Annotated in this window: 40 protein-coding genes (1 of these 40 running past the window's edge); 31 read left to right on the top strand and 9 right to left on the bottom strand. The window is 53.1% G+C overall.

Annotation, left to right across the window (positions count from 1 at the left end):
• From recB to Q8W22_RS11415, 5 genes are all read left to right on the top strand, one after another.
• A protein-coding gene (gene recB / locus Q8W22_RS11435) for an exodeoxyribonuclease V subunit beta (RefSeq protein ID WP_305452421.1) crosses the window boundary here: on the top strand, window positions 1-2,301 show its 3' portion. 1,701 nt of this gene lie to the left of the window's left edge; the window shows 2,301 of its 4,002 coding nt (coding positions 1,702-4,002); the start codon falls outside the window, past its left edge; it ends in the stop codon at window positions 2,299-2,301.
• The gene (gene recD / locus Q8W22_RS11430) at window positions 2,298-4,313 is read left to right on the top strand and encodes an exodeoxyribonuclease V subunit alpha (protein WP_305452420.1); all 2,016 of its coding nucleotides are present in this window, start codon (window positions 2,298-2,300) and stop codon (window positions 4,311-4,313) included. The genes recB and recD overlap by 4 nt, the downstream gene beginning before the upstream one ends.
• Before the next feature lie 162 nt (window positions 4,314-4,475).
• The gene (locus Q8W22_RS11425) at window positions 4,476-7,541 is read left to right on the top strand and encodes a DUF748 domain-containing protein (protein ID WP_305452418.1); all 3,066 of its coding nucleotides are present in this window, start codon (window positions 4,476-4,478) and stop codon (window positions 7,539-7,541) included.
• Between the two features lie 223 nt (window positions 7,542-7,764).
• Complete coding sequence (locus Q8W22_RS11420; RefSeq protein ID WP_303434786.1) at window positions 7,765-8,193, top strand: roadblock/LC7 domain-containing protein; 429 nt, start codon at window positions 7,765-7,767, stop codon at window positions 8,191-8,193.
• Between the two features lie 18 nt (window positions 8,194-8,211).
• Complete coding sequence (locus Q8W22_RS11415; RefSeq protein WP_303434787.1) at window positions 8,212-8,859, top strand: hypothetical protein; 648 nt, start codon at window positions 8,212-8,214, stop codon at window positions 8,857-8,859.
• 182 nt (window positions 8,860-9,041) lie between these two features.
• Here Q8W22_RS11415 and Q8W22_RS11410 read toward each other — a convergent pair whose 3' ends face one another.
• The 6 genes from Q8W22_RS11410 to Q8W22_RS11385 form a co-directional block, all read right to left on the bottom strand.
• The gene (locus Q8W22_RS11410; protein WP_303434522.1) at window positions 9,042-13,931 is read right to left on the bottom strand and encodes a biotin carboxylase N-terminal domain-containing protein; all 4,890 of its coding nucleotides are present in this window, start codon (window positions 13,929-13,931) and stop codon (window positions 9,042-9,044) included.
• Window positions 13,932-14,095: 164 nt separating this feature from the next.
• Window positions 14,096-15,307, bottom strand: coding sequence for a beta-ketoacyl-ACP synthase I (fabB, locus tag Q8W22_RS11405; protein WP_303434523.1), 1,212 nt, complete (start codon window positions 15,305-15,307; stop codon window positions 14,096-14,098).
• A 242-nt stretch (window positions 15,308-15,549) separates the two neighbouring features.
• On the bottom strand, window positions 15,550-16,350 hold the full coding sequence (locus Q8W22_RS11400; RefSeq protein ID WP_303434524.1) for a phosphatase PAP2 family protein: 801 nt from the start codon (window positions 16,348-16,350) through the stop codon (window positions 15,550-15,552).
• The gene (locus tag Q8W22_RS11395) at window positions 16,343-17,998 is read right to left on the bottom strand and encodes a glycosyltransferase family 39 protein (protein WP_305452417.1); all 1,656 of its coding nucleotides are present in this window, start codon (window positions 17,996-17,998) and stop codon (window positions 16,343-16,345) included. The genes Q8W22_RS11400 and Q8W22_RS11395 overlap by 8 nt, the downstream gene beginning before the upstream one ends.
• Before the next feature lie 5 nt (window positions 17,999-18,003).
• Window positions 18,004-19,080, bottom strand: coding sequence for a glycosyltransferase family 2 protein (locus Q8W22_RS11390; RefSeq protein WP_303434526.1), 1,077 nt, complete (start codon window positions 19,078-19,080; stop codon window positions 18,004-18,006).
• 112 nt (window positions 19,081-19,192) lie between these two features.
• Window positions 19,193-20,140 (bottom strand): lysylphosphatidylglycerol synthase domain-containing protein, encoded by a 948-nt coding sequence (locus Q8W22_RS11385; RefSeq protein WP_305452416.1) that lies wholly within the window; start codon window positions 20,138-20,140, stop codon window positions 19,193-19,195.
• A 163-nt stretch (window positions 20,141-20,303) separates the two neighbouring features.
• Here Q8W22_RS11385 and waaC point away from each other — a divergent pair, with 163 nt between their 5' ends.
• Entirely contained in the window at window positions 20,304-21,320 is a 1,017-nt protein-coding gene (gene waaC / locus Q8W22_RS11380) for a lipopolysaccharide heptosyltransferase I (protein ID WP_305452415.1), read from the top strand.
• A gap of 124 nt (window positions 21,321-21,444) precedes the next feature.
• Window positions 21,445-22,254 carry an MOSC domain-containing protein gene (locus Q8W22_RS11375; protein ID WP_305452414.1) on the top strand — a complete coding sequence of 270 codons (810 nt, stop codon included), beginning with the start codon at window positions 21,445-21,447 and terminating at the stop codon, window positions 22,252-22,254.
• A gap of 420 nt (window positions 22,255-22,674) precedes the next feature.
• Here Q8W22_RS11375 and gltA read toward each other — a convergent pair whose 3' ends face one another.
• Window positions 22,675-23,952 carry a citrate synthase gene (gene gltA / locus Q8W22_RS11370; protein WP_303434530.1) on the bottom strand — a complete coding sequence of 426 codons (1,278 nt, stop codon included), beginning with the start codon at window positions 23,950-23,952 and terminating at the stop codon, window positions 22,675-22,677.
• Between the two features lie 358 nt (window positions 23,953-24,310).
• Here gltA and sdhC point away from each other — a divergent pair, with 358 nt between their 5' ends.
• From sdhC to Q8W22_RS11320, 10 genes are all read left to right on the top strand, one after another.
• Entirely contained in the window at window positions 24,311-24,685 is a 375-nt protein-coding gene (gene sdhC, locus Q8W22_RS11365; RefSeq protein WP_303434531.1) for a succinate dehydrogenase, cytochrome b556 subunit, read from the top strand.
• Window positions 24,679-25,026, top strand: a complete 348-nt coding sequence (gene sdhD / locus Q8W22_RS11360) for a succinate dehydrogenase, hydrophobic membrane anchor protein (protein ID WP_303434532.1) — start codon at window positions 24,679-24,681, stop codon at window positions 25,024-25,026. The genes sdhC and sdhD overlap by 7 nt, the downstream gene beginning before the upstream one ends.
• Before the next feature lie 3 nt (window positions 25,027-25,029).
• Window positions 25,030-26,802 (top strand): succinate dehydrogenase flavoprotein subunit, encoded by a 1,773-nt coding sequence (sdhA, locus tag Q8W22_RS11355; RefSeq protein WP_303434533.1) that lies wholly within the window; start codon window positions 25,030-25,032, stop codon window positions 26,800-26,802.
• 13 nt (window positions 26,803-26,815) lie between these two features.
• A complete protein-coding gene (locus tag Q8W22_RS11350) occupies window positions 26,816-27,526 on the top strand; it encodes a succinate dehydrogenase iron-sulfur subunit (RefSeq protein WP_303434534.1) in 711 nt (236 codons plus the stop codon).
• Window positions 27,527-27,805: 279 nt separating this feature from the next.
• The gene (locus tag Q8W22_RS11345; protein ID WP_305452413.1) at window positions 27,806-30,643 is read left to right on the top strand and encodes a 2-oxoglutarate dehydrogenase E1 component; all 2,838 of its coding nucleotides are present in this window, start codon (window positions 27,806-27,808) and stop codon (window positions 30,641-30,643) included.
• Window positions 30,644-30,669: 26 nt separating this feature from the next.
• Window positions 30,670-31,875: a 2-oxoglutarate dehydrogenase complex dihydrolipoyllysine-residue succinyltransferase gene (gene odhB / locus Q8W22_RS11340; protein ID WP_303434536.1), complete on the top strand. Its 1,206-nt coding sequence runs from the start codon at window positions 30,670-30,672 to the stop codon at window positions 31,873-31,875.
• A gap of 24 nt (window positions 31,876-31,899) precedes the next feature.
• Complete coding sequence (gene lpdA / locus Q8W22_RS11335; RefSeq protein ID WP_303434537.1) at window positions 31,900-33,342, top strand: dihydrolipoyl dehydrogenase; 1,443 nt, start codon at window positions 31,900-31,902, stop codon at window positions 33,340-33,342.
• A gap of 126 nt (window positions 33,343-33,468) precedes the next feature.
• Window positions 33,469-34,635 (top strand): ADP-forming succinate--CoA ligase subunit beta, encoded by a 1,167-nt coding sequence (sucC, locus tag Q8W22_RS11330; RefSeq protein WP_305415546.1) that lies wholly within the window; start codon window positions 33,469-33,471, stop codon window positions 34,633-34,635.
• 9 nt (window positions 34,636-34,644) lie between these two features.
• On the top strand, window positions 34,645-35,517 hold the full coding sequence (gene sucD, locus Q8W22_RS11325) for a succinate--CoA ligase subunit alpha (protein ID WP_303434539.1): 873 nt from the start codon (window positions 34,645-34,647) through the stop codon (window positions 35,515-35,517).
• Between the two features lie 247 nt (window positions 35,518-35,764).
• Window positions 35,765-37,654, top strand: coding sequence for a propionyl-CoA synthetase (locus Q8W22_RS11320; protein ID WP_303434540.1), 1,890 nt, complete (start codon window positions 35,765-35,767; stop codon window positions 37,652-37,654).
• A gap of 150 nt (window positions 37,655-37,804) precedes the next feature.
• On the opposite strand, the gene uspE is transcribed toward Q8W22_RS11320, so the two are convergent.
• The gene (gene uspE / locus Q8W22_RS11315; protein WP_303434541.1) at window positions 37,805-38,731 is read right to left on the bottom strand and encodes a universal stress protein UspE; all 927 of its coding nucleotides are present in this window, start codon (window positions 38,729-38,731) and stop codon (window positions 37,805-37,807) included.
• A 134-nt stretch (window positions 38,732-38,865) separates the two neighbouring features.
• Entirely contained in the window at window positions 38,866-39,741 is an 876-nt protein-coding gene (locus tag Q8W22_RS11310; RefSeq protein ID WP_305452412.1) for a LysR family transcriptional regulator, read from the bottom strand.
• A gap of 183 nt (window positions 39,742-39,924) precedes the next feature.
• Between Q8W22_RS11310 and leuC the strand changes: the two genes are divergently transcribed.
• From leuC to Q8W22_RS11240, 14 genes are all read left to right on the top strand, one after another.
• Window positions 39,925-41,343, top strand: a complete 1,419-nt coding sequence (leuC, locus tag Q8W22_RS11305) for a 3-isopropylmalate dehydratase large subunit (RefSeq protein ID WP_305452411.1) — start codon at window positions 39,925-39,927, stop codon at window positions 41,341-41,343.
• Window positions 41,344-41,357: 14 nt separating this feature from the next.
• Window positions 41,358-42,002 (top strand): 3-isopropylmalate dehydratase small subunit, encoded by a 645-nt coding sequence (leuD, locus tag Q8W22_RS11300; protein ID WP_303434544.1) that lies wholly within the window; start codon window positions 41,358-41,360, stop codon window positions 42,000-42,002.
• A gap of 99 nt (window positions 42,003-42,101) precedes the next feature.
• Window positions 42,102-43,178, top strand: a complete 1,077-nt coding sequence (gene leuB, locus Q8W22_RS11295; RefSeq protein ID WP_305452410.1) for a 3-isopropylmalate dehydrogenase — start codon at window positions 42,102-42,104, stop codon at window positions 43,176-43,178.
• A 124-nt stretch (window positions 43,179-43,302) separates the two neighbouring features.
• A complete protein-coding gene (asd, locus tag Q8W22_RS11290; RefSeq protein WP_303434546.1) occupies window positions 43,303-44,421 on the top strand; it encodes an aspartate-semialdehyde dehydrogenase in 1,119 nt (372 codons plus the stop codon).
• A gap of 251 nt (window positions 44,422-44,672) precedes the next feature.
• Window positions 44,673-48,239 carry a FimV/HubP family polar landmark protein gene (locus Q8W22_RS11285; protein ID WP_305452409.1) on the top strand — a complete coding sequence of 1,189 codons (3,567 nt, stop codon included), beginning with the start codon at window positions 44,673-44,675 and terminating at the stop codon, window positions 48,237-48,239.
• Between the two features lie 3 nt (window positions 48,240-48,242).
• A complete protein-coding gene (gene truA, locus Q8W22_RS11280) occupies window positions 48,243-49,067 on the top strand; it encodes a tRNA pseudouridine(38-40) synthase TruA (protein WP_303434548.1) in 825 nt (274 codons plus the stop codon).
• A gap of 75 nt (window positions 49,068-49,142) precedes the next feature.
• On the top strand, window positions 49,143-49,796 hold the full coding sequence (locus Q8W22_RS11275; protein WP_303434555.1) for a phosphoribosylanthranilate isomerase: 654 nt from the start codon (window positions 49,143-49,145) through the stop codon (window positions 49,794-49,796).
• Window positions 49,797-49,830: 34 nt separating this feature from the next.
• On the top strand, window positions 49,831-51,015 hold the full coding sequence (trpB, locus tag Q8W22_RS11270; RefSeq protein ID WP_303434556.1) for a tryptophan synthase subunit beta: 1,185 nt from the start codon (window positions 49,831-49,833) through the stop codon (window positions 51,013-51,015).
• Between the two features lie 14 nt (window positions 51,016-51,029).
• On the top strand, window positions 51,030-51,833 hold the full coding sequence (gene trpA, locus Q8W22_RS11265) for a tryptophan synthase subunit alpha (RefSeq protein ID WP_303434549.1): 804 nt from the start codon (window positions 51,030-51,032) through the stop codon (window positions 51,831-51,833).
• A gap of 32 nt (window positions 51,834-51,865) precedes the next feature.
• Window positions 51,866-53,197, top strand: a complete 1,332-nt coding sequence (locus Q8W22_RS11260; RefSeq protein ID WP_305452408.1) for a folylpolyglutamate synthase/dihydrofolate synthase family protein — start codon at window positions 51,866-51,868, stop codon at window positions 53,195-53,197.
• Entirely contained in the window at window positions 53,182-53,952 is a 771-nt protein-coding gene (locus tag Q8W22_RS11255; protein ID WP_305452406.1) for an SPOR domain-containing protein, read from the top strand. The genes Q8W22_RS11260 and Q8W22_RS11255 overlap by 16 nt, the downstream gene beginning before the upstream one ends.
• 179 nt (window positions 53,953-54,131) lie before the next feature.
• Window positions 54,132-54,635 carry a CvpA family protein gene (locus Q8W22_RS11250; RefSeq protein WP_303434552.1) on the top strand — a complete coding sequence of 168 codons (504 nt, stop codon included), beginning with the start codon at window positions 54,132-54,134 and terminating at the stop codon, window positions 54,633-54,635.
• A 12-nt stretch (window positions 54,636-54,647) separates the two neighbouring features.
• Complete coding sequence (gene purF / locus Q8W22_RS11245) at window positions 54,648-56,174, top strand: amidophosphoribosyltransferase (RefSeq protein WP_303434553.1); 1,527 nt, start codon at window positions 54,648-54,650, stop codon at window positions 56,172-56,174.
• 117 nt (window positions 56,175-56,291) lie between these two features.
• On the top strand, window positions 56,292-57,506 hold the full coding sequence (locus Q8W22_RS11240) for an O-succinylhomoserine sulfhydrylase (RefSeq protein ID WP_303434554.1): 1,215 nt from the start codon (window positions 56,292-56,294) through the stop codon (window positions 57,504-57,506).
• Window positions 57,507-57,671: the final 165 nt, after the last annotated feature.

Below are 57,671 nucleotides of genomic sequence, written 5' to 3'. Positions count from 1 at the left end.
GCTCCCTTACAGATCTGGCTGGATGAGGTGGAAGAAAACCGTGATCAGGGGGTTTGGCGTTGTGCGCAGCAATGCGCCAGCAGTATCCGGGCGTTATTAACCGGGACGGGCCAGATTGGTGATCAGCCGGTGCTGGCTCGGGATATGGCGGTGCTGGTACGCAGCCACAAGCAGGCCCAGATCATGAAAAAAGCCTTGTCGCGGGTGGGCGTTGGTGCCGTGTTCCTGTCTCGGGATTCCGTCTTTCGCAGCCTGGAAGCCAGCGAGTTGCTGACCTGGCTGGCAGCCATTGCCGAACCGGCTAACGAGCGGGCAGTGCGTAATGCCTTGGCGACTTCGTTACAGGGCTTCAGCAGTGAGCAGCTGCATCAGCTATTGATCGAAGAAGCTGCCTGGGAGCAGCAGCTGGCGCAGATTCAGGGCTACCACGACTGTTGGTTACGACGCGGGATTATGGCCAGTCTGATGCGCTGGCTGAATGATAACGACCGGGCCGTGCGGTTGCGGCAGTTAGCGGATGGCGAACGTATTTTGACCAATCTGCTGCATCTGGGTGAATTGCTGCAGCAGGCCAGTCGTCGCTTGCGGGGCCACCAGGCTTTATTACGCTGGTTTACCGAGCAGGTGCTGGACGCATCAGGCAGTGGTGACGAAGCCCAGTTACGGTTGGAAACCGACGACAACCTGGTATCGATTGTCACCATTCACAAATCCAAAGGGCTGGAGTATCCGCTGGTTTTTCTGCCTTTTCTCTGGAGTGACAGCTATACCCTGCGACCACAAGCCCGCTCGGTACAGTATTTTGATGAGGCACAAGGGGTTGTGGTGAATCTGGCACCGGATAAAGAGGCCAGAGCAATGGCTACCCGTGACAGTAAAGCGGAAATGATGCGGTTGTTGTACGTGGCGCTGACGCGGCCGGTGCAAGGCTGCTTTATTTGGTTATCGGCGGCGATGAGCCGGAAAACCAGAGTACTGGACACCTCCGCCCTGGGGGAGTTGCTGCAAACGACAGGAGTCTCGCTTGACGCGCTTTGCCATTCATCCGGGGAGGCAGTCCGGATCAGCCCCTGGCCTCATTGGCCTGACGGTGATCGCCCCTTGATCCCGGTTACGGAGCAATTGCCCGTGGCGATGGATTTTTCCCGGCCTCTGTATCAGCGTTGGCGTGTCAGCAGCTTTACCGCGTTGAGTTATCACGCAGACGGAGGCAGGCATGACGGTGTGGGTTTGCTGGCCGATGTTGGAAATTTGCGCCTTGATGAAACCGATCATGGCAGCAGTCACGGAGAATCTGGCAGTCACTTGGGGCTGACGGCTGAGGACACGAACGGCTCAACAGGGCAGCTGACCGCTGAGTGTCGGGATAACCCGTTTATTACCTCGGCAGCCATCTCTTTTCCACGAGGACCCCAGGCGGGTACCTGTTTGCACCGTGTGCTGGAACGGTGGGATTTTCATTCTCGTGAATCCTTGATCGAGACCATTCTGCCTACGGAGCTGGGGCATTTTGGCTTGTTACAGCAAGACGTTGATTTACCGGCCCTGGCTGACTGGCTGATGGGCGTGGTGCAGACACCCTTGGACAGCGAGAGCGGTTTGTCACTGGCAGCGCTGGAGACGGATCAACGCCTGGATGAAATGGAATTCTGTTTGCCGATCGGTGAGTTGCGCTCGGGGTCGTTGAACCGTTTGTTGATTGAATCCGGCCAGGACGCTGAAGGTATCCGGCGACCACAACTGGAGTTCAGTGCGGTGACAGGGTATCTGAAAGGGTTTATCGATTTGGTGTTCTGTTATCAGGGGCGTTATTACTTGGCGGATTACAAGTCGAATTATCTGGGAGATCAGCGGCAGGATTACACTGGTGTGGCACTGCAGCAAAGTATGGTCGAGCATCATTATGATTTGCAGGCCTGGATTTATATCCTGGCACTGGACCAGTTTTTACGTCAGCGGTTACCAGACTACAGTCCGCAGCAGCATCTGGGGGGAGTGTATTACCTGTTTCTGCGTGGCATGGGGGACGCTGACTCCGCGGCTGTGGCGGCCTCCGGGCCATGGCCGGGCGTGTATCTCCAGACCATCGATTTGGCACAGTTGCAGCACTGGCAACAACGCTTGCTGCGGCCAGCAGGTTCTGGGTTCGGGATTGGTGCTGATGCTGGTGTTGATGCTGGTGTTGATGTTGAGCCCGATGCTGGAGCAACAGATAACACTCTGCCCCGGCATCAGCCGGAATCCGCGTCGGCCAGGCAGCCAAACACAGGTACTGCGAGACAGGGAGAACTGGATTTATGAGTACGGTGATGTATGAAGCGCCAGCTGGGCATCAACCTTGGCTGGCACCGCTGCCAGTGTTGACCGTGGCCACGCCGTTGTCCCCCTTGCTGGATCGGCTTGTCCGTACCGAGCGGTTGCGGGAAATTGATCACCAGCTCAGTCGACAGCTGTTGGCCTACGAAGGTGAGTGTGTACCTGTACAGGCCCAGGCCTTGTATCTGGCCTCGGCGTTGGTTTCGATTGTATTGGGTCGGGGGCAGGTGTGTTTGCCGTTACATTACGCGCCGCTGCCCGAGTTGGCTGCCAATTGGCCTGCTGCTGCCCAGTGGCATGACTGGCTGCGCGGTTGTTCGGGGTGCTGGTGGTCCTGTTATGGCGATGACAGCGATGCCGACGGTGACTATCAAGGGCAACCCCTGGTGCTGGAGCAGCGCTGGGTAGACGGACAACCGGTGTTACGTTTGTATCTGGCGCGCTACTTTTTTTATCAGCGCGGACTGGAGCAGCAAATCAGGGAGCGACTGGCGTTGTCGGAGACGACAACATTACAACCGGATGTATTACGGCCAGCACTGGCGACGCTGTTTTCGCCCCGCCATGATGGGCAGAACGATTGGCAGGCGATCGCGGCAACCACTGCCTGTTTGCAGCATTTCAGTGTTATTACTGGTGGGCCGGGTACCGGTAAAACCACCACCGTCACTCGCTTGCTCAGTGCCTTGCTGACCACACAGCCTCATTTGCGTATTGCTTTGGCAGCGCCGACCGGCAAGGCCGCCGCCCGCATGACCGAGTCTATTCGGGGGGCCAAGTCGCAAGGTGGTATCGCGATGGCGGAATGGATTCCGGATATCAGCTTTACCCTGCATCGTCTGCTTGGCTGGCATCCGGGGGGCTTTCGTTATGGGCCTGAGCGGCATTTACCTTACGACTGTGTGGTGGTGGATGAGTCGTCCATGATTGATCTGGCGATGATGTATCAGTTGATCAGTGCTTTGGCACCAATGGCCCGATTGATCTTGTTGGGTGATAAGGATCAGTTGGCATCGGTTGAAGCCGGGAGTGTACTGGCTGACCTGTGTGATGCCGGAGTGGAGCATTGGCCGGAGGTGTCTTTCGGCCAGCAAGTCGCCGCCTTGTGCGGCTATAACCCGGCGGCGGGCGGCCCGGGTGTGACGGCCTCTGCCAGCGGAGAGGCGACGAATGGCATGGTGAATGCCGTGGTGTCGTTAAAAGTGTCCCATCGCTTTGATGCCAACAGTGGTATTGGCCAGCTGGCTGCTGCGACCAACCGGGGGGATGTGGCAGCCGCGTTGGCAGTGTTTCCCCGCTACGCGGATATTGATCTGTTGTTGCATGACTCCGAGGATTTGCCTGCGGCGGCGCCTGCATATCAGGGAATAGAGACCGCGCCCGGACAAGCATCATGGCAGCAGGTGCTGGTGGATGGTTATCGCAGCTATTGTGACGCGGTGGCATCGGCAGACAGCGTGCACATGTTGGCAGCGCTGAATGATTTCCAGGTACTGGTCGCCACTCGACAGGGGCCGTTCGGAGTGGAAAGCATGAACCTTCGTATTGAAGAATTGTTGACCCGTGCCGGACTTCTTCGGCGTAGTGCCGATAGCCTGTGGTATTCTGGCAGGCCGGTTATGGTTACCCGTAACGATTATGATCTCGGTCTGTTTAATGGCGATATTGGCGTTACTGTGACGGATGCCGCCGGTGCACTCCGGGTCGCCTTCCAAACCGCCGATGGTGGGGTACGATATTTATTACCCAGTCGTTTGCCCAGTCATGAAACTTCTTTTGCCATGACAGTCCATAAAAGCCAGGGTTCGGAGTTTGTCGCGGTGCAATTACTGTTGCCGCCCCTCTGGCAACCTGTCATTACGCGAGAGCTGGTGTATACCGCGATTACCCGGGCACGTGAGCGTTTTGTTTTATTGACGAGTCATGGCTGCTGGCGGCAGGGATTGGCCAGCCGGGTGGAGCGAGCCAGCGGCTTGCGTGATGCCCTGTGGAGTTGACGGTCAGCGCGATCTTGGGTTGTTCAATTAATTCAGGAGGCGTAATCGGGCTGCAATAGGGCTAGGGCTAGGGCTAATGGAATGGCCAGTTTTTTTCAGTGGCTGAATCGTCAGCCGGTGTGTATCAACGATGGCAATTTTTTAGCAATAGCAGGAGGCAGCATGGCTGCGCGCAAGTCACCCAAAGACCAACCTTCATCACCTGCCGCGCCATCGCGAGGCTGGCTGTTCTGGGTCGGGCGTTCGCTCTTGCTGTTACTGGTGTTGTTGATCTTGCTGGTACCCGTCATTCGTTTTGCCGGGCCTGGACTGGCAATTTCCTGGTTACAACAATGGTATGCCGAGCAGGGTGAAGGTTATCAGCTGACGTTGAATGATTGGCAGCTGGCCCTGATTCGTGGCGAGCTGACGCTGACCGGAGTGACGTTGCAGCATCCGGGAGCCGGTGATGGGGAAACCCGTATAGATCAAGTCGCGCTGGATATTGATACCGGTCAGGTGCAAAACAAACTGATCGAGATTACCCGTTTGCAGCTCGATGGCTTGCGATTGGCGGCAACCCGTCAGGGAGATCAGCTGCTGGTTGCTGGATTATCCTTGCCTCTGACAACCTCCGGGGCGGCACCTGCCGAAGTACAGCCAACTGACAGTGAAGCCACCCCCTGGGCAGTTCGGCTGGAGCATATCAGCCTGAATGACTGGCAGCTGGGCTGGCAGCAGGATGGCTTGCAGACCCAACTGGGCATCCGTTCTGTTGATGTTCGTGGGTTCGACAGCCGTCACGATGACGATATCGAGTTAACCTTGGCCTTGTCGCTCAATACTTTATCGGCCAACCAACAATTCTTGCACAGCCTGTCGCCAGAACTGGATCTGCCCACGATGATTCCGGGCCTGGCGGCGGATACACCACAAACCCTGACGCTGGATCAGCCTGTTGTACTCTCATGGCAAGGCCGCCTGACCCACTGGCATACCCAGCCAGGGGTGCGGGGTGACCTGGTGATTGAACCCTTATCGCTGACGCTACTGGATGCGACCCGGGTTGGTTTTGAGCGCCTGACACTGCAGGAAATCGTTGCGAATGCCGAACACCAACAGTTGGGGTTATTCCAGCTGGATGGTGTGCAGGTGCAGGAGCGAGTGGCAGACAGTACTGAGCCGGGCAGTAGCGAGATGGACAGTAGCGAGATGGACAGTAGCGAGATGGACAGTAGCGAGCCGGATGAAAAGGCAGCTGCGGCGGTGACCTTGTTTTCCCTTGATCGTTATCAGGCGACTCAATTGGCTTTTGATGGGATTACCCTGTCGGCAGGGCAACAGCTGATCGACGGAATATGGCTGGATGGCCGTTATAACGATGGCCGTCTCGCGGGTTTGCCACTGCAGCTGTCTGATGCTGATACTGCGGCGAGCAATGATGATCCTGTCGACGAGGCAGCACCGGACGCTGTGTCGGCAGCAGAAGCTCCCGCTACAAGTGTCCAGCCACACAGTGCCAGTCCGAGCCAGAGCAGCCGTCAGTTTGAAGTGCTGTTGGCTGGTATTACGGTCAGTAATGTGGATTTGCGTTGGCAGCAACCTGGTATCCAGACCCGGATAACGGCCGATAATATGACGGTAGGTCTGATCAACAGTGCTGAAAACCTGCCTGTCGAGTTGGCCGGGGCATTACAGATAGCGGCGTTACGTCTGACTCAGCCGCAGGCCGTGACACTGAACCAACCATTGGTTGTCAGCTGGCAGGGGTCAATCAACGACTGGCGGCGTGATCCGGAATTGACCGGTGACCTGACGTTGAAACACCTTGATGTGATTGCCGGGCATCAGCCTCCCGTGGCGTTGGAGCAACTGTACCTGAAAGGCATCCGTGCGGATCGTGCTACGCAATCGTTGCAACAGCTGGTGATGAATGGATTGGTGGTACAGCTGCCTGACAGTGCCAATGCCATTGCCAAAAAACAGGGCGTTTTATTCAGCCTGGGGCGGTATGAGATACCGTCGATTCTATTTGACGGGCAGACGTTGAGTACCGGCGTACATCGCTTTGCCGATCTGCGGGCCAACCTGACCCGACTGGAAAACGGGTTGATCGCCGGGGTGCCATCAACAGAATCGGTGGCATCCAAAGCCGGTGGCGCAATGGACGCCGAGCTGTCTGACAGTGGCTCGGCAGCAGCGGCCGAGGAGGCCGGACTGATTGTTCATATTGACGGTATCACCATGGCAGATTCAAGCACGGGAGCGACCGCCGCCAGCCAGATCCAATGGTACGACCTGGCGGTGGCACCAGCTCACAAAAGTATACTGACGCTGACGGCTGTCAGTGTTGGCGAGCTGGATTCTGCCGCCTTGCTGAATGAAACGGGTAAGCCAGTACCGGTCTCGATAGCCGCCAGTCTGGATGACTACAATACGATTGAATTTACAGCAAAGGCCGGATTGCGACAAAGTTTGCCGGAAGGTTCCTTTACACTCAAGGTGCGGCAGTTGAACTTGCCTCCTTTCAGTCCGTACGTGGTACAGGCGATGGGATATAACGTTCAGAAAGGCATGATGAAACTGGACAGCAATATCAATATCGTTAATGGCCAAATGCAGGGCAAGGCGCTGCTGGTATTGCAAAACAGCCGTTTTGAACCAGAAGACCAGGATACGATTGATCGGGTCAGCAAACAGATAGCCATGCCGGTAGAAACGGCGCTGTCAGTATTAAAGGACGATAATAATAACCTGAGAATAGATGTACCGCTGTCGGGAGCTGTCAATGACCCCGATATTGGTATTCAGGATATTATTCAACAAGTCACTAAAAAAGCAGTACGCACGGCTACTTTATTTTATTTGAAGCAGGCATTTCAGCCGTATGGTGCACTGATCAGCATTGCTTCTCTGGCTGGTGATCAGCTGTTTGCTATCCGGCTTGAACCATTGACCTTTACTGAGCAAAACAGTGTTCTCAGTTCGGAACATCAGGCCTATCTCGATAAGGTAGCGACAACCATGACGAGCAAGACAGAACTGGAATTGCAGGTTTGTCCGGTGGTCAGTGAGGCAGAAGCCAAGACTCTGGGAGAAGACTGGCCAGTACTGGCGGATGCCAGAGGAAATGCGGTCAAGGCGTATTTGTCCCAGCGCCAGGACGATAAAAAACAGTTGTTGGGAGAACGAGTGTCTGTTTGTTCTCCTGCGCGAGGGGATTTGCCCGAGGTTGCGTTGGGATTCTGATCGCAGCCAGACAAAACTTGACAGTTTAAATCGTGCAGAAGAAGCAAAACGCATATTTTGCTCTCGACACCCTGAAGCAAGCGGATTACTTTATTCGTTCTTGTTAATAGTGAGATTAATATCAAGTTCTGATTGTCGGTCAGTGATATTATAAACGCTTCTATGAAGCACCACAGGAAGGCGCAATAATATTGCACCAAGTTGGATCCAGAAGAGGTTGCTAATGTACTCTGAAACTGATTCCCGTTCCCCAAAGGCTGCTCAGATTAGCGACACGCTGAAGCAGTTTATTAACCAGTCATCATCTCGTGGGTCAGCCAAGGCAGCTGCCGTTATGACCCGAGAAGGCATGATGATGGGTGCCGCCCTCGATAAGGATACCAATGAGGATATTTTTGCCGCAATGAATGCATCGCTGTTGATGCTGGCTCAGAAGGCAACGGACGAAATGAGTATTGGAGACTTCCGCCAAATGGTGGTTCTGGGAAGTGCAGGCATTATGCATCTGACCGAACTGGGTGATGGCGTAGTACTGGCAGTAGCGACCGGCGCAGGTTCTAACCTGGGTCGTGTGATGCTGGATACGCGGCAGATTTCTGTGCGCTTGCGTAGCTGCCTGGATAGTCCCACTTCGGTTCAATATGCATCCTAGGCAGTATGGAGATCATTTATGAGTGCAGTGATAGAACAACGGGCGCAACCAGCCGACCTGGAAGAAAGTGTTTACCGGCTGGTAAAGAAAGCAGTGCAGTTTGGAAAGAACGTTCAGATCCTTTTCCATACTGATGACTACCTGTGCTCTACTGATCGCTATCTGGTTATTTTGGGTGAGTCAGGTAAATTCCTGATTCATAACATCGAGTTTGATGAAGTGCTAACGGCTTCACAGGATGATTACCGTGCGCGTGGTTTGAAATCCGTGGCACTCACCACTCAGGTGGAAGAGAACGGTCGTGATATCCGTGAATTCTATTGGCAGGCGGCGTTTCAGGCGTCGGGTGGTCGATTGCTGGATGGTTGCCGTGAGGACGATGTGATTCAACTGCGTCAGTGGCCGAACTTCACCCGTTTGTATACCAGTCCGAATATCTACCGGATTTCATCCTTGCTCAGTGCACGTCCTACCACTCTGGATGTGGCTGCCAAGCTATTGTCGGTATCCAAGGAAGAGCTGTATCAGTTTTATAGCGCGGCACTGTATAGCGGTTACGCTGAAGTACTGAATCGCGCTGTAGTGTCTGAAATTGAGCTCAAGCCACATCCTTATGTCAGGATCGTAAAAATGCTGCTGGGCCGCTTTGGTGGCCATCCAGCCTGATTTCTGTCTGACGGCCAAGCCAGAAAAACAGAGAATGACACATAAAAAAACCGGTTCTGGTGACAGAACCGGTTTTTTTATGTGTGTCGATCACAGGGTCATCAACAGCAGTAACAGAAGCAAAACTTCCGGTTATCCGCTCAAGTGAGCTGATAACCGGAGTCATGATCATTTGTCGACTGTTATTCCTGGATCGGCTTGACGACGTACAGCAAGTCACCCTGATTCACCTGTTGGCCATCGGAGTTCATGATACGGGTAACCTTGAACTTCTGATTGGCCGGGTACAGGTCAGCGCCAGCGCGGTTGAACTGTTTCAGGCTCAGAGGGGTAAACATTTTCATGGCTTCCATCAGGCAGAGCGTGTGCTCAACGTCGATGATATCGCCTTCCTTGACGAAGGCCGGTTCGCTGGGCGAAGACGAGCCATAGAAGATGCTGGTGGTGGGCGACAGTACTTTCAGTTCATCCGAGCCTTCGATCTTCAGGGCAGAGGCGTCGACGGCATTGGCTGAGAGGTCCGCTTCTTTGTCCACGTCGGCGATCAGTTCATCCAGATCGATGCGATCGAGGAATTTCGGCAGATAACCGGTATCGTAAATCCCATTGCGGAATACCTCATCATCCAGAACGCGTTTGGCCGTCGGGATGTTGGTGCATACGCCAGTGATCTTGACGCGATCCAGGTATTCACGCAGCTTGGCAATGGTGTCGTCCCGGTCTTCGCCATAACAGATAATCTGCACGATCATGCTGTCGTAGAAGGGGGATACCTGTTTGCCAGCAGCTGCCATGGAAATCAGGTCGATATAATCTTCCTTAGGCAAGACGCATTGCTGAATGGTGCCCGGGGTTGGAACGAACTGCAGCTCTTCACCCTTGAATACCGGTTTCTCAGCATTGATACGTACTTCAATGGCATAACCTTTGGAGACCGGTTTCAGGTCAGCAATGGATTCACCTTCAGCGATCTTGAACTGAGTGGAAACAATGTCGATGCCAGATACCCATTCGGTCACGGGATGCTCAACCTGCAAGCGGGTGTTCATTTCCATGAAGTAAATGGTGTCGGCGTCGAGGTCGAAAATAAATTCAACCGTACCGGCACCGACATAATCGACAGCATCGGCCAGCTTGGCAGCAAAGTCGTAAGCAGCTTGTTCCAGTTCGCGCGGTAACATGGTGGAGCCAGATTCTTCAAAAATCTTCTGGTTGTTCCGTTGTACCGAGCAGTCACGCAGACCGAGAATCTTGGTATTGCCATGCATGTCGCGCAGCACCTGGATTTCGATATGGCGCAGGGAGGTGACAAATTTTTCCAGATACACGTCGCCGTTACCAAAAGCGGCTTTGGCTTCAGTAGAAATCTGGTGGAACAGGGTATGCATCTTGTCGGCTGAATGAACAACCTGAATACCTTTACCACCACCGCCGTGTACGGCTTTTAACAGCACCGGATAACCAATTTCATCTGCTACCGCTGCCGCATTGGCTGAGCTGGTCAGAATGCCATGAGATCCAGGTACTACAGGTACCTGTACCCGCATGGCGGTATTGATGGCGTTGGATTTGTTACCCATGGTTTCCATTGAGGAAACGGCCGGGCCAACAAAGTTGATGTCGTGGTTACCACACAGGGCAGCAAACTGGCTGCTCTCTGAAAGGAAGCCGATCCCTGGGTGCAACGCCGTCACATTTTCGTGGTGCGCTACCCGCAGTACGGATTTGGCGTTCAGATAGGATTCGTCCGGGGTGTTACCACCGATACACACAACGCGATCTTCAGGCCCCAGCATATCGACCGGTACTGATTCCATATCCGGGTCAGACTGTACCAGAACGACCTTGATATCATTTTCCTGTGCCTTGCGGATCAGTTTGACTGCGGTACAGCCACGGGCATGAATCAGGACTTTATCGATTTTGCCAAATTTCTTGGTGGCGGTAGAGCCTTTGCCGGTGTCAGGTGTCAGGCGTTCGGCACTGACATAACCCTGTAATACACGCTCCAGTACATCATTAACAGAGTGACGAGCCACTGGCATATCCGGATCAATGGCCCGGAGCTGGTCATCCAGGGTGTCAAAGAACGGGTGACGTACCAGACCGTCCATGGATTGGGGTGACACGGACAGGTAGTTGGACAGGGTGCAGGTGCTTGGCAAGTAAGAGGGCACAACAATCTGGCCAGCAAATGGCATATTGGTGCCGGAGAAGTAATACGTTTGCGCCAATGGATGGGTGACAAAGCTGGCTTGTGCTCCACCGGTACAGTCGCCAAAGCCGAACACCACCAGTGGTAATTCGTTGTCACGAACAAAGCGGGTAATTCGATCGTTGGTCACTGCCATGGAGAACAGTGCTGCAGCGCCTTCCTTGGTTTGCATGCCACCGGAGGAGACAAAGCAGACGATGGGCAAATGCAGCTTGGCGCATTCGACCATCAGTTTGCAGAATTTCTCGGCCGCCGCCATATCAAAGGCACCGGCCTGGAAGTCCAGGTTGGATACCAGAGCGCCCACTTGCTGTTCGCGCTCGCCAATATGAATGGTGCCAATACCGGTAATCACACCGCAAGGTTGGATATCTTTTTTCAGCGCTGTTTCGATTGAGCTGCGGAAACCCGGGAATGATGTCGGGTCGGCGGACATCAGGCTGCTGTTGAGCTCCTGGAAGTCGCTGAAAAAGCGCTCGATCAATGCGTTGGGCGAGGTTTTTTTCTGACGTTTGGTATCGTCCAGAACCTGCTGGATCAGCAAGTCATGGTAGGCCATGGTCAAGCGGTTCCAGAAGTCTTTACGACGACCAATGGAAACCGGGTTGATACGGCCACTGTAGGCTTTGCCTTCCTGGTCTGTTGCGTGGTACTCGGGCAACAGTTTCTCGAAGATAAAGGTAATGACTACAAACAAGGTGTCAGACAGGCGCGGGAAGGCCAGTTTTTTCCACTCTTCGACGGACTTGAGGAAGGGACCGCGTTGGCTGCTCTTGATAAAGTAGCTCAGCCAGTGGGTAAAGGATTCCCGTTCCTGTTCGGTATAGGTGTCTCCGACCGTGGCTTCGGCCAGGGATTTTTCCAGCAGGGCCTTGAGCGATTCCAGTGACAGGGCACGGGCTTCGTTGGCTTCCTTGGCAACGTTCACCAGGTTGTTGATGAAGTTGTCATACAGTTGACCAAACACCAGCATGTTCTTGCAGACTTGTGTGAACTCGTAACGCAGTTCGTCATGCAAGATGGCATCCAGAATGGTGATATCAGGATGTTGTGGGTTCTGGATGTTTTCCTGGCGAAACTGGATGTAAGGCGCCAGAGATTCTTCCAGAATGCGGCGGTTGGCTTCTACCCGAGCGCTGCTTATGTCATTGGCAAGGGCATCGGTCCGGCTGGAAAGCTTTAACTCGGTGCGCACGCTTTCCGGGATCAAGACACCCTGCAGGATAATATTCAGGGCAGAGGCAATGGATTGCTTCAGGGCACCTTTGGATTTTTCCTTTTTCAGGCCTTCGGTCAGTTCCTGATGCACATCGTGCGGTAACTGTTCGCGAATATAGCTTGCCAGCGGGTGGGGATTGTTCTCGATAAAATGTGCAACGGCCTGAGTGTCGAGAACGTCATCAGCACGGATCAGGAAGCGGCTTTGTTTGTAATCCTCGAGGTAATCCAGCAGCCCCTGGAAGTTGACCGGGGCATCGGATTTCCAGCGATTGAACAGGTACAGGCCAAGCTTGAAGCACAGTTCCTGCTTGGATTTCAGGTAATTGTTTTTCGGCTCACCGAGGAACAGACGGACAATCGTCGAGCGGCTCTCGTCACGATCTTCGTATTTGCTCCAGAAGGATTTCCAGCTTTTATGCAGGGCATCGTCATAGACGATTTTTTCCGGTGCCTGTAGCCAGTTCTGGAATTTGCGTTTGGCTTCTGCAGCTTGACGCTGTTGCAGTTGGCCTTCGGGAATCTCTTTTTCTGCCAGACGGCCGTAGTTTTCAACGGTGCTGGAGTGAATGCGGCGGCGCAAGGTCAGGTAACGGGTGTAGCGATACGTCAGACCAAACACGTTGATGTGTTCGGTTGGTGTTTCGGCAAGAAAGAAGTTGGCGTCTTTTTGCAGTTTTTGCAGGTTGTCGGATGGCGTCAGGAAGCGGTCTACCGACTGCTTGTAATGATCCATCATATACGGGTGATTTTTGGCAAATTCAGCCGCATTGCTTTCGATCGATTGAACGCCGGTCACAATGGCCTGGTGCAGGTTAAAACGTTTTTCGTCTGCATCGGACGGGGCGTAGTCAATAATGCCATCAATAATGCCGGCTTTGCGCAACTCATAGCCGGAGACACCGACGTATTTGGCGCACTCTTGCCAGGACAGGTTGTACTTGCGAGCAATGCTGGCCAGACCCTGAGGCTGAATGGTGTTAAAAATACCATCACGGATGGTCAGCAAAATGTTGGTGGTTGCCAATGGAATGGCACCACCAGAATAACCGGCCCCCCAGATAATGCCTAATGTGGGCACATCCTTGTTGGCCATTTCGGTGATCAGGTGAGAGATGCTGTGAGCCTGGTTGCCAGCGTTGGCTTGTTCTCCGGCATCGGCTCCCGGGGTGTCAATAAAAGTGACAATCGGCATGGCGCGCTGGGCATAGGAGCGTGCCAGCTGGGCGGCCCGGTTGTGATGGGACGGTCCCCAGGAACCATTGCTGTGTTCACGGTTTTGACAGATAAAACCGACGCGGCGAATTTTGCCGTTAAAGTCCATATCGGCTTCTGTGGCGTACAATGGACCGTCGTCTACTTCAGTAATAACACGCAGAATCAGATGACCAACCACTGATTTGGCACCGGGGCGCTGGTTGCTTTCGCTGGGAGTAACAACCTGCTCGATATATTCATCGATGTTCAGTGTACTCAGGCGAGCCAGCTCGGTTTTGCAATGCTTTGGATCGACCAGCCCTTTGACGCTATGGTCAACGGCGTTGTCCTCATATTCAGGGAAGAGAGAGGAATCTGCCGCAAGTTGTTCAGCGATTTGAAACAGCTGGTCTATTTCTTTAGGTTTGTTTTGTTCAGACATGGTTGATCAATTCCGTAATATGCCGATCATCGGGCTGAGCTGGCAGGGTACTTACCAGACCAAACAAGCCCGAAACTACGGTCGGACATAGTTCGAGCGCAGAGACGGGCTGTTAAATGCGAATACGGGAGCAACTGCGCTGGTGCCTTGCTCCCAGATCAGGCTCAGAGAGCCTTGAATATCAACGCCGCGTTGGTGCCGCCAAAACCAAAACTGTTGGACATCACAGTTTTTAATTCGGCGTCACGGTTGTCGCGAACGATCGGATAATCACTGGCCCCTTCATCGAGTTCAGAGATATTGGCACTGCCAGTGATAAATCCGTGTTTCATCATCAAGATAGAATAAATAGCTTCTTGTGCGCCAGCAGCACCCAGAGAGTGGCCAGTCAGGGATTTGGTGGAGCTGATAGGAGGAACCTGGCCATCAAAGGCCAGACCAACGGCTTTCAGTTCAGTGATATCACCTGCCGGTGTGCTGGTGCCGTGGGTGTTCAGGTAATCGATGGTTGGGTTGCCAGCCATTTGCAGGGCATCTTTCATGCAACGAACAGCGCCTTCACCGGATGGGGCGACCATATCGGCACCATCGGATGTAGCGGAGTAGCCAATCAGTTCAGCGTAGATTGTTGCACCACGAGCAACGGCATGCTCGTACTCTTCCAGAACGACCATGGCACCACCACCGGCGATAACAAAACCGTCACGGGTGCTGTCATAGGCACGGGAAGCGCTTTCCGGTGTGTCGTTGTACTTGCTCGACAACGCACCCATGGCATCAAACTGCATGGAGAGCGACCAATGCTCCTCTTCACCACCACCGGCAAAAACGATGTCCTGTTTGCCCCATTGAATCAGTTCCATACCGTGACCAATACAATGTGAACTGGTGGCACAGGCCGACGTCATGGAGTAATTCACGCCCTTGATGCTGAATGGCGTGGCCAGGTTAGCCGATACTGTAGAGCCCATGGTGCGGGTGACGCGGTAAGGGCCAACCTTACGGATACCCTTGGTGCGCAGGATATCGACAGACTCAACTGTATCGCTGGTGGATGCACCGCCGGAACCGGCAACCAGGCCGGTGCGGGGATTGCTCACCATCTCTTCACTCAGGCCCGCATCTTCAATGGCTTCTTTCAGTGAAAGATAGGAATAAGCCGCAGAATCACCCATAAAACGGAAGAGTTTACGGTCGATGTGTTCCGAGAGGTTGATTTGGGGGCGGCCGGCAACATGGCTGCGCATCCCCTGCTCAGCATATTCCGGAATAAAACGGATGCCGGAGCGCTGCTCACGCAATGATGCCAGCACCTCGTCCTTGTTGTTTCCGAGGCAACCAACAATACCAATACCTGTAACTACCACTCGACGCATAACCAGATCTCTGAACAGTTTATTGTTTGTGCTTTGACGTGCCAGTGTACGACAAACACGTTGAATTATTGTTTCAAAAAGAAGTAATGAACCGTCTAAAGGCCCAATTTCCATGAAATTGGCGGTTACTATATAGCAGACGGCAAAAATGGATAAAGAAAAATATCCTTAACTGAGAATCGGTAATCAAATGTCAGAGCCGATTGCCGGCTGACAATGTCGCCAGCCCAGTCGTGTTGATCTCAATCAAGGGATGATGGTGTTTTGGCTTGCTGCACTCTGGGCCACCAGAATTTTGCGGCGGCAGTGGCGAGTGTGACAAGCGCCATCACCGTCGCCAAGAGCCGGGTATCGGGGTAGCGGCTGTCAAAAAAGGGCATATAGACGGCTGCAATGGTTAATAATGCCGCCGAGCTAAACAAGACCGCCGGGCGACGCAACCAGGCAAATGCTTGCACCAGCCAGGCAGACAAGCAAGCCATCAGAATTCCGCAGGCTGACCCCACCAGTACATCGAGTGGCCAGTGGGCACCAACGGCGATACGGCTGGCCGCTGCCAGCAGGGCAAGAGTAAGCAGAGGCATTAGCCCGCGCGGTGGTACAGCCAGAATTACCAGGGTCCAGGCGCCCAGTGCGGTAAACGAATGGCCAGAAGGGAAGCTGTGATGGCGCAATACCGGGCCAATAATCTGAAAACTGTCGGATACCAGTACCGCCGCAGGGCGGGCAGCATCAAACAAGGCTTTGCCGCCGTGCACAAACAGAGTGCCGAGTACCAATAATAACAGGCTGGGGGCGAACAGGGCCGGGCGGAAGCTGGCGACCAGCAACAACAATGACATGGCAAAGACCGTATCGGCGGTGAAGGTCAGGTTTGCCCACAAGGCATTGGGGAGCAGGCCAGCATCCTGATTCAGCATCAGAAACAGGGCCGCATTGGTGCCGGTTAAAGCGACCACCAGGGCGAACAGCAATAACAGAGCGGCTGCTACCAGTAATGGCAGCAGATGACGGCGCGCTAGTGGCAAACAGGTATCAGTCATCAAGGGTCTCTGTTGCTGGAGGCGGTGTTTGTTGGGTTGCCGCTGCCGGGTCATGAGTGGAGATCGGCTCGGCTGCCTCGCCTGCGGTGTTATCTGGTCGGCGAATAATAACGATGGGGCCAGACTGGAACAGCAGCTGGTAATCATCGATTTTCTGGACGCGGTCGATCCGGCCAAAACCGATCTCGCCGGGCTCCAGTGACCGGCGTGGTGTTACCCGGTCGAGATAGACGTTAAAACTGGGGGTATCAATTGACTGGGTGACCACATCAAGGCCCAGCTGGCGCACAAACATCGCTGCGTCATGAATAGGGCGTTGTTGTGCTTCACTGAAGGCCGGAGCGAATACATACCAGACAAACAGGGCCTGCAGTGCTCCAGTAACCAACAGACCGTGCCAGATAGGCAGACGCTTCCAGAGTATGGCCAGGAGTGAGAGCAGGCCAAACACCGCTGCAATAATGGCAAAATCCTGATTGACGTAGAGAGCGGCACGTTCTGCCGTTTCGATTTCGATTGGATTGGTCAATCCAGCCTTGATCGAAGGGATCAGTAAGGGAAAAGCCGCCATCAGCGCAAAAAACAGCAAGGGCAGTATGGCGACCAGCCAACGGCGACGCAGTTGAAAGCGATAACGGGCCATCAATAACACCAGCGGCGTGCAGCCATACAATATGTAGTGGGGTAATTTGGTGCTGGCAAGGCTGAACAGGATCAGGACAAACAAGAACCAGATCCATAAGAACCGGTTGAGCGGCTCCCGCGTAACACTTGTGATGCTGGGCAGCATACGCAGCAGTAGCGGCCCAAAAGGAGCCAGCACAAAAGGCAATACCAGTGGGTAAAACAACAAGCCACCATCATGACCTTCCATGGCATTGTTAAAGCGATTGACGTTGTGTTTAAAGAAAAAACCGTCAATAAACGCCTGCCCTTGAGCCAGGTATTCGGCGATGTACCAGGGTGCTGCAATGACCAGAAACAACAGCCAGCCCGGTACAAAAAACAGTGCTTTCAGCAGGGCAGTACGCTGGCCACTCCAGAGATAAAAAATCACACTGACCACCAGGGGAATCGCGACGGCGACCGGCCCCTTGGTGAGTACACCCAGTGCCATCAGGGCATAGATACCGTAAAGCACCTGCCGGGTACCGGGGGATTCAGGCTGCACCAGACTGAGTTGGCTGTGGTGATACATCAGCAGCAACGTAGCGGTGAGAATCAGGTTGAGTAACGCATCCGCCGTGGCCACGTGGGAGATCATATTGATGCCGAGGGCGCTGGCACAGATGATGGCAGCGGCGATGCCGGTATCGCGGCTGATATAACGACGCGCAAAGGCAAACACCGACAAAGACCAGCCAATCCCTGCCAGCACAGAAGGCAAGCGGAAAGCCCAGACCTCCGTGCCAAACAGGGATATCGAGATGGCTTGCAGCCAGTAAATCAAGATCGGTTTGTCGAACCGTACCCGGTCGTTCAACCAGGTCGTGATAAAATCGCCACGCTCAAACATGCCGCGAGTGGCTTCACTGAAAGCGCCTTCGTCATGATCAAACAGCAAATAGCCGCCCAGATTAAGGGAAAAAAATCCGATCAGCACGGGCAGCAACCACAGCGGCAACGCTGTGGGGAGTGGTATTTTCATCGCAATCAGCCCTGACTGCTGACGTCGTTATCTGAATTGGCTTCAGGAGTGGATGCTTCAACAATCACCTGGCCGGGAGCCGCCCAGCAGGCTTCCTTGTCGTCGGAAGCGCCATCGCGATTATAGATAATATACTGATGCTGCTGCCGCTGTGATGACTCAAAGTAGGTACGTGAAATGAGCTCAGACATGACGCCGGTGGTAAGGAATTGCAGCGCCGCGATAACACAGACCACCGCGATCAGAAAAAGAGGGCGGCTACCAATATCTTCACCAAAGCCGAACTTGATCACTGCCAGATACATTAATAACAACGTACCAATCGATCCCATGCCCAAACCAATCATGCCAAAAAAGTGGCCTGGACGGGCGCGATAGCGCATAAAAAAGTAAACCGACAACAAATCGAGAATCACCCGGAAAGTACGGGAAATGCCGTATTTGGAGGTACCTGCGGTGCGGGCATTATGGGTGACAACAATTTCACCGATCCGGCTGGGAGGCACAACCGCAGCGACCCAGGCAGGGATAAAGCGGTGCATTTCACCGTACAGGCGTACTTGCTTGATAATGGCAGCCCGATAGACTTTCAGTGAGCAGCCATAGTCATTAATCCGTACACCGGTAATCTTGCCGATCAGGCGGTTGGCGATGCGAGACGGAATTTTGCGCATCACCAGGTCGTCCTTGCGATTTTTACGCCAGCCGGTGAGCAGGTCGAGGTCTTTTTCGATCAGGTGATCAATCATGCGGGGAATATCGGCGGGATCATTTTGCAGGTCACCATCCAGCGTGGCGATCATCTCACCTCGAGCCTCGTCGATGCCCGCCTGCATGGCAGCTGTTTGGCCAAAGTTACGGCGTAATTCAATGACCCGGACATGAGGACCGTATTGTTCCGCTTCGCGGTGCAGTGCCTGGGGGGTGCCATCGTTACTGCCATCATCCACCACCAGTAGTTCCCAGTAACCCTGATAGCTGATCAGGGCTTCATGTACCCGGGCAACCATGGGGCCGACATTGTCAATTTCGTTGTACATGGGAATAACGATGGACAAGGACGGCTTGCTACAATCTATCACGGGGTTACCACTCTGCAGACTTTAAAAGTCCGCGGATGATACCCAAAAGCGCCGAGTGATAAAACGAGGCAACCGTTGCATAGATGCAATTAATCTTTCAACCCCTGGATACCTAGGTATTTGTACTGCTGTGCCGATTGCCCAAGCGGCTGGTGGCCAAGGTGATTATGGCGGTCAGCAGCAGGGTGCAACCGAGTACAAAGAGATGCAGGTTAACAGCCGCGGCCAGGACTGCTGCGGTGTCCAGTTGCCAGGGCAACAATCCGGCGACAATACCTGCTTCGTAAGTCCCTGCACCTGCGACACCATGAATCGGCAGAATACTGCTGAGCTCTCCGGTACTGGCACCGACCCAGGATTGCCCAAAACTGAGTGTAATAAATTGTTGCAACACCCAAGCGTAAATTGCCAGCTTTAGTACCCAGTTGACCAGCGTCCATAACAAGGCACGAATAAACGGCCAGGGCGACGAAGGCAGGGCCTGCATCAGGTCAGCGAGTTTGTTGGCAACGGAACCCGGGTGACTGGCTAACAGCTGACGGATACGATTCTGTACCGGTAAAACCAATAACGGTAAAACCAGCAAGCCAGCTTGCCACAGCCAGACATGTGCGGGATCAACGGAGATCGGGTTGCCGGGCAGATCACTCAAGGTCCAGACCGCCAGTGCCAGCAAGACATAAAGATCCAGCAGTCGTAGCCATAACAGCGCAGGCAAGCTATGGCGTACCGGGCAGCTGAAATGGGTTTTCATCAGCATCGGGAATGCCGCCTCACCGCTGCGCATGGGCAACAGATTGTTAAAAAAGTTATGTAATACGGTAATGCGGGTCAGCCGCCACCAGTGGCCGTGGCAGTATGAATTAAAAAAGTCGTAGAAGCGGAATGCCCGCAGCAAATAGCTGACCAGCATCAGGGTGACTGCAACGGCCAGCTCTGCCGCCGATATACGTTGCCAGCTGGCCAGTACTGCGATCCAGCCATAACTACGTTCAACCACAACGGCAAAGACCAGCAGAATGGCGAGGCTTATCCAGAATTTCCACGATCTGAGCAGCATGTAATGACGGTTCCTGTGAGCAAGGCGGGTGAGGTTTGCCGGGGCAGCGATACTTGCGCTGCCGGTAGGGCTTGTCAAGAAAGGCATGTCCAGGGAGCAGCAAAATTTGCATCCTGGGCAGGCAGGCGGTACTTTCCGCGCAACTGTGTAGTTGGGTGCTGTTGTGAAAATTCTGCTGATTAAAACCTCATCATTGGGGGATGTCTTTCATACCTTGCCTGCCTTGGAAGATGCTCGCCGGGCCTTGCCTGGTTTATCGGTCGACTGGGTGGTCGAGGAGGCTTTTGCAGATATTCCTGCCTGGCATCCGGTGGTCGACAAGGTTATTCCGGTGGCCTGGCGGCGTTGGCGCAAGCAGCCGCTGGCAGCGCATAACCGGGCGGAAATGCGCGCGTTTTACCAGCAAATGAAATCAACCCGGTACGATCTTGTGATGGATGCCCAGGGATTGATTAAAAGTGCGCTGATTACTCGACTGGCGTGTGGTCGCAAAGTAGGGCTGGATCGTCACAGCGCCCGGGAACCTCTGGCAGCACGAGCGTATGACCAGACTCTGTCTGTGGCGCGAGGGGAACATGCCATCCATCGCTTGCGGCGCTTGTTTGCGATGGCACTGGGCTACGATGAAACACAGTACCCCTTCAGCTATGGGGTGGATCGCCATCGCTGGCAGGCTCCGGACATAGAGGCCAGTTATTGGCTGTTTTTACACGGCACAACCTGGGTCACCAAATTGTGGCCGGAGGATTATTGGCGTCAGCTGGCAATGGATGTGGTTGCCAGTGGCCGCCAGGTGGTATTGCCTTGGGGTAATGAAGAAGAACATCAGCGGGCAATGGCCATCGCTGATGGGGTGGAGGGTGTCAGCGTACTACCTCGCATGGGATTGGACTCATTGACTGCCTATCTGGCTCATGCTGAAGCCATTGTGGGAGTGGATACCGGCTTGAGCCATGTGGCCGCCGCTCTGGAAATTCCGGCAGTGGCTATTTATGGTGCTACCGATGCTTCCCTGACCGGGGCCCTGGGGCCTGCCATGACGGTATTAAAAAGTGACTACTCATGCGCCCCCTGTTTGTCAAAACGCTGCCTGCACCCGGGAAGCGGCGATATTCAGCCGCCGTGTTATCAGCAGATAACTCCTGCAACAGTGATGCAAGCAGTACTGGCAAGGATGTGAAGGGGGTGGCGACGGCCTGTGGTTGCCTGTCTCAATGGGCATCATGGCAAGTCTCGATTGGCGTCTGTATGGCTTTTTGTGGCATCGTTATTTTTTACCAGAATATGTCAGCCGGAGGGCTACCATGACAGCGCAAACCATAGAAATTGCTGATCTGTATTTGTATCCGGTCAAATCCTGTGCCGGCTATCGGGTTGATCGTCTGACCTTTGATCATCAAGGGCCGGTAGGAGATCGTCGCTATATGATTGTTGACCCGGAAGGTGAGTTTTTGACTCAGCGCCGGTTGCCTGTGATGGCGAGTATCCAGACCCGGTTGCAGCAAGGTGTGCTGACTCTGGGGATGGATGGAATGGAAGACCTGGTGGTTGACCCTCCCGGTGCCAGTAGTCGGCAGCTGACCGTTTCTGTCTGGTCGGACAAGGCGGAAGCACTGGATTGCGGAGATCTGGCGGCCAACTGGCTGACGGAAGTATTGGGCAAACCGGCACGACTGGTGTTTATGCCGCCCGAGAGTCATCGTCAGGTCGACCGGGAGTGTGCCAGCGTCGGACAGTGGGTTGGTTTTGCTGATGGTTTCCCTTTGTTGGTGACCAGTGAGGAGTCCTTGGCGACCTTGAGTCAAAGTGCTGGGCTGGACATCGATATGCTGCGCTTTCGGCCCAATGTGGTGGTACGGGGTGGGGAGGCATTTGCAGAGCAGCAATGGCAGGCTTTGACTCATGATGAAGGGCAGTTGTTACTGGTCAAACCCTGTGAACGTTGTGTGATACCGACTCGAGACCTTCTGACCCAACAGCGCCAGCCTGACGTTGTGGCGGCTTTGAAGCAGCATTGCCTGATTGATCGACGCTTGATATTTGGACAAAACGCGCTGGTTGAGCGGATTAAGGTGTTGGCGGCAGGGGATTCACTGGCTGTCGTGGTGGCCTGATGGTGTAGTGTTTGGCAACTTTGTCCGTCGTTGCGGGTGAGCACTGAGCTGACGAGGGTGAAATTTGCGACTTTAGTGTCATCAGTACGATGGATGAAAGGTGAAATACGATGAGCCTGCCGGGAAGTTTCTTCTGGATATCTGTTTTTTCTCGCTAGGTTATATAGCCATTGGTCGGCTTTACTTTTGTCTGGCTGATATAAAAAGTATTAAAGCCGGTCTGTTGATATGGCCAGTCAGTGGCGCTCATATACGACCAAGATCTATAAAGAAAATATCAATTATTGAAAATTCTTATTGAATCAATAGGTGTTTTTATTAATGAGAGTGCTGATTCTGGTGTAGGGAAAACGATTATATGAGAAGTTTGTTTGCATAAAAAAAGCCGCTATTAAGCGGCTTTTTTTATTGCTATGAAAATCAGGCTGGGTAATCCCGACGCTGATGTCCAGTGTATAGCTGACGCGGACGACCAATACGGTAGTCGCTGCTGATCATTTCATTCCAGTGGGCAATCCAGCCTGGCGTACGGCCAGTGGCAAAGATAACCGTGAACAGTTCGGTTGGAATGCCGATTGCCTTGAGGATGATGCCAGAGTAGAAATCGACGTTTGGATACAGGCCACGTTTGATGAAGTATTCATCTTCGGTAGCGATTTTTTCCAGTTTCATGGCGATTTTCAGCATTGGATCATCTTCCATGCCGAGTTCTGCCAATACTTCGTCGCAGGTTTGTTTCATCACCTTGGCGCGAGGATCGAAGTTTTTGTATACGCGGTGACCAAAGCCCATCAGGCGGAAAGGATCTTCCTTGTCTTTGGCACGTGCAATAAACTTGTCGATGTTGGATTCATCACCAATCTCGGCCAGCATGTGCAGTACTGCTTCGTTGGCGCCGCCGTGTGCCGGGCCCCAAAGTGCCGCAATACCGGCAGCAATACAGGCAAACGGGTTGGCACCGGTAGAGCCGGCCAGGCGTACAGTCGAAGTGGAAGCGTTTTGTTCATGATCGGCATGGAGCAGGAAGATGCGGTCCATGGCCTTGGCCAGGATTGGGCTGATTTCCCGATCTTCGCATGGTGTATTGAACATCATGTGAAGGAAGTTTTCGGAATAGCTCAGATCATTGCGCGGATACATGAATGGCTGGCCGATGGAATATTTGTAAACCATAGCTGCCAAAGTTGGCATTTTCGCAATCAGGCGATGCGCGGAAATGACGCGGTGCTTGTCATCATGAATATCAAGTGAGTCGTGATAGAACGCAGACAGGGCGCTCACTACGCCACACATGATGGCCATGGGGTGGGCATCGCGGCGAAAACCGTTAAAGAAATGGCTCAGCTGCTCATGAACCATGGTGTGGTTCTTGATTGTGCTGACGAAGGTTTCTTTTTCGGCTGGTGATGGCAGTTCGCCGTGCAGCAACAGGTAGCAGGTTTCCAGGTAATCGGATTTCTCTGCCAGTTGCTCGATAGGGTAGCCGCGGTGCAGTAAAACACCGGCATCACCATCAATATAGGTAATCTTGGATTCTGTGGCTGCTGTGGATACGAAACCAGGGTCGTAAGTAAACAGGCCTTTGCCAGTCAGGCTACGAACGTCAACAACATCCGGCCCCAAGGTTCCTTCATATACAGGTAATTCCAGGGATTCTTTAATGCCATCGACCGTTAGTATTGCTTTTTTGTCAGCCATGGATAGGCCTCCTGCTGTTCAAATTAAGCCCAGTAATTAAGGCGTTACCTCTAATTAAGGGGGTTCACTATAGGTTGTGAACTCATTTTGTCAATTACCATGGGGTCGAGCATATTTTTCTGTTTCGACAGGGTATATTCCCCGATTCAGACACGCTGAGTCTGGGCATCGTGTAAACACCACATACCATAGTAGTAAACTCAAGGTGCTAAGTGTTTGTAAAAGAGAAGGTGCATGACTATAATTTGTCGCGGTCTTAAAACTTGTGCAAGAGTTGTACAGGTTGGGACCGTCTTCTTGAGCCCGCGCTCGCTCCCCGTTTTGCGGGTAGTGAGCCCATAAGAGAGTGTAAAGAGCCGTGAATAGCAATAGACCTACAAACTTGGATATTACTACTATTGAGCTCCCTCTTCCCGCCAAAGCATCCATTATCCATCGTATCTCCGGTCTCATCCTGTTCTTCGCTGTCGCATTTATGCTGGCTGCGTTGGCAGAGTCACTGGAGTCTGCGGAAGGCTTCGCCAATTTGACGAGCGCATTTGATAACGGAATAGTCAAGTTCATCGCCTGGGGCATTTTGTCTGCGTTGGGTTACCACTTTGTGGCAGGTATCAAACACCTGTTGATGGACATGGGAATTGGTGAAAGCAAAGAAGGTGGACGTACTGCTGCCATTATTACTCTGGTACTTGGTGCGATCGTGATTCTTCTGGCAGGAGTTTGGGTATGGTAGCAAGTGTTACAAATCTTGGCCGTAGTGGCCTTTATGACTGGGTAGTACAGCGAACTAGTGCTGTTGTGCTGGCCCTCTATACACTGTTTCTTGTGGGCTTTCTGGTGGCTTCACCAGATTTGCAGTTCGCTCAGTGGCAGGGATTGTTTGCTCAGACCTGGATGAAAGTATTCAGTATGGCCGCCCTGATATCTATTTGTGCACATGCCTGGGTTGGTATGTGGACCATTTCAACCGACTACCTTAAAAATACTGGTGTACGTTTCTTGTTCCAGCTGGTGTGTGTCGGCTTTTTGTTTGTTTACCTCGTTTGGGGTATCGATATCCTCTGGAGCGTGTGAGTTATGTCATCAATCAGAACCATTTCGTTTGATGCCATCGTGATCGGTGGTGGTGGTGCTGGCATGCGTGCCGCTCTGCAGCTGACCGAAGCGGGTATCAAAACCGCGTGTGTGACCAAGGTTTTTCCAACCCGTTCCCACACTGTGTCAGCACAGGGTGGTATTACTTGTGCCATTGCTTCCGATGATCCCAATGATGACTGGCGCTGGCATATGTACGATACCGTCAAGGGCTCCGATTATATCGGTGACCAGGATGCTATCGAGTACATGTGCTCAGTCGGTCCTCAGGCTGTGTTCGAACTGGAGCACATGGGTTTGCCTTTCTCTCGTACATCAGAAGGTCGAATCTATCAGCGTCCATTTGGTGGACAGTCCAAGGACTTTGGTAAGGGTGGTCAGGCTGCCCGTACCTGTGCTGCAGCTGACCGTACCGGTCATGCCCTGTTGCATGCCTTGTATCAAGGCAACCTGAAAGGCGGCACTACCTTCCTGAATGAATGGTATGCCGTTGATCTGGTGAAAAATTCCAAGGGTCAGGTCGCTGGTGTGATCGCCATTGAAATTGAAACGGGCGAAACGCTCTATATCAAAGCCAAGGCGACAGTACTGGCAACCGGTGGTGCAGGACGTATCTATCAGTCCACAACCAATGCCCTGATCAATACCGGTGACGGTGTTGGTATGGCGATCCGTGCTGGTGTGCCAATGCAGGATATGGAAATGTGGCAGTTCCACCCAACCGGTATTGCCGGAGCGGGTGTACTGGTTACTGAAGGCTGTCGTGGTGAAGGTGGTTACCTGATCAACAAGGACGGTGAACGTTTCATGGAGCGTTATGCTCCAAACGCCAAGGACCTTGCTGGTCGTGACGTTGTTGCCCGTTCCATGGTACTGGAAATCCTGGGTGGCCGTGGCTGTGGTGAAGATGGCGATCACGTATTCCTGAAGCTGGATCATCTGGGTGAAGAAACCCTGAATGCCAAGCTGCCAGGGATTCTGGAACTGTCTCGCACCTTCGCCCACGCTGACCCTGTGAAAGAGCCAATCCCGGTGGTTCCAACCTGTCACTATATGATGGGTGGTGTACCGACCAATATTGGTGGCCAGGCCTTGACCGTTGACGAAAACGGCAATGACGTTGTTATTGAAGGTCTGTATGCCGCGGGTGAAATCGCCTGTGTTTCGGTTCACGGTGCCAACCGTCTGGGTGGTAACTCACTGCTGGATCTGGTGGTGTTTGGCCGTGCTGTTGGTTTGCAGGTTGAACAAAGCTTCCGCGATGGATTTGAATCAGTTGATGCATCGGAAGCCGATGTTGAAGCGGCAATGGCGCGTTTGAATCGTCTGAACAACTCCACCAAAGGTGAGAGTGTGGCTGACGTGCGCGCAGACCTGCAAAAAACCATGCAATTGTACTTCGGTGTATTCCGCGAAGGCCCAAGCATGGAGAAAGGTCTGGCAATGTTGGATGAGCTGGGTGTTCGCGTCAAGAACACTGTGCTGGCCGACAAGAGTGGTGCTTTCAATACGGCACGTATTGAAGCCCTGGAGCTGGATAACCTGTTCGAAACAGCCTATGCAACTGCGGTTGCGGCTATTGAGCGTAAGGAATCCCGCGGTGCACACGCCCGTAACGACTTCACTGAACGTGATGACGAAAACTGGTTGTGCCACTCCTTGTACTTCCCGCAAACCAAGACGATTGGCAAGCGCGCAGTGAACTTCGCTCCCAAGACCATGGAAGCGTTCCCACCGAAAATCCGTACCTATTAATGGGAGGTATGCAATGCTGGTAAGTATATATCGCTACAACCCAGAAAAGGATTCTGCGCCTTACATGCAGGATTACGATATCACCGTTCCTGGCGGCAAAGATGTCATGGTTCTGGATGTCTTGGCTCTGGTGAAAGAACAGGATTCAAGCCTGGCTTATCGCCGCTCTTGTCGTGAAGGTGTCTGTGGCTCTGACGGCATGAACATTAACGGCAAGAACGCGTTGGCCTGTATCACTCCGCTTTCCGAAGCGACCAACGGCAAGATGGACAAGCTGGTATTGCGCCCGCTGCCCGGTATGCCGGTCATTCGTGACCTGGTGATTGATATGGCCATGTTCTACACCCAGTATGAGCGCATCAAGCCGTTCTTGCTGAATAATCGACCTGCGCCTGCGATCGAACGTTTGCAGACGCCGGAAGAGCGCGAGAAGCTGGATGGTCTGTACGAATGTATTCTGTGTGCCTGCTGCTCAACGGCTTGTCCGTCGTTCTGGTGGAATCCGGATAAATTTGTTGGCCCGTCCGGTCTGTTGCAGGCATACCGCTTCTTGGCGGATAGCCGTGATACCGCAACAGCAGAGCGTCTGAGTGATCTGTCTGATCCATTCAGTGTGTTCCGTTGTCGGGGTATTATGAATTGTGTCAATGTATGTCCAAAAGGTCTTAACCCGACCCGCGCAATTGGTCATATCCGCAACATGCTGTTGAACCAACAGGTTTAATCGGCAACTGGCCTGCATCCCGTATGATACGGGGTGCTGGTTAGACGTAAGTGGGCTGGACACACAGTCTGTTTTCGTGAAAAATTTTTTAAAATCACGCCCACAAAGCGTGATTTTACGAATTTAATAATGCAATTGAGGGATCAGGGTATTCCTGATTCACCTCAGAGGCCTTGCGACCTATCAGTCGGCCCTCTAACTCGTCTGGCAGTGCTAGAGTCGGTGCAAAATACTCTGTGGGTGATCTCCTCAATGTTTACAGGAACAGGGTGATCGTACATGCACGAGCAAACAATGGAGCAGCTATGGAGCACCTCCCAGTTAGCGGGTGGTAACGTTGCTTACATAGAAGAGCTCTATGAAGCCTATCTTAAGGATCCTGGTGAGGTACCTGAAGAGTGGCGTAATTATTTTGATCAACTTCCAAGGGCCGACGAAAGCGTTACCGTCGACACTCCCCACAAAGCGATCCGTGAACAGTTTCTGCTCATTTCAAAAAATCAGCATCGTAACCGTCCGGTTTCCCAAGGCAGTGTCAGTACTGAATATGAGCGTAAACAGGTTCAGGTACTGCAACTGATCAATGCCTATCGTGGCCGTGGTCACCAGCACGCCTCTCTGGATCCACTGGGTTTGATGGAACGACAAAATGTTCCCGACCTGGATCTGCATTTCCATGGCTTGTCGAAAGCGGATCTGGATACCAAATTCCAGACTGGTACCCTGTTTATGGGCCAGGAAGAAGCAACGCTGAAAGAAATTATCGATGTGCTCGAAGCAACCTACTGCGGTACCGTAGGCTCCGAGTTCATGCACATTGTTAACACCGCAGAGCAACGCTGGTTCCAGCAACGACTGGAAAGTGCACGTGCCCACCCCAAATACAGTGATGAAGTCAAACTGCATTTGCTGGAGCGTCTGGTTGCAGCTGAAGGCCTGGAAAAATACCTGGGTTCCCGTTACCCGGGCGTCAAGCGTTTTGGTCTTGAAGGTGGTGAGTCACTGATTCCTCTGATGGATGAACTGATTCAGCGTTTCGGCTCATACGGTGCCAAAGAAATTGTTATTGGTATGGCGCACCGTGGTCGTCTGAATACCCTGATCAACACCTTGGGTAAAAAAGCGTCCGATCTGTTTGATGAGTTCGAAGGCAAGTCTGAATACCAGTCACATGGTGACGTAAAATACCACCAGGGCTTCTCATCCAATGTGATGACCTCTGGCGGTGAAGTACACCTGGCGCTGGCGTTTAACCCGTCTCACCTGGAAATCGTATCGCCGGTTGTTGAGGGTTCTGTTCGTGCCCGTCAGGATCGTCGTGGTGATAAAGCCGGTGAACTGGTGGTTCCTATTTCCATGCATGGTGATGCTGCATTTGCAGGTCAGGGTGTGGTGATGGAAACCTTCCAGCTGTCCCAGACCCGGGCTTACAAAACCGGTGGTACGATTCATATCGTAATCAATAACCAGGTAGGCTTTACTACTTCCAAACGTGAAGATGTTCGTTCTACTGAATATTGTACCGACGTTGCCAAGGTTATCGAAGCACCGATTCTGCACGTGAATGGTGATGATCCGGAAGCTGTACTGTTTGCTGCACAGCTGGCCGCTGATTATCGTCGTGAATTCAAGAAAGACGTTGTGATTGATATGGTTTGTTATCGCCGTCGTGGCCATAACGAAGCGGATGAGCCATCCGGTACCCAGCCAATCATGTACGCACAAATCAAGAAGCAGAAAACAACCCGCGAATTGTATGCGGCGAAATTGATTGCTGATGGCGTTATTACTACTGAAGACGCAAAAGAGCTGGAAGAAGAATATCGCCGTGCTCTGGATGAAGGCCGCCACGTAGTAAAAAGCCTGGTCAAAGAGCCTAACAAGGAATTGTTCGTCGACTGGACACCGTATCTGGGTCATGAGTGGACAGCCACTGCTGATACCACCTTTGATCTGGCAGCCCTGCAAGAGCTGTCCGCCAAGTTGCTGGAAATACCGGAAGGTTTTGCCGTTCAGCGTCAGGTTGGCAAGATTCTGGAAGACCGTGGCCGCATGGGAGTCGGTGCATCGCCGATCAACTGGGGCTACGCTGAAACCATGGCGTACGCAACCTTGCTGAAAGAAGGTTATCCAGTACGGATTACCGGACAGGACGTTGGCCGGGGAACTTTCTCACACCGTCACGCCGTTCTGCACAATCAGAAAGACGCCAGCCGTTATATCCCTTTATGTCATGTCAGTGACGATCAACCATCCTTTGATCTGTACGACTCCTTGCTGTCTGAAGAAGCCGTATTGGCCTTTGAATATGGTTATTCCACGACAACACCGGGTGGACTGGTGGTCTGGGAAGCCCAGTTTGGTGATTTTGCCAATGGTGCCCAGGTAGTCTTTGACCAGTTTATTTCCAGTGGTGAGCATAAATGGGGCCGTTTGTGCGGCTTGACCATGCTGCTGCCACATGGCTATGAAGGTCAGGGACCTGAACACTCATCTGCGCGCCTGGAACGTTATTTGCAATTGTGCGCAGAGCATAACGTCCAGATTTGTATTCCTTCTACGCCAGCACAGGTTTATCACATGCTGCGTCGTCAGGTGATTCGTCCGGTGCGTAAACCTCTGGTGGTTATGTCTCCGAAAAGCCTGCTGCGCCACAAACTGGCAACCAGCACGCTGGAAGAGCTGGCCGATGGTCACTTCCAGACGGTTATCGATGAGATTGATGAGCTGGATCCGCAGTCAGTACGCCGTGTGTTGTTGTGTTCAGGCAAGGTGTATTACGACCTGCTGGAACGTCGTCGCGCGGAAGAGATCAAGGATATTGCCATTGTTCGTATCGAGCAGCTGTATCCGTTCCCACATGACGATCTGAAGGCCATTCTGTCTTTGTATCCGAATATGGAAGAAATCTTCTGGGTACAAGAAGAACCTAAAAACATGGGTGCCTGGTACAACAGCCAGCATTACATGCTACGTGCCATTAACAGCCTTAAGCCGGGAATGACACTGAACTACGCCGGACGTGCTGCATCTGCTTCACCAGCTGCTGGCTATATGGCGCTGCACCTTGCGCAGCTTGAACAATACATTAGTGAAGCTCTGGATCTGCAGGGCTAACCGACGGAATTCTTAAGGAAACAATAATGAGCATCGAAATCAAGGCCCCGACTTTTCCGGAATCAGTTGCTGATGGCACGGTAGCAACCTGGCACAAACAGCCTGGTGAACCAGTTGAGCGTGATGAATTGCTGGTTGATATCGAAACCGACAAAGTCGTTCTGGAAGTAGTCGCTCCTGCGAACGGTACATTGAAAGAAGTCTTCAAAAACGAAGATGATGTTGTACTGAGTGATGAAGTGCTGGCTATTTTTGTTGCTGGCGACGTTGCAGCTCCGGCACCTGCCGCAGAAGCCGCACCTGCTGAGGCTGCCCCTGCAGTAGCAGACGCCGGTGATCTGATCATGAGCCCGGCCGCCCGCAAGATTGCAGAAGAAAACGGTGTTGCAGGCGCAGACATCAAGGCTACCGGCAAAGACGGTCGTATTACCAAGGAAGATGTTGTTAATCACCTGAAATCGGCACCAGCCAAACCGGCTGCTCCAGCGCCAGCTCCGGCTGCTGCTCCAGTGGCTGCCCCGATTGCTGGTGAGCGTATCGAAAAACGCGTTCCAATGACCCGTCTGCGTGCCACTATCGCCAAGCGTCTGGTTGAAGCACAGCAAAGCGCTGCGATGCTGACTACGTACAACGAAGTCAACATGAAGCCAGTGATGGAACTGCGCAAGATGTACAAAGACCAGTTCGAGAAAGTACATGGCCAAAAACTGGGCTTCATGTCTTTCTTCGTCAAGGCGGCAACTGAAGCTTTGAAACGCTTCCCTGCGGTTAACGCATCGCTTGACGGCAATGACATGGTTTACCATGGCTATCAGGATATCGGTGTTGCCGTATCCACAGAGCGCGGTCTGGTTGTTCCTGTGTTGCGCGATACAGACAGCATGGGCCTGGCAGAAATCGAAGGTACCATCGGTGACTTCGCCAAGCGTGGCCGTGACGGCAAACTGGGTATCGAAGACATGCAGGGTGGTACGTTCACCATCACCAACGGTGGTGTATTCGGTTCCCTGATGTCTACGCCAATTCTGAACCCACCGCAAACCGCTATTATGGGTATGCACAAGATTCAGGATCGTCCGATGGCTGTTAATGGCCAGGTTGAAATCCTGCCAATGATGTATCTGGCGCTGTCTTATGACCACCGCATGATTGATGGCAAGGAAGCAGTTCAGTTCCTGGTGACCATCAAGAACTTGCTGGAAGATCCTGCACGTATGTTGCTGGACGTATAATCGACAATTTAAGGATTATTGGTAATGAGCAAAAAATTTGATGTAGTCGTAGTGGGTGGTGGTCCTGGTGGATACGTTGCTGCTATCCGTTGTGCTCAGCTGGGTCTGAAAACCGCTTGTATCGACAAGTGGCTGAGCAAGGAAGGCAAAGGCGTCTTTGGTGGTACCTGTCTGAACGTGGGTTGTATCCCGTCCAAGGCACTGCTGGACACTTCGCACAAGTATGAAGAAGCCAAACACGATTTTGACCTGCACGGTATCAGCACCGGTGAAGTGTCTGTTGACATTGCAACCATGTTGGCACGCAAGGACAAGATTGTTAAAAACCTGACCATGGGTGTTGCTGCCCTGTTCAAGGCCAATGGTGTGACTGGTCTGGAAGGTGTAGGTAAAGTACTGGCTGGCAAAAAAGTGGAATTCACCCCTCATGGTGGTGACGCTGAACTGCTTGAAGCGGAACATATCATCATCGCGACCGGTTCTGTTCCTGTGAACATTCCGCCAACGCCTCTGACTGAAGACATCATTGTTGATTCAACCGGTGCGCTGGAATTCAAAGACGTTCCTGCTCGTCTGGGTGTGATTGGTGCTGGTGTTATCGGTTTGGAACTGGGCTCTGTCTGGGGCCGTCTGGGCGCCAAGGTGACAGTTCTGGAAGCCCAGGACAAGTTCCTGCACGTGGCTGATCAGGCTGTTGCGAAAGAAGCTCAGAAACTGTTCACAAAACAGGGTATGGACATTCGTCTAGGTGCCCGTGTGACCGGTTCTGAGGTAAAAGATGGTGCTGTTGCTGTCACTTTCCAGGAAGGTGGCGAAGAGAAGACCGAAACGTTCGACAAATTGATCGTTGCGGTTGGTCGCAAGCCATACACTGATGATCTGTTGGCTGGCGACTGTGGCGTCAATATGGATGAGCGTGGCTTTATTCATGTCGACGAAGCGTGCAAAACCGACGCGCCTGGAATCTGGGCGATTGGTGACGTGGTTCGTGGCCCTATGCTGGCGCACAAGGCATCTGAAGAGGGTGTTATGGTTGCCGAGCGTATCCACGGTCACAAAGCACAGGTTAACTATGACGTGATTCCTTCGGTCATTTATACCAACCCTGAAATTGCCTGGGTTGGTAAAACCGAGGAAGAAGTCAAGGCTGATGGTGAAGCGTACAATGTAGGTACTTTCCCATTCGCCGCCAATGGCCGTGCGATGGCTGGTAACCAGACTGATGGTTTTGTCAAGGTGATTGCCAGTGCCGAGACAGATCGTATTCTGGGAGCCAGTGTGATTGGACCAAGTGCTGGTGATATCTGTCAGCAAGTGGTTGTAGCGATGGAATTCGGTTCCAGTGCAGAAGATGTCGGTATGATGGTTTTTGCCCATCCGACAGTATCTGAAGCGCTTCATGAAGCCGCATTGTCTGTCAACAATGCAGCAATTCATAAAGCGAATCGTCGCCCGAAGAAAAAGTAAGACCGAGGTAAGGCCCAGGCCCGGTTAGTCCGGGCCTTTGTTTATCTAGCTGAACACTTCGCACTCTGTGCTTTGCACACAAGTTGTTCGGCATCCGACAAATTAAAAATAAATAGGACAAAAGCGATGAACCTTCACGAATATCAGGGTAAACAGCTTTTTGCTCAGTACGGTTTGCCAGTCTCAAAAGGTGTGGCAGCCAAAACAGCAGCAGAAGCAGCAGCAGCAGCTGATGAAATCGGCGGTGACCGTTGGGTTGTCAAAGCCCAGGTACATGCAGGTGGGCGCGGTAAAGCCGGTGGTGTCAAGCTGGTGACCTCCAAGGATGAAATTACTGCCTTTGCCGATCAATGGCTGGGCAAGAATCTGGTAACTTACCAAACGGATGAAAATGGCCAACCCGTCAGTTGTATTCTGGTTGAGACCTGTACTGACATAGCACAAGAGCTGTATTTAGGAGCGGTTGTTGACCGTTCAACCCGACGTATTGTTTTCATGGCATCGACCGAAGGTGGTGTGGAAATCGAGAAGGTTGCAGAAGAAACTCCAGAAAAAATCCTTAAGGCAACGATTGATCCATTGGTTGGCGCACAGCCTTACCAGGGTCGCGAGCTGGCATTCAAGCTGGGCCTGAAAGGCGATCAGATCAAACAGTTCACCAAAATCTTTATTGGTCTGGCCAAATTGTTTGCTGACAAGGATCTGGCATTGCTGGAAGTGAACCCGCTGGTTATCACTTCTGATGGCGATTTGCACTGTCTGGATGCGAAACTGAACATCGATAGTAACGCGGTATATCGTCATAAGGATCTGCAAGAAATGCATGATCCTTCCCAGGAAGATGAGCGCGAAGCACATGCTGCCAAATGGGAGCTGAACTATGTTGCTCTGGATGGTGATATCGGTTGTATGGTGAATGGTGCAGGTCTGGCCATGGGCACCATGGATATCGTCAAGTTGCATGGCGGCAACCCTGCCAACTTCCTGGACGTAGGTGGCGGTGCTACCAAAGAACGCGTTGTTGAAGCGTTCAAGATCATCCTCTCTGATGATTCTGTCAAAGCAGTATTCATCAACATCTTCGGCGGTATTGTCCGTTGCGACATGATTGCAGAAGGCGTTATCGGTGCGGTCAAGGAAGTTGGCGTCAAGGTACCTGTTGTTGTTCGCCTGCAAGGCAACAATGCAGCACAAGGCACCAAGGTTCTGTCTGAAAGTGGCCTGAACATCATAGCTGACACCGATCTGACTGGCGCAGCACAGAAAGTTGTTGCCGCAGCAGCTGGCAAATAAGGGGTAATCATGAGCGTTTTAATCAATAAAGATACAAAAGTTATTTGTCAGGGTTTTACTGGTGCCCAAGGTACCTTCCACTCTGAACAGGCGATTGAATACGGCACCCAAATGGTCGGTGGTGTAACCCCGGGCAAGGGTGGCCAGACTCATCTTGGCCTGCCAGTGTTTAACACTGTGGCTGAAGCCGTTGAATCTACTGGTGCAGAAGCGTCTGTTATCTACGTACCAGCACCTTTCTGTAAAGATTCAATCCTGGAAGCCGCTAACGCTGGTATCAAACTGATCGTTTGTATCACGGAAGGCATCCCGACGCTGGATATGCTGGATGCCAAGGTTAAATGTGACGAGCTGGGTGTACGCCTGATCGGACCTAACTGCCCTGGGGTTATCACTCCAGGAGAGTGCAAAATTGGTATTATGCCAGGTCATATCCACTTGCCAGGCAAAGTCGGTATTGTTTCCCGTTCCGGTACCCTGACATACGAAGCGGTCAAGCAAACAACCGATTATGGTTTTGGTCAGTCTACCTGTGTTGGTATTGGTGGAGATCCGATTCCGGGTACCAACTTCATCGACGTACTGGAATTGTTCCAGAACGATCCGCAGACTGAAGCCATCGTAATGATTGGTGAGATCGGTGGTACTGCTGAAGAAGAAGCGGCTGCCTACATCAAGGCCAATGTTACCAAGCCAGTGGTTTCCTATATCGCCGGTGTGACGGCACCTGCAGGCAAGCGTATGGGTCATGCTGGTGCAATTATCTCTGGTGGCAAGGGTACCGCAGATGAAAAATTTGCCGCACTGCAAGACGCTGGTGTGACTACCGTACGCAGCCTGGCTGACATCGGTATGGCTCTGAAAGAAAAAACCGGCTGGTAAACAAGCATAAGCCTGTTGTTTGAACAGCCATAAAAGAACCCGCTTCGGCGGGTTTTTTTATGGCTGTGCCATACTCAAATGATGCCAGATCATCTTGATGGAAAGCCGTTTTATAGAAGAAATCGACATGGCATACACCAATCTGACAACAGTTGGTTATAGACCAAGGTGTGATCCCCCTTGGTCGAATAGCTGCAAGAATGAGCCATCGCTTATGCTATCCCCCGACAGTCAAGGGGGAAGACTAATGACATATCAACAACAATATACACAGTCCATCAATGATCCCGAAGGTTTCTGGGCAGAACAAGCCGGTAAAATACAATGGTTCAAAGCACCGGATGTTATTTTAAGCAAGGATGAGAATGGCATAGACCGCTGGTTTGCCGATGGTGAACTGAATACCGCGTATCTGGCTCTTGATTATCATGTTTTGAAAGGGCGCGGCGATCAGTTAGCCCTGATTTATGATTCTCCCGTTACGAACACCAAACGTTCTTATACCTATAAAGAGCTCACATCGGCAGTGGCCCGCTTTGCTGGCTTGCTGAAAGCTCAAGGCGTTGAAAAAGGCGACCGGGTTGTTATTTATATGCCTATGGTGCCAGAAGCCGCCATTGCCATGTTGGCCTGTGCGCGTCTGGGTGCTATTCACTCTGTCGTATTTGGTGGCTTTGCCGCCAATGAGCTGGCTGTACGGATTGACGATGCCGCACCGAAGGTCGTTGTGTCGGCCTCGTGTGGTATTGAAGTAAGTAAAATCATTGAATACAAACCGATTCTTGATGCAGCCATCGATATTGCTGAACACAAGCCATCGTGCTGCATTATCCTGCAACGGGATTTATGCCGTTGTGAACTGAATGATCAATACGATATTGATTGGGAAGTCGGTGTCGCTGCGGCAGAGCCTGCTGACTGCACCCCGGTATTGGCGACGGATCCTCTGTACGTACTCTATACCTCGGGTACTACAGGTAAGCCGAAAGGTGTGGTTCGGGATAATGGTGGCCACGCGGTTGCCATGAAATACAGTATGGAAGTCGTTTACGACATGCAGATCGGTGATGTCTTCTGGGCAGCATCGGATGTTGGTTGGGTCGTGGGTCATTCCTATATGGTTTATGCCCCGTTGCTGGCTGGTTGTACGACCGTGTTTTATGAAGGCAAACCCGTACGGACACCGGATGCCGGTGCGTTCTGGCGGGTATGTGAAGAATATGGTGTCAAAGGGCTGTTTGCAGCACCAACCGCGTTCCGTGCCATCCGCAAGGAAGACCCGGATTGTCTGTTGGCACAGCAATACGACCTCAGCAAGTTGCAAACCGTGTTTATGGCCGGTGAGCGGCTGGACCCGCCGACGTATGACTGGGTGATGGAACATATCAAGCGGCCGATTGTGGATCACTGGTGGCAGACCGAGACAGCCTGGGCTATCGCTGGTAACCATATGGGGCTTGAGCCTGCTGAGGTAAAAGCAGGTTCTGTGACCCGTCCATCACCGGGTTTCAATGTGCAGATTCTGGACTCACGGGGCAATCCGGTTGCTGGTAACGAGCAGGGCAGCATTGCGCTTAAACTGCCATTGCCGCCGGGATGTTTGCCAACCATCTGGGGTAATCATGACCGCTTTGTTGCTGGATACCTGCGTACCTTTGAAGGCTATTACGTGACCGGTGACGGTGGTTATCTGGATGAAGATAACTACCTGTTTGTACTCGGCCGTACTGACGACATCATTAACGTTGCCGGACACCGTTTGTCGACAGGTGAAATGGAAGAGGTCGTGGCTGGGCACTCAGCAGTGGCGGAGTGTGCTGTTATTGGCCAAACCAGTGACTTGAAAGGTGAAGAGCCGCTGGGTCTGATCCTGCTTAAAGATGGTATCGACGTTGACGAAGGTGAGTTGCAGCGTGAGCTGGTGAAACGTGTTCGTGACCAGATTGGTGCGGTCGCCAGTTTCAAACATGCGGTTGTTGTACAGCGTTTGCCAAAAACCCGTTCCGGCAAAATCTTGCGTAAGATTTTGCGGAATATTGCCAACAATGAAGATTACACCGCGCCATCGACAATCGATGATCCGGCATGCCTGGCCGAAATCGAAACAACCCTGAAAGAAAAAGGCGTCAGGAAATAAAAGCAGGAACTTAATCTGATTAGTGAGTCATATCATTGTGACCCGGGCTGTTCTGCAGCCCGAATATCACGCTCTCTCACTCTCTGATCTTGAATTTTACCGGGCCCTGAGGCCCGGTTTTTTTATGCCCGCAATTCCCGGCTCGCCAGGTTATTCAGCGTCCGGCAGTACGCCATCTTGTGGCTTGATGATAAGAACATCACAGGCAATCTTGTCGACCAGCTGCTCAGCCGTGTTACCAATAAATACACCAGAAATACCACTGCGTCCGATGGACCCGACGACCAATACATCCGCGGCGATGGTTGCTGCGGTCTCGGCAACAACGATGTCGGTTTCTCCTTCCACAATATGCACATGATCGGTGTTGATATTGTATTTTTTCGCCAACTGTTCGCAGGCATCTTTGTGCTGCTCGGTGATATAGGCCTGAATATCATCCGGGGCAGTGACTTCGGGCACCATGGCGAAGGCAAGATCCACTTGAGGGAAAGCGTTGACCATATGCAGGTCGGTTTCAAAATGGTCGGCCAGATGTTCTGCGTAGGCGAGGATATTGTCGTTGATGCGCTGATGGCCTTCATCCGTTGAGGTCGCATCAATCGCTGCCAGAATGCGGTTTTGTTTCCATGATGCCGGGGACTTGACCAGTAAGACCGGCGCCGGACAATGACGCATCAGATTCCAGTCGGTATTGGTAAACAAACGGTCGATCAGATTATGGGGCTGGGTTCCCTTGATAACCAGGTCGTAGTCGGTTGTACGGACAGATTCGATGACGGCTTCATGCAGATGCTTGTTCCAATGTACTTCCGTACGGACCTTGAGACCACGTTCTTCCACTTCTGGTACAAAACTTTCAATCCAGCGATTGGTCGCTTCTATGCGTGCCCGCCGGATCTGTTGTTTGGTTTCTTCTTCCAGATAAGGACTTTCACCGCAATAAGGTTCGTAGACAGAGGCCAGTAAACACACATCAGCCTTCAGTACTTCGGCTAACCAGAGTGCCTTGTTCAGTGCCGTTTGTTCTGGGTGGTCAGAGTCCAGTACGACCAGCAAATGATTGATGTTCAGCATAACGGCGTCTCCCGTGTGATTGATGTGCAAGCAGCGATCATACCGTGACAGACCGCCAAGGCAGAAGCCAAGCTTCTTGTTGGTATTGATCGTTTATGTTTTCAGCTTACGCCCTGGTGCCTTGTGTCATGATGTCATGCGTCAGGATTGTTGTTACTGAGCAGGCTAATCAGGGCGCTGGCGGCATTCGACAGAGTACGATTGGTCAGGTGGATCACGCCGAGAGAGCGGGTCATCGGTACACCGGGCCAGGGCAGAACCGACAGTTGTTCGTCGACCATGCTGGACGGAAGCACTGACCAGCCAAGCCCAACGCCCACCATCATTTTGATGGTTTCCAGGTAATTGGTCGGCATCCGGGTTTCCAGAGTCAGCCCCGCTTCCCGGAAGGCTGCGTCTACCACCCGGTAGGTAATGGTATCTGGCTCTGGCAAAATAACGGCATTCTCCGCCAGGCTGGCCAGAGTGACCTGTTGCTGTGCGAGCGGGTGGCTGGGGGCACAGACGCAGACCATATCATCCTGCCACAGCGGGATGGCGGTTATTTTATCCGGCTGACGTTTATCCAATGTTGTCAGAGCCAATTCTACCTGACGTTGCTCTACCGCCTGATAGGCATCTTCTGAACCGAGAAAGCGGATATCCAGCTGGGCCGCTGGATATTGTCGTACAAAGGATTTCAAAAAAGGCGGGATTCTGTGCAGGCCAATATGGTGACTGGTGGCCATGCTTAATGTGCCTTCAACCGAATGGGTCAGGTTGCTGATCTGTACCTGGGTATCATTCATTAATTCGAGAATATCTCGGGCTTTTGGCAATAGCCGCTGACCGGACTCCGTCAGACTGATAGAACGGTTATGACGATCAAACAGTGGGCTGTTCAGCTGCTGTTCAAGTTGATGGATACGTTTGGAGACTGCGGGCTGTGTCAGGAACAACTGTTCCGCGGCCAGTGAAAAGGACCGGTGATGGGCAACGGCCAAAAAAGCTTTCAGTTGTTGGCTGTCCATAATGCCTCCGATGGTGTCTCCGGCTTGATGGCTGGCAAGGTATTCCTGTTAGGAATTCAATATAGAAAAAGAATGAATTTGTGTTGTTTATCAGAGTGAGTACCATAACGCAATCGTCCACATACAAAGGGCGGGGACCGTGAAAGCACACCAGTCGACAGAGAATTCCAATAAGGAGCCACCATGGCCGGTAAAACATTGTATGACAAACTCTGGCAGCAGCATGTCGTCAAAGAGCGTGACGATGGCACCGCTCTGATCTATATCGATCGTCAGTTATTACACGAAGTAACCTCACCCCAAGCGTTTGAAGGCCTGCGTATTGCCGGGCGTAAACCATGGCGGCTGGATGCCAACCTGGCGACACCGGATCACAATGTACCCACCACCGCCGTCGAGCGTGAATCCGGAGTGGACGGTATTGTTGATCCTGTTTCCAAGATCCAGGTCGTCACACTGGACAGCAACTGTGATGAATTCGGAATTACCGAATTCAAGATGAAAGACCAGCGTCAGGGCATCGTGCACGTTGTGGGGCCGGAGCAGGGAGCTACCTTGCCGGGCATGACCGTTGTATGTGGTGACTCACATACTGCGACCCACGGCGCTTTTGCGGCTTTGGCACATGGTATTGGCACCTCGGAAGTTGAGCACGTACTGGCGACCCAGTGCCTGATCCAGCGCAAGATGAAAAATCTGCTGATCAAGGTAGACGGCGAGTTAGGCAAAGGCATTACGGGTAAAGACGTGGTATTGCACGTCATCGGTATTATCGGTACGGCTGGCGGTAATGGCTGTGCGATGGAATTTGGTGGCTCTGCCATTCGCTCAATGAGCATGGAAGGCCGCATGACCATGTGCAACATGGCCATTGAGGCAGGTGCCCGTGTGGGCATGGTGGCCTTTGATGAAATTACGGCGGAGTACGTCAAGGGTCGCCCTTACGCGCCGACAGCCGCGCAATGGGATATGGCCATGGCGGCCTGGAAAGACCTGGTGTCTGACGATGATGCCGTGTTTGACAAGGTCGTTGAGATTCGTGCGGAAGACATCAAACCACAAGTGACCTGGGGAACCTCGCCAGAAATGGTCACCACCATTGATGCAACCGTCCCGACTCTGGACGACGCGCGCGACAGTGCCCAACGTGCCGGTTTTGAACGGGCTTATGACTATATGGGGCTGGCAGCTGGTCAGAAAATTACCGACATCAAGTTGGATCGGGTCTTTATTGGTTCTTGTACCAATAGCCGTATTGAAGATCTGCGTCAGGCCGCTGACATTGCCAAAGGCCGTCAGGTAGCCAGCAGTGTGATGCAAGCGCTGGTCGTTCCGGGTTCTGGTCTGGTGAAAGCCCAGGCTGAGCAGGAAGGACTCGACAAGATTTTTATCGAGGCCGGTTTTGAATGGCGTGAGCCAGGGTGTTCCATGTGTCTGGCAATGAACGCTGACAAGCTCGGTAACGGTGAGCATTGTGCTTCCACCTCTAACCGCAACTTTGAAGGTCGTCAGGGGTATGGCGGCCGGACGCATCTGGTCAGCCCGGCAATGGCCGCTGCCGCTGCTGTTGCAGGCCATTTTGTTGACGTTCGCGAATTCTGATCCGGAGAAATAGCATGAAAGCATTTACTGTACACACCGGCATCGTAGCGCCAATGGACCGGGCCAATGTCGATACCGACATGATCATACCGAAGCAGTTTCTGAAATCGATCAAACGCAGTGGCTTTGGCCCTAACCTGTTTGACGAGTTGCGTTACCTGGACGAAGGCCAGCCGGATGCAGATAACAGCGGTCGGCCATTAAACCCCGATTTTGTTTTGAACCAGCCGCGTTACGCGGGGGCTTCCGTGTTGATTGCACGGGAAAACTTCGGTTGTGGCTCCAGCCGTGAGCATGCGCCCTGGGCACTGGAAGATTTTGGTTTCCGCGTGGTGATTGCCCCTAGTTACGCCGATATCTTTTACAACAATTGTTTTAAAAATGGTTTGCTGCCGATTGTATTATCAGAAGCGGTTGTGGATGGCCTGTTCAAGGCGGTATCCGGCAGCGAAGGCTATGCGCTGACCATCGATCTGGAAAAACAGTTGATTCTGACTCCTGATGACCAGGATATTCCATTTGAGGTGGATGCTTTCCGTAAATACTGCTTGCTGAATGGTTTTGATGATATCGGGCTGACCTTGCAGGATGCGGACGATATTCGCCAGTACGAAGCGGCTCGCCGTGAATCATCCCCCTGGTTATTTAACGCGGGTTAATACAGGTCAAGGGTCCGGATCGATCGTCGAACTGGGCTGGTTGTGAATTTTATGGTGGCGGCGGGTAGCCGGTGCCACCGTCAGTAACAGGACATAATAATGAGCAAGAAAATTCTGGTGTTGCCAGGTGATGGTATTGGCCCTGAAATTGTCGCGGAAGCCGTCAAGGTGCTGGAAGCCGTCGATCGTCGTTTTAACATGGGGCTGGTGATTGATCATGGTCTCGTTGGTGGTTCGGCATACGACGCTACCGGTTTCCCGCTGCCTGAAGACAGCCTGAACAAGGCGCTGGCCGCAGATGCCATCCTGCTGGGGGCTGTGGGTGGCCCCAAATGGGACAAGCTGGAAGACCGCTCCAAGCGCCCGGAGCAAGGGCTGCTGGATATCCGCAAAAATCTCGGCCTGTTTGGCAATCTGCGTCCGGCCATTCTGTACCCGCAGCTGGCGGATGCTTCAACCCTGAAACCGGAAGTGGTCTCCGGGCTGGATATCCTGATTGTACGTGAACTGACAGGCGGCATTTATTTTGGTCAGCCACGGGGTGTACGGACACTGGAAAATGGCGAGCGTGAAGGCTACAACACCTACGTCTATAACGAATCCGAGATCCGTCGTATCGGTCGAGTGGCATTCGAATCAGCCATGAAGCGCAACAAAAAGCTCTGCTCGGTTGACAAGGCCAACGTACTGGAAGTGACCGTGCTGTGGCGCGAAATCATGGAAGAAATGTCAAAAGACTATCCGGAAGTCGAGCTGTCGCATATGTATGTCGACAATGCCGCCATGCAGCTGGTACGTGCTCCAAAACAGTTCGATGTACTGGTTACCGGCAATATGTTTGGCGATATCCTGTCCGATGCCGCCGCCATGTTGACCGGCTCTATCGGCATGCTGCCTTCTGCCTCGCTGGATAAAAACAACAAGGGTATGTACGAGCCGTGTCATGGTTCCGCGCCGGACATTGCCGGTCAGGGCCTTGCTAACCCGTTGGCAACTATCCTCTCGGTGGCCATGATGCTACGGTATAGCCTCGATCAAGGTGTCGCTGCAGATGCGATTGAAGCGGCTGTCAGCAAGGTGCTGGATCAGGGACTGCGTACCGGGGATATCTTCTCGGAAGGCATGACCCGTGTCAGCACCAGTGAAATGGGTGAAGCCGTATTGGCAGCCCTGTAATCTGGCGGCATACCCGGGGGTAATGTCCGGGTATACTGTGACTGGTCAGATAACCCCGATACCCGTTTGGAATGCAAACCGCGCCTGTCGCGGTTTTGCTGTATCAAGAACAAGGTAAAAACACATGTTAAAAACAGGATTGGTTGGTTGGCGCGGTATGGTGGGATCCGTACTGATGCAGCGGATGGAAGAAGAGGGTGATTTCGCCCTGATTACCCCGCAATTTTTTACCACCTCCCAGGCAGGCAAAACAGCACCGACTCTGGGTGGCAAGGATAACGGCGTACTGGCAGATGCCTACGACCTCTCCGCCTTGGCAGCGCAGGATGTCATTATCAGCTGTCAGGGGGGGGATTACACCTCCAAAGTGTATGCCGCTTTGCGTGAGACCGGCTGGCAAGGCTACTGGATCGATGCCGCCTCCTCTTTGCGTATGGCAGACGACGCCATTATTGTACTCGACCCGGTCAATGCCAGTGTGATTGACCAGGGCCTCGAAGACGGCATCAAAACCTATGTCGGCGGCAACTGTACCGTCAGTCTGATGTTATTGGCACTGGGTGGTCTGTTTGAGCAAGGGCTGGTGGAGTGGGTTGCCCCCATGACCTACCAGGCAGCTTCCGGTTCCGGTGCCCAGCATATGCGCGAATTAATTGCGCAAATGGGCGCCATTCATTCCAATGTCAGCGATAAACTCGACAATCCCGCTACTGCTATTCTGGATATCGATCGTCAGGTATCCGAATTTATCAATAGTGATGAATATCCCAAAAATCATTTTGGTGTACCGCTGGCTGGTAGTTTGATTCCTTATATCGATTCACAACTGGATTCCGGTCAGAGTCGTGAAGAATGGAAAGCCCAGGTAGAAGCCAACAAGATTATGGGGAGTGGGCATAATCCAGTGCCTATTGATGGCCTTTGTGTACGTGTTGGTGCCATGCGCTGCCACAGTCAGGCAATGACCATGAAGCTGACCCGTGATATTCCTGTGGCCGAAATTGAAGCCATTCTGGCGTCTCATAATGAGTGGGTGAGTGTCATTGCCAATGACCGTGATGTCAGTATGACGGCATTAACTCCGGCAGCCGTTACCGGCACGCTGAATATACCGGTAGGCCGCATTCGCAAGTTGAATATGGGGCCAGAATATATTTCTGCGTTTACCGTTGGTGATCAATTACTCTGGGGGGCGGCAGAACCTTTACGCAGAATGTTGCGGATTTTGTTAAACCGTTCATAGAAATTGATAAATAAAAGCGGACGAGTGTCCGCTTTTTCATACGCAACATCTCGAGTACGTCATAAACCTTTCATACATATCAGTTTTGTTGACGCATATCGGCCGCAACGATTGCGCCAGAACCGGTTATCCTTGATACTTGGATTTGATTATCCTCCGCCAGTATTAGTGCTTGCTGACGGATTTGATATCCGTAAATTTTTGATTAATCAGGGCTATAAAGCCGTAAAGTGACAACCAAGGATGCATCAATGAAGCGCCTATTTGCGAATGCCTTGCTGCTGGTCGGAAGCTTGACCGTGTCAACTCAGTTACTGGCCTTGGGACTGGGAGAGTTGACGCTCAAGTCGGCGCTGAATCAGCCTCTGGCTGCCGAAATAGTTCTGGTCGATTCAGAAGGTCTCTCTGAATGGGAAATCAAACCGGTACTTGCCAGTGCCGAAGCCTTTGAACGCTCCAACGTCGAACGTTCCTATTTTCTTACCAAAATAAAATTTCAGGTAGTGGGCGACAAGGTTGTCCTGACGACCCGGGATTCGGTTACCGAGCCTTTTCTGAATTTTCTGGTTGAGTTGAACTGGCCATCCGGCCGTGTCGTACGAGAGTTTACCGTATTGCTCGACCCGCCTACTTTTGCGGAAGAAAGTTATCAACCGCTGGTATCCACACCAACCAGTACGGCTACCGCTACTGGCGGTGCAGCCAGCGCGCCAGCGGCCGCCAGCCGTCCAGCGGCCCCAACCAATCGACCTGCGCCGTCAAATCATAATAATGCGGAACAATGGCAAAGTGACTCTGGCGCACCGGGTACTTACCGGGTACAGCCGAATGACACCCTGTGGGCCATTGCTCTGGCTACCCGGCCCGATCCCCGCATTACACCGCAACAAATGATGGTTGCCATCCAGCAGCAGAATCCGGATGCCTTTATCGGTGGCAACATCAACCGCCTGAAAACCCATCAGGTATTGCGTATTCCAGACTCTGAGCAAATTCGTACCATCAGTTTTGATGATGCCGTTTCCGAAGTGGCACGTCAGAATCAGGAAATTGCCGGTGCCGCGCAACTGGATGCAACCGGGCGAGCAGCAACCACGCCATCTGCCCGTGCAACATCAACCGGTGGTGAAGTACGCCTGGTATCAGACCGCGGAGAACAATCCGGTTCTGCCGGTGCCAGTGGTGAGATTGTCGGTCGTGGTGATGGCCGCCGCGAAGCACTGGAAAATGATCTGGCAATCGCACTGGAAACCCTGGATAAAAGCCGTCGTGAAAACAACGAACTGGTAGACCGGCTTGCCTCTCTGGAAGAACAGATCGCAGCTCTGCAACGTCTGGTCAGCCTGAAAGACGACCAGCTGGCCAACCTGCAAGTAAACGCCGGCCAGGACAATGAAACCAGTGCCCTGGCAACACCGGCCAGCGAAGCAGACACCACTCCGGCTGCTGGCGCGATTGAGCGCAGTGAGAGCGTCGCCGATAGTGCTGAAGGTGCTGAAGGTGCTGATACAGAGCCCAAGCCGGACACTGCCGCTGCCGCCGTTGAACCCAAACAACCCAAGCCGGAAATGGCTGAGCAGCGCCCTAAACCTCGGGTGATTCCGCCACCGCCAGCGCCAAGCATGATCGATCGCATTCTGCAGGATCCGATCATGTTGGGTGGCGTATTGGCCGTTCTGTTGTTGCTGATTGCTCTGATTTATTCGCTGATGAAAAAACTCCTGGCAGGCAAGGCTGCTAAAAAAGCAGCCGATGACGATGCGGAAGCCGCATTGTTACAGGAAGCCAGTGAGGAAGTGGCCGCCGCCGCTTCACCAAGCGAGGATTTTGACCACTTCAACTTCGATCAGGGCAGCAGTGGTGACAGCGACAGCGGTGTGCAATTGGGTGACCACCTGTTTGATGATGATGCGCTGGATATTTCAACCGACAGCCTGGATGCACCGGATGAATTACTGACCGCTGTGGATGCCGATATTGCCTATGGCCGTTTTGATGAAGCACGGAGCAAACTGACTCCAGCCGTAGAATCCCAACCCGGGCGCACGGATCTCAGCCTTAAACTGCTGGAAGTGTTGGCTGAACTCAACGATGACAGCGCCTTTGCCGATGAAGAAGCACGTTTGTTGGGCTTCGGCTCAGATGACGATATTACGCTTGCAGAGCAGTTCCGCTCCCGCCTGAGTAATCCGATTGCACCGTCTACCCATGCTCTGTCTGGTATATCGCTTGATGATCTGGATATGGAATTTCAAAGTGAACTGGACAACACTGCGACGACAGCAGAGGCAGAGACTCCCGTCACGGATATGGAAGAAAGCATCGATATCATGCCTGTGCTGGGTGACGATGCGATGGATTTCGAAACCGCGCTGGATCAGGGCGACGATATCGAAGCCGACCTTCCGGCCGCAGATGATAACGGCATGGACTTTTCACTGGATAGCCTGGCGGATAGCGACGAGCACCATACCGACGAGGTCACGATTTCTGCCGACGACCAGGGTGTGGAATTTGATCTCTCTGCCTTTGAAGACAATAGTGAAGAACTGGCTGCCGAGCCGGAAACAGAAGTCAGTGAGCCCGAACACGACAATCTGATGGATTTTGATGTGTCAGACGACCTGCTGGCCGAGCTGTCAGAAGAGCCTCTGGAAAGCGACGCATCTGCCGGGCTGTCGGATGATAACGTGATGGAATTTGATCTGGATGGCTTGGATGTTCTAGAACTGGGCGAGGTTGAAGAAGAAAGCCTGGCGGATACTGATCACGGCAGCGATGACAACGTACTGGAATTCGACGTTCCTGAGCTGGATATCCCAGAGCTGGAAGTAGAGGAAGATAACAGCTCAACGGCTGATGATGAAGAAAGCAGCGGTTTTGACCTGCCAGTTGTGGAAGCCGACGACGACGCGGTTGCTGATGATGAACTGGATGGTACTGAATTCGATCTGGAAGGTCTGGATAATGACCTGGAAATGTTGGCATCGGCGACAGAAGCCACCAGTGCCAGCGATAGTGCTGAAGAGTTGACAGACGATAACCTGATGGAGTTTGACCTCGACAGCCTGGAAGCGGAACTGGATTCGCTGGATGCGATGACAGACCTGCCCAAGTTGAGCGAAGAAGACCTGTCTGGCGCCAGAATGCTGGTCAACAGCGACGACAGTGATGATGAACTGGCGTTGCCGGAACTGGACGAGCTGGAAGAATTCGCAGAGGCTGAAGCCGCTGGGTCTGACGATGCGGCAGAAGAAGCCGTGGATGAGTTGTCTGAGCTGGATATGGAGCTCGATGATTTTGACCTGGCCGAGCTGGAAGACGAGGCCAGCGCTGACAGTGCTCCAGAAACACTGGAAGACTTGCCAGAGTTGGGCGACCTTGACGATATACCGGAACTGGAAGCCGTTACGGAAACAGAACTGCCAGTAGCCGCCGTGGAAGAGGACGCCGCAGAGGATGAATTGCCACCTCTGGATGATCTCGAAGAATTAACGTTTGATCTGGAATCTGAAGCGCTGCCGGAACTGGCCGACCTGGAAGAAGCACCAGAAGAGCCAGCCGGTGAAAGTCTTGACGAGATGGATATTCCATCATTCACCGCAGACTCGATCAACCTGGATGAACTGGCAGAAACAGAAGATGAATTTGCCTACTTGTCCGGTACTGATGCCAACGACACCAAGCTGGATTTGGCACGAGCCTACGTTGATATGGGTGAGTCCGACAGTGCCAAGGAACTGCTGGGCGAAATTGTTCAGGAAGGTAGCGACCATCAGAAGCAGGAAGCCCAGAACTTGCTGGATTCGCTGACCTGATCCATGTCTGATACCTATCGTTATGCTGCCATCGTGGAATACAACGGCGCTTGTTTCCACGGTTGGCAGAAGCAGAAACACCACAATGAACCCACGGTTCAGGCCGCACTTGAGGCGGCTATCTCCAAGGTCGCCAATCACCCGGTTGAGATTGCCTGTGCAGGGCGTACCGACGCCGGTGTGCATGCAACCCGTCAGGTTATCCACTTCGATACCACTTCCAAACGCAGTGATTATGGCTGGCTAATGGGGATTAACACCAATACGCCAGCCCAGATCTCGTTGCAGTGGATTGGCCAGGTCGATACGGATTTTCACGCCCGTTTCAAAGCCCAGGCCCGTTGTTATCGTTACCTGATCAACAACAGCCAATACCGTCAGGCACTGCAATATGAGCAGTTAACCTGGTGGCGTTATCCGTTGGATGCCGACCGTATGCATCAGGCTGCCCAGTTGTTGTTGGGTGAACACGACTTTTCTTCTTTCCGGGCCAAGGATTGCCAGGCCAAAACCCCAGTCAAAACCATGCACCGTATCGAAGTACGGCAATGGGGTAATCTGATTATGCTGGAGCTGGAGTCAAGCGCGTTTCTATACCACATGGTGCGTAATATCGTTGGCTGCCTGATTCCTATTGGCGAGGGCCATCAGCCGGTCGAATGGATGACCGAGGTGCTTGAAGCCAAATCCCGTCTGGCCGCCGGGGTGACAGCCCCAGGGGATGGTTTGCATTTTGTTGGGGTACGTTACCCGGAGCAATTTGATATTCCCAGCCAGCCCTTTGGTCCGTTACTGTTAGAGCCTGTACTGGCGTTGACTGACGGCTGAACCAGACCTTTGCAGGCCTGTTTTCTGCTACCATCGCCGGATTTATGCAGGAGCTTGCTGATGCCGACCTTACCCATGACCCGTACGCGTGCCAAGATTTGTGGTATTACCCGTGCAGCAGATGCTCTGGCGGTTGTGAATGCCGGGGCCGATGCCATTGGCCTGGTGTTTTACCCACCCAGCCCGAGAGCGGTTGATATTACGCAAGCGGCTGCTATTGTGGCTATGGTTCCGGCGTTTGTTACGGTAACTGCTCTTTTTGTGAATCCGACTTCTGAACAAGTGCAAAGCGTTCTGGATGTCGTTAGAATCGACCTTATTCAATTCCACGGTGACGAAGACGATGGCTTTTGCCAACAATTCAACCGCCCCTATATCAAGGCAGTCCGTGTTCGGCAAGCGTCGGATATGGTGGAGGCGTGCGTGCGCTTCCCAGGTGCCTTGTCTCTGCTGCTAGACAGCTACAAACCCGGTGTTCCGGGTGGTACTGGCGAAACCTTTGATTGGTCGCTGGTGCCAGACGATTTAAACAAACCCATTATTCTTGCTGGTGGCCTGTCTCCCGATAACGTGGCAACCGCTATTCGCGATGTACATCCTTTTGCAGTGGATGTCAGCGGTGGCGTTGAGGCCAATGGTCCCGGAAACAAAGGCATCAAGGATGCCAGCAAGATTCAGGCATTTATGAATGAGGTGTATCGTGTCAACTACGAACAACACAACTCCTGAACAAAACGCACATGCTGCGGTATTAGACGCTAATCTGCCCGATGAGCGCGGCCACTTTGGTATTTACGGCGGCCGTTTTGTCTCTGAAACCCTGACCGCGGCGTTGGATGAGTTGCAAGCAACGTATCTGAAACTGCGTGATGATGAAGATTTCCAGAAAGCGTTTGATCACGACCTGGCGCACTATGTTGGCCGCCCGTCGCCGTTGTATTACGCCGAGCGATTGAGCGACCACTGTGGCGGGGCGCGTATTTTCCTCAAACGGGAAGATCTGAATCACACCGGTGCCCATAAAATCAACAACACCATTGGTCAGGCATTACTGGCCAAGTTTATGGGCAAAAAGAAGATTATTGCTGAAACCGGTGCTGGCCAGCACGGTGTGGCCTCGGCCACCGTCGCTGCCCGTTTCGGCTTGGAATGCAAAGTCTTTATGGGCTCGACGGATGTTGAGCGTCAAAAGCTGAATGTCTATCGCATGAAGCTGCTGGGCGCTGAGGTGGAATCGGTCACATCCGGTACCAAAACCCTGAAAGACGCGATGAACGAAGCGATGCGTCATTGGGTGACCAACGTGGACGACACCTTCTATATTATCGGTACTGCGGCTGGGCCGCATCCTTACCCAATGCTGGTGCGGGATTTTCAGTCTGTTATCGGCCGTGAAACCCAAACGCAAAGCCAGGAACAGATTGGCCGTCAGCCAGATGCAGTCGTGGCCTGTGTGGGTGGTGGTTCCAATGCCATCGGCATGTTTTACCCTTATATCAAGCATCCGGAAGTAGCCATGTATGGCGTTGAAGCGGGTGGACTGGGGCTGGAAGGAGATGACCATGCCGCACCTTTGAGTAAAGGGCGTCCTGGCGTTTTGCATGGCAATCGCACCTATTTGATGGAAGACGACAACGGCCAGATCATGGGGACACACTCGATTTCTGCCGGTCTGGATTACCCCGGAGTTGGCCCTGAGCACTCCTGGTTGAAAGATGTTGGCCGTGCCCAGTATGTCGCCGCTACAGACAGCGAAGCCATTGAGGCATTCCACAAGCTGACACAGCTGGAAGGCATTATGCCGGCACTGGAGTCATCCCATGCCGTCGCTTTTGCGATGAAGTTGGCAGCCACCATGCCTTCCGACAAGGTGATTGTGGTCAACCTGTCCGGTCGTGGTGACAAGGACATTCATACCATTGCCACTCTTGATGGCGTGACTGCATAAGGACGGAATTCGATATGTCTCGTATAGCTAGTTTGTTTGCTGCCTTGAAAACCACAGGCAAAAAAGCCTTGATTCCCTATATCACTGCCGGTGATCCACAAAAGGACGCCACCGTTCCCATGATGCACACACTGGTGGACGCCGGTTGTGACCTGATTGAACTGGGGGTGCCGTTTTCCGATCCGATGGCGGATGGCCCGACCATTCAATTGGCCTGTGAGCGGGCGCTGGAACATAACACCTCGTTACGTGATGTACTGGCGATGGTGGCGGAATTCCGCACTACTGACAGCACGACCCCGGTGGTGCTGATGGGGTATCTGAATCCGGTCGAAGCCATGGGTTATGACACCTTTGTAACAGCAGCGGTGACTGCCGGTGTTGATGGTGTGCTGCTGGTCGACTTGCCACCGGAAGAAGCCGTTGATGTTGACGCCATCTTCAAAAGTGCGGGTCTGGATATGGTGTACCTGATTGCACCGACCACGACCGATGAGCGTATCGAAGCCATTGGCCAGGCTGGCAGTGGTTATGTGTATTATGTCTCGCTAAAAGGCGTGACTGGCTCGAAAGCCCTGGATGTCGACGATGTTGAACGTAACTTGCAACGGATTCGCCAACACGTGTCTATCCCGGTAGGGGTGGGTTTTGGTATTCAGAATGGCACAACAGCCGCGGCCGTATCGGCCGTGTGCGACGGCGTGATTGTGGGGAGTGCGATCGTTAACCGTATCGCCGACAATGCCACCAACCCCGCCGAAGCTCAACGTCTGGTCGCCGCGCTGATGCAGGAAATGCGCAGCGCGATGGATCAGTAATAACACGGTCGTAACCAAGAAGGATATTCAGGATGGCTGACTTCAGCAGTTGGAACGTCAAGCGTTGGCTCGAGCACCTGGAGTCGGTGCATCCTGCTGAAATTGATATGGGCCTCGACCGCGTCCGTACGGTCGCAGAACGGTTGGGCTGCTTGCACCCGGCCGGGCTGGTGATACTGGTCGCAGGCACCAATGGCAAAGGCACAACCTCAGCATTGATGAGTGCCTTGTTGTCACGTCAGGGATTTTCGGTCGGTTGTTATAATTCGCCGCATATTCTGCGCTACAACGAGCGTGTGTCGGTAAACGGCAACGATATATCGGATGCGGATCTGTGCCAGTCATTTGCACTGGTTGAACAGGCGCGTCAAGGTATCGCGTTGACCTATTTTGAATTTGGCACCCTGGCTGCACTGGCCTGGTTCAAACAACAGAATCTCGATGCCTGTGTCTTGGAAATTGGCCTGGGCGGGCGTCTGGATGCCGTCAATGTAGTGGACGCCGACTTGTCGGTCGTCACCAGTATCGGGTTGGATCACGAAGCCTGGCTGGGTAACGACCTCGATGTTATCGCCTATGAAAAATGCTCCATTGTCCGGCCAGACCGTTATCTGGTCTGTGGTCAGCCCATGCCTCCTGAGCGTGCTCGCACGACGGTAGAGGCGGCTGAAGGTTTATGGCTGGGGCGGGGCGAAGCCTTTGATATCACTGAGTGTGTGCAAGGGGGTGAGGCGGTTCTGAATCTGCGCTTTCTGCCGTGTCCGGATGAGGATACCTCGATGTCGTGGGTATTGCCGCGCGGATTTATTCCGGCGGCCAATATCGCCACTGCAGTACAGGCGCTGGCAGCGGTTGGCCATTTGATGCCTGAAGTGGAAGTGGTCAAAACCCTCAAGCGCCTGCGGGTTCCTGGCCGTTTGCAGGGCTGGCAGTGCCTGTGCCCGGATGGACGACAACTCAGACTGACGCTGGATGTTGCGCATAATGAACAGGCCGCTGCGTATCTGGCCACCCGAGAGCAAGAGGTGGATGGCATTCTGCTGGCCATGCTGGCCGACAAGCCGGTAGAAGCGGTGGTGCAGGCATTACCCGATACCACGCAGTGGACGCTGGCCGGACTTGATTGCCCGCGGGGACTGGATGTTGCCGGACTGGCACTGCGCTTCCACACCGTGGTGACGCAAGGCAGCGGCGTTGATGTGACGGCTTGTACAACGGTTCGTGATGCCCTGGAGCACTGGCAACAAACGGCCACTGCTGATGAGCATTGGCTGGTTGTTGGGTCTTTCTATACCGTTGAGCAGGCATTGACATACATTCATGCCCAGCAAAAAAGCGGAGAGTATGTATGGAAAAGCATCTGAACAAACGTATTCTCGGGGCCGTTGTCACTGTGCTGGCACTGGGTATCGCCGTGCCGATTGTGATCGATGGTTCCAGCCAGCGGCTAACGATCGATCAGGATATGCCGCCCATGCCTGATATGCCGGACTGGACGGAAGTCCAGAACCAGCAGCGTATTCGTATTGATCTGGAACAGCTGGCCAGTGGTGAGGCGGCGGCCCAGTTGCTGACGCCACAACCCGGTACTGCGGCGACGGAACCAACGGGTACGGCAACAGCAAGTACAGAACAAACAGCAAAAACAGCGGCAGCAACGGCGCAACAAGGAACCGCAGCGGGTCATGGTGAGCCGGTGACGGGTGCCAATACCGTAGCCGCATCCACGGCTACGCCGGCTGTTACGCCTGCCCAAACGGCCAGGCCCGTTGCAGCGGAAACCGGGCAAGCCGATAGCGATGTCCTGGCCGGGCTGGATGACATGATCCCTGCGGCGGTCAGGAAGCAGCCGGATCGAGGCCATCTCGACGACAGTGGCTTGCCCTATGCCTGGGTAGTACAGTTGGGCGCTTTTTCTAGCGCTGACAATGCCATGGGCTTCCGGGATACGATACGTCAGCAGGGTTTCAAGGCCTTTGCCCGTACCGATGATGATGGTCTTACCCGTGTGTTTGCTGGCCCGGAGCTACAACAACAGCAGGCTGAAACACTGCGTAGTCAGCTGGAAAAAAAGCTGCAGCGCTCGGACCTTCGCATCAAACGTTTTATGGCGCGCTAACGCCAGGCTGGCCCATGAATGATTGTCTCAAGAGCGATTCATGCGGCTTGATTGCTACGGGAGATAGAATTTTTTCTGCTTTCGCTGGCGCAAAATGCCCACAAGCCGGTCTCTCCAGTTGTCGAAATCCATGCTAAACCCTATACTGCGCGCTTCTTTGAGTCTGCTACGAGAGCGAGATGGCCGTCGTTGATTGGGTAATATTGGCGGTGCTGGGAATCTCCAGCCTGATCAGCCTTAAACGCGGTTTCGTCCGGGAAGCCTTGTCGCTGGCTGTGTGGATTGGGGCGTTTGTGGTTGCCCGCATGTTCAGTGGTAATCTGGCCACGCTCCTGACTGATTATATTGAAACCAATTCATTACGCTGGATCGCCGCATTTGTCGTGCTCTTTCTGGGCACACTGGCTATTGGTGCCATGGTCAACCACCTGATTGTCGAGGTGGTGCGTCTGACCGGATTGAGTGGCACTGATCGTATCCTCGGTATGGTCTTTGGCTGTATCCGTGGACTGGTTGTTCTGGTCGCGATTGTTTATGGGTTGCAGCTTACCATGGTGCCGAAAGACCCCTGGTGGCAGCAATCAATGTTTATTCCTCACCTGGAAGTGCTGGCAGACTGGGCGCGTAATACGTTGCCAGGCGCAGCGAACCGGGTGATGTCCTCTATCCCGTCTGATTTCTGAGGTAATACGCGAATGTGCGGAATTGTGGGTATCGTCGCCAAGACCCATGTCAACCAGTCTATTTATGATGCGTTGACGGTGCTACAGCACCGCGGCCAGGATGCGGCAGGCATTGTCACCAGTGATCAGGGAAAGTTTTATCTAAGGAAAGATAATGGCCTGGTACGAGATGTATTTCGTACCCGCCATATGCAGCGACTGATTGGTCGTATGGGCATTGGTCACGTACGTTATCCGACGGCAGGCAGTTCCAGCTCGGCGGAAGCCCAGCCATTCTATGTGAACTCGCCCTACGGCATCGTACTGGCACATAACGGCAATCTGACCAACACCACCGATCTGGCCCAAGACCTCTATCGTGAAGATCTGCGGCATATCAATACCACATCAGACTCTGAAGTCCTGTTGAATATCTTTGCTCACGAACTGCAAGAACAAAAGCAGCTGGTGCCCACTCCGGAAATGATCTTCCGGGCGGTGCGTCGTGTGCATGAGCGTGTTCGTGGTGGTTACGCAGTGGTCGCCATGATCTGTGGTTATGGCGTGGTGGCCTTTCGTGATCCGAATGGTATCCGTCCGGCTGTTTATGGCCGTCGTGATACCGATACCGGCCCTGAGTACATGGTGGCATCGGAATCCGTCGCGCTGGATGCCCTGGGATTTCAGCTTGAGCGAGATGTTGAACCCGGTGAATGTGTTGTCATGACCGAAGCCGGTGAGATTTTCACCCAGCAATGCGCTGACAACGCCTGTCTGACGCCGTGTCTGTTTGAGCAGGTATACTTTGCCCGCCCGGACTCCATTATGGATGGCATCGCGGTGTATAAGGCGCGCCTGCGGATGGGGGAAAAACTGGCGGAAAAAATCATGCGGGAGCAGCCGGATCACAATATCGATGTTGTGATACCGATTCCGGATACCAGCCGTTCATCGGCGCAGGAACTGGCCAATCGGCTTGGCGTCAAGTACCGCGAAGGCTTTATGAAGAACCGCTATATCGGCCGTACCTTCATTATGCCAGGGCAGCAGCAGCGCAAGAAATCCGTGCGTCAGAAGCTCAACGCACTGGAGCTGGAATTTCGCGGCAAGAATGTCCTGCTGGTCGATGACTCCATTGTCCGGGGCACCACGTGCGAGCAGATTATTGAGATGGCTCGGGATGCCGGTGCTCTCAATGTGTATTTTGCATCGGCCGCCCCTGCGGTACGCTATCCCAATGTTTATGGGATTGATATGCCGGCCAAGGAAGAGTTTATTGCGCACGGCCGTACCACCGATGAAATTGCAACGGCCATTGGTGCTGACTGGCTGATTTACCAGGAACTGGATGACCTGATCAGTGCATGTCTGGAAGGCAGCAAAACGGCTGCGAAAGCATTTGATTGTTCGGTATTCAACGGTGAATACGTCACCGGCGATATTGATGACAATTATTTCCAGCGCCTGTCCGACTTGCGCAGCGATTCCTCCAAGGGAGGCCGCAAGGCCGCCAGTGCCAACAACGTAGCGATTGACCTGCACAACGAGGCAGAATCCTGATTATTTCGGTATTACAGGTGCCTGACACCTGAACCGAATCTGTATAACAGGGCAGCCTCCGCTGCCCTGTTGCGTTTTTAGGCCATGTTTTTAAGCCATAGAAAAGGCAGAAACCTGATGAATGATATTCACGACTTGTTGGCCCCTTATCAATCGGATCTGACCGATTGTGAAATGGAAACCCTGGCGGTTCGTGCGGGCCAGTACCGGACCCAGGAAAACGAACACTCCGAAGCGATCTTCCCGAGTAGCAGCTATGTGTTCAGCTCGGCCGCAGAAGCCGCAGCACGTTTTGCCGGAGACAACCCGGGTAACGTCTATTCCCGTTATACCAACCCGACGGTACGCACCTTCGAAGACCGCCTGGCGGCGATGGAAGGGGCAGAGGCCTGTGCTGCAACGGCTTCCGGTATGGCAGCTATTTATGCGGCGGCGCTGGCCCATTTGAAAGCGGGGGATCATGTTCTGTGCTCTCGCAGTGTGTTTGGCAGCACCATCGTTCTGTTTGAAAAATTCCTGCGTAAATTCAACGTTGCTATCGATTATGTGAATCCGGTTGATGTCAACGATTGGGCAGCACATTGCAAGCCGGAAACCCGGTTGTTTTTCCTGGAGTCTCCCTCCAACCCACTGGTTGAAGTCGCAGATATCGCTGCACTGTCGCAGGTGGCCCGTGACGCCAATGCCCTGCTGGTGGTGGACAACTGCTTTTGTACCCCGGTGATCCAGCAACCGCTGGCGTTGGGGGCCGATTTGGTGGTGCATTCCGCCACCAAATACATCGATGGCCAGGGCCGTTGCATGGGTGGTGCCGTACTGGGCAGCCACGAACTGATTGAACCCGTGATTGGTGTTTTGCGTTCCGCGGGTCCAACCATGAGCCCGTTTAATGCCTGGGTCTTTACCAAGGGGCTGGAAACACTCAGCCTGCGCATGAAAGCCCACAGTGAAAACGCCACTATCCTGGCCAACTGGTTGCAACAGCATCCGAAGGTGAAACAGGTCAACTATTGTGGCCTGGCATCCCATCCGCAGTATGACCTGATCCAGCAGCAGCAAAGTCTGCCGGGTGGCGTATTGTCGTTTGAAGTGGATGGTGGACGGGAAGAAGCCTGGCAAGTGATTGATGCCACCCGCATGATCTCCATCACTGCCAACCTGGGCGACGCCAAAACCACCATTACGCATCCGGGTACAACGACCCATGGGCGTTTGGCAGAAGAAGAGCGGCTGGCGGCTGGTATTACCCAAGGCTTGATTCGTGTTGCGGTTGGTCTGGAGAATGTGAACGACATTCGCAAGGATCTGGCCCGAGGACTGGATTCACTCTGACGGCATCCTGGTCACACAGACGGGGCTGCGGCCCCGTTTTTTTATGCCCTGATGTTGCAGAATGGCGTAGCGGAATAACTATTGGGGGCATCTATTTAATCCTGCACGGCTCTGCGCGAGTGTTGCCGTTGTTCAGAGCAAGGCGACGAATGCAGCGAAATGACG

The sequence above is a fragment of the Oceanobacter sp. 1_MG-2023 genome, from assembly GCF_030689025.1.
In the GTDB taxonomy this organism is placed as follows: Bacteria; Pseudomonadota; Gammaproteobacteria; order Pseudomonadales; family Oceanobacteraceae; genus Oceanobacter.
This window is presented reverse-complemented; position numbering and strand designations above follow the sequence as displayed.

What these genes read in the sequence shown, in the direction of transcription:
- recD (WP_305452420.1), top strand. Translation starts at nt 2,298, where the DNA reads ATGAGTACGGTGATGTATGAAGCGCCAGCTGGGCATCAACCTTGGCTG.
- Q8W22_RS11425 (WP_305452418.1), top strand. Translation starts at nt 4,476, where the DNA reads ATGGCTGCGCGCAAGTCACCCAAAGACCAACCTTCATCACCTGCCGCG.
- Q8W22_RS11420 (WP_303434786.1), top strand. Translation starts at nt 7,765, where the DNA reads ATGTACTCTGAAACTGATTCCCGTTCCCCAAAGGCTGCTCAGATTAGC.
- Q8W22_RS11415 (WP_303434787.1), top strand. Translation starts at nt 8,212, where the DNA reads ATGAGTGCAGTGATAGAACAACGGGCGCAACCAGCCGACCTGGAAGAA.
- Q8W22_RS11410 (WP_303434522.1), bottom strand. Translation starts at nt 13,931, where the DNA reads ATGTCTGAACAAAACAAACCTAAAGAAATAGACCAGCTGTTTCAAATC.
- fabB (WP_303434523.1), bottom strand. Translation starts at nt 15,307, where the DNA reads ATGCGTCGAGTGGTAGTTACAGGTATTGGTATTGTTGGTTGCCTCGGA.
- Q8W22_RS11400 (WP_303434524.1), bottom strand. Translation starts at nt 16,350, where the DNA reads ATGACTGATACCTGTTTGCCACTAGCGCGCCGTCATCTGCTGCCATTA.
- Q8W22_RS11395 (WP_305452417.1), bottom strand. Translation starts at nt 17,998, where the DNA reads ATGAAAATACCACTCCCCACAGCGTTGCCGCTGTGGTTGCTGCCCGTG.
- Q8W22_RS11385 (WP_305452416.1), bottom strand. Translation starts at nt 20,140, where the DNA reads ATGCTGCTCAGATCGTGGAAATTCTGGATAAGCCTCGCCATTCTGCTG.
- Q8W22_RS11375 (WP_305452414.1), top strand. Translation starts at nt 21,445, where the DNA reads ATGACAGCGCAAACCATAGAAATTGCTGATCTGTATTTGTATCCGGTC.
- gltA (WP_303434530.1), bottom strand. Translation starts at nt 23,952, where the DNA reads ATGGCTGACAAAAAAGCAATACTAACGGTCGATGGCATTAAAGAATCC.
- sdhD (WP_303434532.1), top strand. Translation starts at nt 24,679, where the DNA reads ATGGTAGCAAGTGTTACAAATCTTGGCCGTAGTGGCCTTTATGACTGG.
- sdhA (WP_303434533.1), top strand. Translation starts at nt 25,030, where the DNA reads ATGTCATCAATCAGAACCATTTCGTTTGATGCCATCGTGATCGGTGGT.
- Q8W22_RS11350 (WP_303434534.1), top strand. Translation starts at nt 26,816, where the DNA reads ATGCTGGTAAGTATATATCGCTACAACCCAGAAAAGGATTCTGCGCCT.
- Q8W22_RS11345 (WP_305452413.1), top strand. Translation starts at nt 27,806, where the DNA reads ATGCACGAGCAAACAATGGAGCAGCTATGGAGCACCTCCCAGTTAGCG.
- odhB (WP_303434536.1), top strand. Translation starts at nt 30,670, where the DNA reads ATGAGCATCGAAATCAAGGCCCCGACTTTTCCGGAATCAGTTGCTGAT.
- lpdA (WP_303434537.1), top strand. Translation starts at nt 31,900, where the DNA reads ATGAGCAAAAAATTTGATGTAGTCGTAGTGGGTGGTGGTCCTGGTGGA.
- sucC (WP_305415546.1), top strand. Translation starts at nt 33,469, where the DNA reads ATGAACCTTCACGAATATCAGGGTAAACAGCTTTTTGCTCAGTACGGT.
- sucD (WP_303434539.1), top strand. Translation starts at nt 34,645, where the DNA reads ATGAGCGTTTTAATCAATAAAGATACAAAAGTTATTTGTCAGGGTTTT.
- Q8W22_RS11320 (WP_303434540.1), top strand. Translation starts at nt 35,765, where the DNA reads ATGACATATCAACAACAATATACACAGTCCATCAATGATCCCGAAGGT.
- uspE (WP_303434541.1), bottom strand. Translation starts at nt 38,731, where the DNA reads ATGCTGAACATCAATCATTTGCTGGTCGTACTGGACTCTGACCACCCA.
- Q8W22_RS11310 (WP_305452412.1), bottom strand. Translation starts at nt 39,741, where the DNA reads ATGGACAGCCAACAACTGAAAGCTTTTTTGGCCGTTGCCCATCACCGG.
- leuC (WP_305452411.1), top strand. Translation starts at nt 39,925, where the DNA reads ATGGCCGGTAAAACATTGTATGACAAACTCTGGCAGCAGCATGTCGTC.
- leuD (WP_303434544.1), top strand. Translation starts at nt 41,358, where the DNA reads ATGAAAGCATTTACTGTACACACCGGCATCGTAGCGCCAATGGACCGG.
- leuB (WP_305452410.1), top strand. Translation starts at nt 42,102, where the DNA reads ATGAGCAAGAAAATTCTGGTGTTGCCAGGTGATGGTATTGGCCCTGAA.
- asd (WP_303434546.1), top strand. Translation starts at nt 43,303, where the DNA reads ATGTTAAAAACAGGATTGGTTGGTTGGCGCGGTATGGTGGGATCCGTA.
- Q8W22_RS11285 (WP_305452409.1), top strand. Translation starts at nt 44,673, where the DNA reads ATGAAGCGCCTATTTGCGAATGCCTTGCTGCTGGTCGGAAGCTTGACC.
- truA (WP_303434548.1), top strand. Translation starts at nt 48,243, where the DNA reads ATGTCTGATACCTATCGTTATGCTGCCATCGTGGAATACAACGGCGCT.
- Q8W22_RS11275 (WP_303434555.1), top strand. Translation starts at nt 49,143, where the DNA reads ATGACCCGTACGCGTGCCAAGATTTGTGGTATTACCCGTGCAGCAGAT.
- trpA (WP_303434549.1), top strand. Translation starts at nt 51,030, where the DNA reads ATGTCTCGTATAGCTAGTTTGTTTGCTGCCTTGAAAACCACAGGCAAA.
- Q8W22_RS11260 (WP_305452408.1), top strand. Translation starts at nt 51,866, where the DNA reads ATGGCTGACTTCAGCAGTTGGAACGTCAAGCGTTGGCTCGAGCACCTG.
- Q8W22_RS11255 (WP_305452406.1), top strand. Translation starts at nt 53,182, where the DNA reads ATGGAAAAGCATCTGAACAAACGTATTCTCGGGGCCGTTGTCACTGTG.
- Q8W22_RS11250 (WP_303434552.1), top strand. Translation starts at nt 54,132, where the DNA reads ATGGCCGTCGTTGATTGGGTAATATTGGCGGTGCTGGGAATCTCCAGC.
- purF (WP_303434553.1), top strand. Translation starts at nt 54,648, where the DNA reads ATGTGCGGAATTGTGGGTATCGTCGCCAAGACCCATGTCAACCAGTCT.
- Q8W22_RS11240 (WP_303434554.1), top strand. Translation starts at nt 56,292, where the DNA reads ATGAATGATATTCACGACTTGTTGGCCCCTTATCAATCGGATCTGACC.